Annotated in this window: 55 protein-coding genes (1 of these 55 running past the window's edge); 31 read left to right on the forward strand and 24 right to left on the reverse strand. The window is 69.9% G+C overall.

The genetic code is table 11. From position 1 onward, the window contains the following. A partial coding sequence (locus tag ABZ078_RS27315) for a TerD family protein (protein WP_356579409.1) occupies positions 1-557 on the forward strand: 557 nt, incomplete at its 5' end. Between the two features lie 59 nt (positions 558-616). Here the strand turns inward: ABZ078_RS27315 and ABZ078_RS27320 are convergent. From ABZ078_RS27320 to ABZ078_RS27345, 6 genes are all read right to left on the reverse strand, one after another. Beyond that, entirely contained in the window at positions 617-1,354 is a 738-nt protein-coding gene (locus ABZ078_RS27320; RefSeq protein ID WP_356579411.1) for a Tellurium resistance, read from the reverse strand. Between the two features lie 103 nt (positions 1,355-1,457). Further along, positions 1,458-2,606 carry a DUF475 domain-containing protein gene (locus ABZ078_RS27325; RefSeq protein WP_356579413.1) on the reverse strand — a complete coding sequence of 383 codons (1,149 nt, stop codon included), beginning with the start codon at positions 2,604-2,606 and terminating at the stop codon, positions 1,458-1,460. Between the two features lie 49 nt (positions 2,607-2,655). Next, positions 2,656-3,231, reverse strand: a complete 576-nt coding sequence (locus ABZ078_RS27330) for a TerD family protein (protein ID WP_356579415.1) — start codon at positions 3,229-3,231, stop codon at positions 2,656-2,658. Positions 3,232-3,331: 100 nt separating this feature from the next. Then, positions 3,332-3,907: a calcium homeostasis/redox stress adaptation protein gene (locus ABZ078_RS27335; protein WP_004001584.1), complete on the reverse strand. Its 576-nt coding sequence runs from the start codon at positions 3,905-3,907 to the stop codon at positions 3,332-3,334. Positions 3,908-4,064: 157 nt separating this feature from the next. Then, the gene (locus ABZ078_RS27340; RefSeq protein WP_356579416.1) at positions 4,065-4,523 is read right to left on the reverse strand and encodes a peroxiredoxin; all 459 of its coding nucleotides are present in this window, start codon (positions 4,521-4,523) and stop codon (positions 4,065-4,067) included. Positions 4,524-4,635: 112 nt separating this feature from the next. Beyond that, entirely contained in the window at positions 4,636-5,073 is a 438-nt protein-coding gene (locus tag ABZ078_RS27345; RefSeq protein WP_019757723.1) for a DUF3052 family protein, read from the reverse strand. Between the two features lie 362 nt (positions 5,074-5,435). Between ABZ078_RS27345 and aceE the strand changes: the two genes are divergently transcribed. Together aceE and ABZ078_RS27355 are read left to right on the forward strand one after the other, a co-directional pair. After that, entirely contained in the window at positions 5,436-8,183 is a 2,748-nt protein-coding gene (gene aceE, locus ABZ078_RS27350) for a pyruvate dehydrogenase (acetyl-transferring), homodimeric type (protein ID WP_356579419.1), read from the forward strand. Between the two features lie 89 nt (positions 8,184-8,272). Further along, positions 8,273-9,022: an ion channel gene (locus tag ABZ078_RS27355; protein ID WP_356579421.1), complete on the forward strand. Its 750-nt coding sequence runs from the start codon at positions 8,273-8,275 to the stop codon at positions 9,020-9,022. A gap of 109 nt (positions 9,023-9,131) precedes the next feature. On the opposite strand, the gene ABZ078_RS27360 is transcribed toward ABZ078_RS27355, so the two are convergent. After that, complete coding sequence (locus ABZ078_RS27360) at positions 9,132-9,437, reverse strand: small hydrophobic protein (protein ID WP_356579540.1); 306 nt, start codon at positions 9,435-9,437, stop codon at positions 9,132-9,134. A gap of 296 nt (positions 9,438-9,733) precedes the next feature. Continuing rightward, the gene (locus tag ABZ078_RS27365; protein ID WP_356579423.1) at positions 9,734-11,353 is read right to left on the reverse strand and encodes an MFS transporter; all 1,620 of its coding nucleotides are present in this window, start codon (positions 11,351-11,353) and stop codon (positions 9,734-9,736) included. 65 nt (positions 11,354-11,418) lie between these two features. Between ABZ078_RS27365 and ABZ078_RS27370 the strand changes: the two genes are divergently transcribed. The 3 genes from ABZ078_RS27370 (at position 11,419) to ABZ078_RS27380 (ending at position 14,274) form a co-directional block, all read left to right on the forward strand. Further along, complete coding sequence (locus tag ABZ078_RS27370; RefSeq protein WP_356579425.1) at positions 11,419-12,045, forward strand: TetR family transcriptional regulator; 627 nt, start codon at positions 11,419-11,421, stop codon at positions 12,043-12,045. 93 nt (positions 12,046-12,138) lie between these two features. Then, on the forward strand, positions 12,139-13,356 hold the full coding sequence (locus tag ABZ078_RS27375; protein ID WP_356579427.1) for an alpha/beta hydrolase: 1,218 nt from the start codon (positions 12,139-12,141) through the stop codon (positions 13,354-13,356). A 66-nt stretch (positions 13,357-13,422) separates the two neighbouring features. Further along, positions 13,423-14,274, forward strand: coding sequence for a DUF4429 domain-containing protein (locus ABZ078_RS27380; protein ID WP_356579429.1), 852 nt, complete (start codon positions 13,423-13,425; stop codon positions 14,272-14,274). 11 nt (positions 14,275-14,285) lie between these two features. On the opposite strand, the gene ABZ078_RS27385 is transcribed toward ABZ078_RS27380, so the two are convergent. Both ABZ078_RS27385 and ABZ078_RS27390 read right to left on the reverse strand, forming a co-directional pair. Continuing rightward, the gene (locus ABZ078_RS27385) at positions 14,286-15,299 is read right to left on the reverse strand and encodes an aldo/keto reductase (protein WP_356579431.1); all 1,014 of its coding nucleotides are present in this window, start codon (positions 15,297-15,299) and stop codon (positions 14,286-14,288) included. Further along, positions 15,296-15,823, reverse strand: coding sequence for a MerR family transcriptional regulator (locus ABZ078_RS27390; protein WP_356579433.1), 528 nt, complete (start codon positions 15,821-15,823; stop codon positions 15,296-15,298). The genes ABZ078_RS27385 and ABZ078_RS27390 overlap by 4 nt, the downstream gene beginning before the upstream one ends. Before the next feature lie 171 nt (positions 15,824-15,994). Here ABZ078_RS27390 and ABZ078_RS27395 point away from each other — a divergent pair, with 171 nt between their 5' ends. Next, positions 15,995-16,816, forward strand: coding sequence for a serine hydrolase domain-containing protein (locus ABZ078_RS27395; protein WP_356579435.1), 822 nt, complete (start codon positions 15,995-15,997; stop codon positions 16,814-16,816). A 66-nt stretch (positions 16,817-16,882) separates the two neighbouring features. On the opposite strand, the gene ABZ078_RS27400 is transcribed toward ABZ078_RS27395, so the two are convergent. Continuing rightward, a complete protein-coding gene (locus ABZ078_RS27400) occupies positions 16,883-17,542 on the reverse strand; it encodes a pirin family protein (protein WP_356579542.1) in 660 nt (219 codons plus the stop codon). Between the two features lie 85 nt (positions 17,543-17,627). Here ABZ078_RS27400 and fasR point away from each other — a divergent pair, with 85 nt between their 5' ends. The 5 genes from fasR to fabF all read left to right on the forward strand — a co-directional run bounded on the left by fasR (position 17,628) and on the right by fabF (position 22,596). Next, positions 17,628-18,833 (forward strand): fatty acid biosynthesis transcriptional regulator FasR, encoded by a 1,206-nt coding sequence (gene fasR / locus ABZ078_RS27405; RefSeq protein ID WP_356579437.1) that lies wholly within the window; start codon positions 17,628-17,630, stop codon positions 18,831-18,833. Positions 18,834-18,922: 89 nt separating this feature from the next. Continuing rightward, on the forward strand, positions 18,923-19,858 hold the full coding sequence (locus tag ABZ078_RS27410; RefSeq protein ID WP_356579439.1) for an ACP S-malonyltransferase: 936 nt from the start codon (positions 18,923-18,925) through the stop codon (positions 19,856-19,858). 15 nt (positions 19,859-19,873) lie between these two features. Then, complete coding sequence (locus tag ABZ078_RS27415) at positions 19,874-20,875, forward strand: ketoacyl-ACP synthase III (RefSeq protein ID WP_356579441.1); 1,002 nt, start codon at positions 19,874-19,876, stop codon at positions 20,873-20,875. A 115-nt stretch (positions 20,876-20,990) separates the two neighbouring features. Continuing rightward, complete coding sequence (locus ABZ078_RS27420; RefSeq protein ID WP_004001566.1) at positions 20,991-21,239, forward strand: acyl carrier protein; 249 nt, start codon at positions 20,991-20,993, stop codon at positions 21,237-21,239. A gap of 85 nt (positions 21,240-21,324) precedes the next feature. Then, positions 21,325-22,596, forward strand: a complete 1,272-nt coding sequence (gene fabF, locus ABZ078_RS27425) for a beta-ketoacyl-ACP synthase II (protein ID WP_356579443.1) — start codon at positions 21,325-21,327, stop codon at positions 22,594-22,596. A gap of 74 nt (positions 22,597-22,670) precedes the next feature. On the opposite strand, the gene ABZ078_RS27430 is transcribed toward fabF, so the two are convergent. Next, positions 22,671-23,165, reverse strand: a complete 495-nt coding sequence (locus tag ABZ078_RS27430; protein ID WP_274238601.1) for a DUF3145 domain-containing protein — start codon at positions 23,163-23,165, stop codon at positions 22,671-22,673. A 255-nt stretch (positions 23,166-23,420) separates the two neighbouring features. Here ABZ078_RS27430 and ABZ078_RS27435 point away from each other — a divergent pair, with 255 nt between their 5' ends. Together ABZ078_RS27435 and ABZ078_RS27440 are read left to right on the forward strand one after the other, a co-directional pair. Continuing rightward, positions 23,421-24,311 (forward strand): SGNH/GDSL hydrolase family protein, encoded by an 891-nt coding sequence (locus ABZ078_RS27435; protein ID WP_356579446.1) that lies wholly within the window; start codon positions 23,421-23,423, stop codon positions 24,309-24,311. 10 nt (positions 24,312-24,321) lie between these two features. Further along, positions 24,322-25,299, forward strand: a complete 978-nt coding sequence (locus tag ABZ078_RS27440) for an aldose epimerase family protein (RefSeq protein ID WP_356579448.1) — start codon at positions 24,322-24,324, stop codon at positions 25,297-25,299. 106 nt (positions 25,300-25,405) lie between these two features. Here the strand turns inward: ABZ078_RS27440 and ABZ078_RS27445 are convergent, their stop codons facing one another. After that, the gene (locus ABZ078_RS27445; RefSeq protein ID WP_356579450.1) at positions 25,406-27,844 is read right to left on the reverse strand and encodes a glycoside hydrolase family 3 C-terminal domain-containing protein; all 2,439 of its coding nucleotides are present in this window, start codon (positions 27,842-27,844) and stop codon (positions 25,406-25,408) included. A 102-nt stretch (positions 27,845-27,946) separates the two neighbouring features. Here ABZ078_RS27445 and ABZ078_RS27450 point away from each other — a divergent pair, with 102 nt between their 5' ends. Then, entirely contained in the window at positions 27,947-28,546 is a 600-nt protein-coding gene (locus ABZ078_RS27450) for a TetR/AcrR family transcriptional regulator (protein WP_356579452.1), read from the forward strand. On the opposite strand, the gene ABZ078_RS27455 is transcribed toward ABZ078_RS27450, so the two are convergent. Next, positions 28,500-28,919, reverse strand: coding sequence for a RidA family protein (locus ABZ078_RS27455; protein WP_356579454.1), 420 nt, complete (start codon positions 28,917-28,919; stop codon positions 28,500-28,502). The two genes, ABZ078_RS27450 and ABZ078_RS27455, sit on opposite strands and share 47 nt — an antisense overlap. 49 nt (positions 28,920-28,968) lie before the next feature. Between ABZ078_RS27455 and ABZ078_RS27460 the strand changes: the two genes are divergently transcribed. Beyond that, entirely contained in the window at positions 28,969-29,934 is a 966-nt protein-coding gene (locus ABZ078_RS27460) for a LysR family transcriptional regulator (protein WP_356579456.1), read from the forward strand. A gap of 83 nt (positions 29,935-30,017) precedes the next feature. Then, positions 30,018-31,277: a pyroglutamyl peptidase gene (locus ABZ078_RS27465; protein ID WP_356579458.1), complete on the forward strand. Its 1,260-nt coding sequence runs from the start codon at positions 30,018-30,020 to the stop codon at positions 31,275-31,277. On the opposite strand, the gene ABZ078_RS27470 is transcribed toward ABZ078_RS27465, so the two are convergent. Next, positions 31,267-32,064, reverse strand: coding sequence for an EI24 domain-containing protein (locus ABZ078_RS27470; protein WP_356579460.1), 798 nt, complete (start codon positions 32,062-32,064; stop codon positions 31,267-31,269). The genes ABZ078_RS27465 and ABZ078_RS27470 overlap by 11 nt on opposite strands. A gap of 161 nt (positions 32,065-32,225) precedes the next feature. Here ABZ078_RS27470 and ABZ078_RS27475 point away from each other — a divergent pair, with 161 nt between their 5' ends. Together ABZ078_RS27475 and ABZ078_RS27480 are read left to right on the forward strand one after the other, a co-directional pair. Further along, on the forward strand, positions 32,226-34,799 hold the full coding sequence (locus tag ABZ078_RS27475; protein ID WP_356579462.1) for a M14 family zinc carboxypeptidase: 2,574 nt from the start codon (positions 32,226-32,228) through the stop codon (positions 34,797-34,799). After that, entirely contained in the window at positions 34,796-35,962 is a 1,167-nt protein-coding gene (locus tag ABZ078_RS27480) for a serine hydrolase domain-containing protein (protein ID WP_356579464.1), read from the forward strand. Before ABZ078_RS27475 ends, ABZ078_RS27480 begins: the two co-directional genes overlap by 4 nt. A gap of 84 nt (positions 35,963-36,046) precedes the next feature. On the opposite strand, the gene ABZ078_RS27485 is transcribed toward ABZ078_RS27480, so the two are convergent. Further along, positions 36,047-36,466: an organic hydroperoxide resistance protein gene (locus ABZ078_RS27485; RefSeq protein WP_356579466.1), complete on the reverse strand. Its 420-nt coding sequence runs from the start codon at positions 36,464-36,466 to the stop codon at positions 36,047-36,049. 94 nt (positions 36,467-36,560) lie between these two features. After that, on the reverse strand, positions 36,561-37,559 hold the full coding sequence (locus ABZ078_RS27490) for an NADP-dependent oxidoreductase (RefSeq protein ID WP_356579468.1): 999 nt from the start codon (positions 37,557-37,559) through the stop codon (positions 36,561-36,563). Between the two features lie 90 nt (positions 37,560-37,649). Here ABZ078_RS27490 and ABZ078_RS27495 point away from each other — a divergent pair, with 90 nt between their 5' ends. Continuing rightward, positions 37,650-38,093, forward strand: coding sequence for a MarR family transcriptional regulator (locus ABZ078_RS27495; protein ID WP_356579470.1), 444 nt, complete (start codon positions 37,650-37,652; stop codon positions 38,091-38,093). Positions 38,094-38,131: 38 nt separating this feature from the next. Here ABZ078_RS27495 and ABZ078_RS27500 read toward each other — a convergent pair whose 3' ends face one another. Then, a complete protein-coding gene (locus tag ABZ078_RS27500) occupies positions 38,132-39,070 on the reverse strand; it encodes a hypothetical protein (protein WP_356579472.1) in 939 nt (312 codons plus the stop codon). A gap of 311 nt (positions 39,071-39,381) precedes the next feature. Between ABZ078_RS27500 and ABZ078_RS27505 the strand changes: the two genes are divergently transcribed. From ABZ078_RS27505 to ABZ078_RS27540, 8 genes are all read left to right on the forward strand, one after another. Continuing rightward, positions 39,382-40,545: a mandelate racemase/muconate lactonizing enzyme family protein gene (locus ABZ078_RS27505; RefSeq protein ID WP_356579474.1), complete on the forward strand. Its 1,164-nt coding sequence runs from the start codon at positions 39,382-39,384 to the stop codon at positions 40,543-40,545. After that, a complete protein-coding gene (locus ABZ078_RS27510) occupies positions 40,542-41,546 on the forward strand; it encodes an alcohol dehydrogenase catalytic domain-containing protein (RefSeq protein ID WP_356579476.1) in 1,005 nt (334 codons plus the stop codon). The genes ABZ078_RS27505 and ABZ078_RS27510 overlap by 4 nt, the downstream gene beginning before the upstream one ends. A gap of 114 nt (positions 41,547-41,660) precedes the next feature. After that, the gene (locus tag ABZ078_RS27515; RefSeq protein WP_356579478.1) at positions 41,661-42,629 is read left to right on the forward strand and encodes a hypothetical protein; all 969 of its coding nucleotides are present in this window, start codon (positions 41,661-41,663) and stop codon (positions 42,627-42,629) included. A 144-nt stretch (positions 42,630-42,773) separates the two neighbouring features. Beyond that, complete coding sequence (gene chvE / locus ABZ078_RS27520; RefSeq protein WP_356579480.1) at positions 42,774-43,883, forward strand: multiple monosaccharide ABC transporter substrate-binding protein; 1,110 nt, start codon at positions 42,774-42,776, stop codon at positions 43,881-43,883. Between the two features lie 36 nt (positions 43,884-43,919). Beyond that, on the forward strand, positions 43,920-45,470 hold the full coding sequence (gene mmsA, locus ABZ078_RS27525; RefSeq protein ID WP_356579482.1) for a multiple monosaccharide ABC transporter ATP-binding protein: 1,551 nt from the start codon (positions 43,920-43,922) through the stop codon (positions 45,468-45,470). Beyond that, positions 45,467-46,711 (forward strand): multiple monosaccharide ABC transporter permease, encoded by a 1,245-nt coding sequence (mmsB, locus tag ABZ078_RS27530; RefSeq protein WP_356579484.1) that lies wholly within the window; start codon positions 45,467-45,469, stop codon positions 46,709-46,711. The genes mmsA and mmsB overlap by 4 nt, the downstream gene beginning before the upstream one ends. A gap of 74 nt (positions 46,712-46,785) precedes the next feature. Beyond that, entirely contained in the window at positions 46,786-47,937 is a 1,152-nt protein-coding gene (locus tag ABZ078_RS27535; RefSeq protein ID WP_356579486.1) for an aldose epimerase family protein, read from the forward strand. 123 nt (positions 47,938-48,060) lie between these two features. Further along, complete coding sequence (locus tag ABZ078_RS27540; protein ID WP_356579488.1) at positions 48,061-49,707, forward strand: histidinol-phosphate transaminase; 1,647 nt, start codon at positions 48,061-48,063, stop codon at positions 49,705-49,707. Positions 49,708-49,724: 17 nt separating this feature from the next. Here ABZ078_RS27540 and ABZ078_RS27545 read toward each other — a convergent pair whose 3' ends face one another. The 3 genes from ABZ078_RS27545 to ABZ078_RS27555 form a co-directional block, all read right to left on the reverse strand. Further along, positions 49,725-51,161 (reverse strand): family 43 glycosylhydrolase, encoded by a 1,437-nt coding sequence (locus ABZ078_RS27545; RefSeq protein ID WP_356579490.1) that lies wholly within the window; start codon positions 51,159-51,161, stop codon positions 49,725-49,727. Further along, the gene (locus ABZ078_RS27550) at positions 51,143-52,120 is read right to left on the reverse strand and encodes an arabinan endo-1,5-alpha-L-arabinosidase (protein WP_356579492.1); all 978 of its coding nucleotides are present in this window, start codon (positions 52,118-52,120) and stop codon (positions 51,143-51,145) included. The genes ABZ078_RS27545 and ABZ078_RS27550 overlap by 19 nt, the downstream gene beginning before the upstream one ends. Positions 52,121-52,282: 162 nt before the next feature. Continuing rightward, complete coding sequence (locus ABZ078_RS27555; RefSeq protein WP_356579494.1) at positions 52,283-52,717, reverse strand: ATP-binding protein; 435 nt, start codon at positions 52,715-52,717, stop codon at positions 52,283-52,285. A gap of 172 nt (positions 52,718-52,889) precedes the next feature. On the opposite strand from ABZ078_RS27555, the gene ABZ078_RS27560 reads away from it, so the two are divergent. From ABZ078_RS27560 to ABZ078_RS27570, 3 genes are all read left to right on the forward strand, one after another. Beyond that, complete coding sequence (locus ABZ078_RS27560; RefSeq protein ID WP_356579496.1) at positions 52,890-53,738, forward strand: helix-turn-helix transcriptional regulator; 849 nt, start codon at positions 52,890-52,892, stop codon at positions 53,736-53,738. Then, positions 53,735-53,986, forward strand: coding sequence for a DUF397 domain-containing protein (locus ABZ078_RS27565; RefSeq protein WP_356579498.1), 252 nt, complete (start codon positions 53,735-53,737; stop codon positions 53,984-53,986). The genes ABZ078_RS27560 and ABZ078_RS27565 overlap by 4 nt, the downstream gene beginning before the upstream one ends. 119 nt (positions 53,987-54,105) lie before the next feature. After that, positions 54,106-54,627 carry a DUF2690 domain-containing protein gene (locus ABZ078_RS27570; RefSeq protein ID WP_356579500.1) on the forward strand — a complete coding sequence of 174 codons (522 nt, stop codon included), beginning with the start codon at positions 54,106-54,108 and terminating at the stop codon, positions 54,625-54,627. A 65-nt stretch (positions 54,628-54,692) separates the two neighbouring features. On the opposite strand, the gene ABZ078_RS27575 is transcribed toward ABZ078_RS27570, so the two are convergent. The 3 genes from ABZ078_RS27575 to ABZ078_RS27585 all read right to left on the reverse strand — a co-directional run. Next, entirely contained in the window at positions 54,693-54,920 is a 228-nt protein-coding gene (locus ABZ078_RS27575) for a hypothetical protein (RefSeq protein ID WP_356579504.1), read from the reverse strand. A gap of 385 nt (positions 54,921-55,305) precedes the next feature. Then, positions 55,306-55,965, reverse strand: a complete 660-nt coding sequence (locus ABZ078_RS27580) for a DUF4360 domain-containing protein (RefSeq protein WP_356579506.1) — start codon at positions 55,963-55,965, stop codon at positions 55,306-55,308. Between the two features lie 162 nt (positions 55,966-56,127). Next, positions 56,128-56,306: the final stretch of an alpha-N-arabinofuranosidase gene (locus tag ABZ078_RS27585; RefSeq protein ID WP_356579508.1), read on the reverse strand. 1,336 nt of this gene lie beyond the right edge of the window; only the last 179 of its 1,515 coding nucleotides appear in the window; its start codon lies beyond the right edge, outside the window; it ends in the stop codon at positions 56,128-56,130.

Genomic DNA, 56,306 nt, shown 5'->3' on the forward strand with positions numbered 1-56,306 from the left:
GCTCCCGGTCGTCGGCTCCACCTTCAAGAACCCCGATCTCGCCCGCACCTACGCGGAGTTGGCGAGGAACGGCGTCGGCGCGCTCTACCGGGGCGCTGCTGTACGACGCGGCGGTCGCCGACGGTGATCCGCTGGCGTACTTCGACATCAAGCCGGAGACGGGGCAGGAGACGGCCCTGATCTGCGGTGAGCTGTACCGCCGCGGTGAGGGCTGGAAGTTCCGCGCGCTGGGCGAGGGCTACTCGAACGGCCTCAAGGGCCTGGCCACGGACTACGGCATCTCGGTGGACGAGTCGGAGGCGGCGGAGGAGCCCGCGCCGGCGCCGGAGGTCTCCCAGCCGCTGCCGCCGGAGCAGCCGACGACGGCGGTCCCGGCCCAGCCGTCCTACGGCTACCCCCAGCAGCCCCCGGCGACGCAGCCGGCGTACGGCTACCCCCAGACCACCAGCCAGCCGGCCACGGCCCCCTCGGGCTACGGCTACCCGCCCCCGGTGACGGCAGCACAGCCGCAGGAATTCCGCCTGCCCCCACAGGGTCCGCAGTTCATCGGGCGCTAGCCGCGACGCCGACAGGGGCGCGGGAAACCGCGCCCCCCGAGCCCCGAGCTCTCAGGCGACTACTTCTCCGCCTTGGTCTTGTATCCCCGGCCCCACTGCAACCCCCACCCGAACAACCGGTCGAGCTCGGCCTGGAACCCGTAGACGAACTTCACCTCACGCCGGACCCACACCTCGTCCTTGACGTTCTCGATCATCACCACCGCACAGGACCGCGCCTGCGGGTGCCGCTCGTCGAGGCCTATCTCGATCCGGGGCCCGTTGCTCGGATACAGCGTGACGATCGCATGTGTACGGTCGAACGCCGGTGTCTGGTCGTAGATGTACACGAAGACCAGCAGCCGCTTGATGTCCTCCCGGTGATCGAGGTTGACGTAGATCGTCTCTCCGGACGCCGACCCGAACCGGTCGTCCCCGCTGAGCTTCACGTACGGCGGCGCGTTGACGTCCCCGAGGAACCCGCCCAGCGGCTGGACTACCCCCTTCGTCCCGTCGGTCAGCTCATACAGGCATCCGAGATCGAGGTCGACGTTGACCATGCTCTGACTGTGCCCGAGCACCTCCGGCGGCTTCAGCGCCCTGAACGGATGCCGCAGCAGGCTCTCCCGCTGCGATCCCCCGATGTCGGACGTCCGCATGCGCCACGTCAGATTGATCCGCAGATGCCCGTTCGCCGCGCCCTGCTTGGTGAGTGAGACCCGGTCGTGCCGCTTCGTCAGCTCGATCGAGTTCGACGACGCGCTGCCCGAGTCGAATTCGGCCGCCCGGCCACGCCAGAGTCCGTCCAAGAAGCCCATGCCGCCCCCACGTCCCACGAAGACCTGCGTTCACTCGGAAAAACCGGCGGGGCGGCCGGAGGCCCGGCCGCCCCGCACAGAGCGTTCCTCACCCGCGGCGGTGTCACACCCCGGACGAGACTTCAGTCTTCTCGTCCGGGGCCGCCGCTTTTCCCTCCGCTGCCGCCAGCGCGCGGTTGCGGCGGATCGACGACCAGAAGGACCAGCCGATCAGGACGACACCGGTCATGCCGGTGATGAACTCGTTGATCTCGTACTGGATGGTGACGAGCAGGATCATCGCGAGCGCGCCGATCGCGTAGTGCGCGCCGTGCTCCAGGTAGACGTACTCGTCGAGGGTGCCCTGGCGGACCAGGTACACGGTCAGCGAACGGACGTACATCGCGCCGATACCCAGACCCAGCGCCATCAGGACGATGTCGTTGGTGATGGCGAAGGCGCCGATCACACCGTCGAAGGAGAAGGACGCGTCCAGGACCTCCAGGTAGAGGAACATGAAGAACGCGGCCTTGCCGGCCAGGGCGACCGCCGAGCGGGGCTTGCCGGCGCGCTCGGCCTCTTCCTCGGCCTCGTGCTCGCGTTCCTCCTCCTCTTCGAGCTTGTCCTCGAAGAATCCGGAGAGACCGCCCACGATCATGTAGGTGATCAGGCCCCCGAGACCGGAGAGCAGAACCGTCTCCGCCTTGTCGACGTGTGCTCCGCCGTGCTGGTGGGCGTTGGTCGCGAAGGTCATCGCGCTGATGAGCAGCACGATCAGGGCGATGCAGACCGACAGCATGTCGACCTTGCCGAGCTTGGCCAGCGGGCGCTCCAGCCAGCCGAGCCACTTGATGTCCCGGTCCTCGAAGATGAAGTCCAGGAAGATCATCAGCAGGAACATGCCACCGAACGCGGCGATCGCCGGGTGGGCGTCGGTGACGAGCTCCTGGTAGCGGTCCTTGTCGCTGAGGGCGAGGTCGACCGCCTCGATCGGTCCCAGCTGGGCGCTGATGGCGACGATCACGACGGGGAAGACCAGTCGCATACCGAAGACGGCGATCAGGATGCCGATGGTGAGGAAGATCTTCTGCCAGAAGGCATTCATCTTCTTCAGAATTCCGGCGTTGACCACCGCGTTGTCGAAGGACAGCGAGATCTCGAGGATGGAGAGGATCGCCACGATGCCGAAGGCGGTCCACCCCCCGAAGAGGACCGCTGCAACGAGGCCGAGCGCGGTGACCGCGAACGACCAGCCGAAGGTTTTCAGAACCACTGGCTACCCAATCCTGTGTGTACGGGGCTGCCCTGCGCCGTACGCGGCTTTACGAAACATTGACTCCGAAGTCTAGGGCGATGCCTCGGAGACCCGACGCGTACCCCTGTCCCACCGCTCGGAACTTCCATTCTCCCTGGTGGCGGTAGACCTCGCCGAAGATCATGGCGGTCTCGGTGGAGGCGTCCTCGCTCAGGTCGTAGCGGGCGAGTTCCTGGCCGTCGGCCTGGTTCACGACGCGGATGAAGGCGTTGCTGACCTGGCCGAAGGTCTGGCCGCGCTCGTCGGCCATGTGGATCGAGACCGGGAAGACGATCTTGTCGCAGCGGGCCGGCACCTTGGAGAGGTCGATCAGGAGCGACTCGTCGTCGCCGTCGCCCTCGCCGGTGAGGTTGTCCCCGGTGTGCTCCACCGAGCCGTCCGGGCTCTTGAGCTGGTTGTAGAAGACGAACCACTCATCGCCCAGGATTCGTCCGCCGTCGCACATCAGGGCGCTGGCGTCGAGGTCGAAGGGGGCTCCGGTGGTGGAGCGCGCGTCCCAGCCGAGCCCGATCATCACCTGAGTGAGGTTCGGTGCGGCCTTGGAGAGGGAGACATTGCCCCCCTTGGCGAGCGTGACGCCCATGCTGCTGGTCCTCCCCGCGTGATGCTTCTTTGGTTGTCCTGCGCATCCGGCGCCGCACCCAAACGGTACGGCGCCGGACTCAGCCAGTGGCGTCCTCGACTCAGACGTTCACACCGAAGTCCTGCGCGATGCCGCGCAGCCCCGAGGCGTAGCCCTGGCCGATGGCCCGGAACTTCCATTCCGCGCCGTGCCGGTACAGCTCGCCGAAGACCATCGCCGTCTCGGTGGACGCGTCCTCCGAGAGGTCGTAGCGCGCGATCTCGGCGCCGCCGGCCTGGTTCACGACGCGGATGAACGCGTTGCGCACCTGGCCGAAGGACTGCTGGCGGTTCTCGGCGTCGTAGATCGACACCGGGAAGACGATCTTCTCGACGTCGGCCGGGACGCCGGCGAGGTTGACCTTGATCTGCTCGTCGTCGCCCTCGCCCTCACCGGTGAGGTTGTCACCGGTGTGCTCGACCGAGCCGTCGGCGCTCTTGAGGTTGTTGAAGAAGACGAAGTTGGCGTCACTGGCGACCTTGCCCGCGCTGTTCAGCAGCAGCGCGCTGGCGTCCAGGTCGAAGTCGGTGCCGGTCGTGGTGCGGACGTCCCACCCCAGACCGACGATGACCGCAGTGAGGCCCGGGGCCTCCTTGCTCAGTGATACGTTGCCGCCCTTGCTGAGGCTGACTCCCACGAGTCCTCCATTGGTGTCCAGGGGCGGGGAGCCCCGCCGTGCGTCTGATATGGGATCAACGAGTCGATCCTAGTGACGGGTTCCCGTACCTCGCAGGCCCTGGTGCCGAAGAATCACAGGTGTCGGTCACCAGAGGGACCGGACGGGATCACACGGGTCAGAGGGCGTCGAGGGCCTTGACGTACTCGTTCAGGTCACGGGCGTCGGGCAGGCCGTTGACGACGGTCCAGCGCACGACGCCCTCCTTGTCGATGACGAAGGAGCCGCGCACCGCGCAGCCCTTGTCCTCGGCGAAGACGCCGTAGGCGCGGCTGACCTCGCCGTGCGGCCAGAAGTCGCTGAGCAGCGGGTACTCCAGGCCCTCCTGCTCGGCGAAGACGCGCAGGGTGTGGATGGAGTCGTTGGAGACGGCGAGCACCTGGGTGTCGCGGTCGGAGAACTGCGGCAGGCGGTCGCGCACCTCGCACAGCTCGCCGGTGCACACGCCGGTGAAGGCGAAGGGGTAGAAGATCAGGACGACGTTCTTGGAGCCACGGAAGTCGGAGAGCTTCACGGTGGCGCCGTGGTTGTCCTTGAGCTCGAAGTCGGGGGCCTTGTCGCCGACCTGGATCGCCATCGTCGTGGATGTCCCTTCGGTGGGGCTGTTCGGGTGGCACCCACCCTATGCAGCGGCCACCGAGGCCCGTGCAGGAGGCCGGGCCGGGCGTTTCCGCCCGGCCCGGCACCGGTTACTTCTTGGCCTTGGCGGCCTTCGGCGTCACCAGACGGCTGCCGCTCCAGTCCTTGCCGACGCTGACGCTCTTGGACGCCGACAGACCCGCCGTGGTCGCGGCTTCCGAGATGTCACTCGGCTCCACGTAGCCGTCACGGCCGGTCTTCGGCGTCAGCAGCAGGATCGAGCCGCCCTCTTCGATGTACGTGGTGGCATCCACCAGCGCATCCGTCAGGTCGCCGTCCTCGTCGCGGAACCAGAGCACCACGGCATCGGCGACGTCGTCGTAGTCCTCGTCCACGAGCTCACTGCCGACGACTTCCTCAATGGCCTCGCGGAGTTCCTGGTCTACGTCGTCGTCGTAGCCGATCTCCTGGACCACCTGCTCGGGCTGGAACCCCAGCCTTGCGGCAGGGTTCGTCCGCTCCTCCGCGTGGTCCGCGGTCGCGCTCACGGGTTGCCTCCTGATCATGTCTTGGGAATAACTCAGCCACGCGCGTGCGCGAAGCATTGGCCGTAGTCCACACGGGCGGGGCGGATCGCGCAAGTACCCGGCCGTTCAGACCGCCGAAACGGTGACGATCGTGAACGTGTCACCGCAACTCTTCGCACACCATCATCGTCTCAAGGTGGCACACGCCACACCAATCTGCCCCCTTTGTGCGTTTGGGAACCATCCACGGGTGCTCCGCCGTTGACCAAGAGCCGGTTACCTCACAGTAGAGATGACGTTTGGCGCCCCGAGGTACACGATGGGGAGCGGTGCAGACACCCTGAAATCCCAGAAACACAGCCCTCTGACAGGTAAGGAACAGCGTGGCTTCCGGATCCGATCGCAACCCGATCATCATTGGCGGCCTTCCGAGTCAGGTTCCTGACTTCGATCCCGAGGAAACCCAGGAGTGGCTCGACTCGCTCGACGCCGCCGTGGACGAGCGCGGCCGGGAGCGGGCGCGCTATCTGATGTTGCGGCTGATCGAGCGGGCCCGCGAGAAGCGCGTGGCCGTGCCGGAGATGCGCAGCACGGACTACGTCAACACGATCGCCACCAAGGACGAGCCGTTCTTCCCGGGCAACGAGGAGATCGAGCGCAAGATCCTCAACGCGACCCGGTGGAACGCCGCCGTCATGGTGTCCAGGGCCCAGCGCCCCGGCATCGGCGTCGGCGGCCACATCGCCACCTTCGCCTCCTCCGCCTCGCTGTACGACGTGGGCTTCAACCACTTCTTCCGCGGCAAGGACGAGGGCGACGGCGGCGACCAGGTCTTCTTCCAGGGTCACGCCTCCCCGGGCATCTACGCGCGCGCGTTCCTGCTGGACCGCCTCGACGAGCAGAACCTGGACGCGTTCCGCCAGGAGAAGTCGAAGGCGCCGTACGGGCTGTCCTCCTACCCGCACCCGCGGCTGATGCCGGACTTCTGGGAGTTCCCGACCGTGTCGATGGGCCTCGGCCCGATCGGCGCGATCTACCAGGCGCGGATGAACCGCTACATGGAGGCGCGCGGCATCGCGGACACCTCCAAGTCGCACGTGTGGGCGTTTCTGGGCGACGGCGAGATGGACGAACCGGAGTCGCTCGGCCAGCTGTCCATCGCCGCCCGCGAGGGCCTGGACAACCTCACCTTCGTCGTGAACTGCAACCTGCAGCGCCTGGACGGCCCGGTGCGCGGCAACGGCAAGGTCATCCAGGAGCTGGAGTCGATCTTCCGGGGCGCCGGCTGGAACGTCATCAAGCTGGTGTGGGACCGCAGCTGGGACCCGCTGCTCGCACAGGACCGCGACGGCGTGCTGGTCAACCGGATGAACACCACGCCGGACGGCCAGTTCCAGACGTACGCCACCGAGACCGGCGCCTACATCCGCGACCACTTCTTCGGGGACGACCAGCGGCTGCGCGCGATGGTCGAGGGCATGACCGACGACCAGATCCTGCACCTGGGCCGCGGCGGTCACGACCACCGCAAGATCTACGCCGCGTACTCGGCGGCCCGCGCCCACAAGGGCCAGCCGACGGTGATCCTGGCCAAGACGATCAAGGGCTGGACGCTCGGTCCCAACTTCGAGGGCCGCAACGCCACGCACCAGATGAAGAAGCTGACGGTCGACGACCTCAAGCGCTTCCGGGACCGGCTGCACCTGCCGATCGCCGACAAGGACCTGGAGAGCGGGCTCCCGCCGTACTACCACCCCGGGCGGGACTCCGAGGAGATCCAGTACATGCACGACCGCCGCAAGTCGCTCGGCGGTTACGTACCCACGCGCGTGGTGCGCTCCAAGCCGCTGGCGCTGCCGGACGACAAGACGTACGCGACCGTGAAGAAGGGCTCGGGCCAGCAGTCCATCGCGACGACCATGGCCTTCGTCCGTCTCCTCAAGGACCTCATGCGGGACAAGGAGATCGGCAGGCGGTTCGTGTTGATCGCGCCGGACGAGTACCGCACGTTCGGCATGGACTCGTTCTTCCCGAGCGCGAAGATCTACAACCCGCTCGGCCAGCAGTACGAGGCGGTCGACCGCGATCTGCTGCTCGCGTACAAGGAGTCGCCGCAGGGGCAGATGCTGCACGACGGCATCTCCGAGGCGGGCTGCACCGCCTCGCTGATCGCGGCGGGTTCGGCGTACGCCACGCACGGCGAGCCGCTGATCCCGGTGTACGTCTTCTACTCGATGTTCGGTTTCCAGCGCACCGGCGACCAGTTCTGGCAGATGTCCGACCAGTTGGCGCGCGGTTTCGTGCTCGGTGCGACCGCCGGCCGTACGACCCTGACCGGTGAGGGCCTCCAGCATGCCGACGGCCACTCGCAGCTGCTCGCCTCGACCAACCCGGGCTGTGTGGCGTACGACCCGGCGTTCGGCTACGAGATCGCGCACATCGTCAAGGACGGTCTGCGGCGGATGTACGGCGGCGACGCCGAGCACCCGCACGGCGAGGACGTCTTCTACTACCTCACCGTCTACAACGAGCCCATCCAGCACCCGGCCGAGCCTACGAGCGTGGACGTCGAGGGCATCCTCAAGGGCGTCTACCGCTTCAGCGAGGGCACGTCCGGCTCGATTCCGGCGCAGATCATGGCGTCGGGTGTCGCCGTTCCGTGGGCCGTCGAGGCGCAGAAGATCCTCGCCGAGGAGTGGAACGTCAAGGCCGACGTCTGGTCGGCGACCTCCTGGAACGAGCTGCGGCGTGAGGCCGTGGAGTGCGAGGAGCACAACCTGCTGCATCCGGAGGAGGAGCAGCGGGTGCCGTATGTGACGCGGAAGCTGAGCGGTGCCGAGGGGCCGTTCGTGGCGGTGTCCGACTGGATGCGGTCGGTGCCGGACCAGATCGCCCGGTGGGTGCCGGGGACGTACCAGTCGCTGGGCGCGGACGGGTTCGGCTTCGCGGACACGCGGGGTGCGGCGCGGCGGTTCTTCCACATCGACGCGCAGTCGGTGGTCGTCGCGGTGCTGACCGAGCTGGCCAAGGAGGGCAAGGTCGACCGCTCGGTGCTGAAGCAGGCCATCGACCGGTACCAGCTGCTGGACGTGTCGGCGGCTGATCCGGGGGCCGCGGGAGGCGACGCCTAGCGCCCGGGGCGTCAACGGCTCGATGGGGTGGTGTGCCCGTGGGTGACCCGCGGGACACACCACCCCTTCACCTTTCCTACGATGCGGCCATGAAGCGACCGCCCGCCCAAGCCCGTTGGGAACGGCTCACCCAGCGCCCCCTGTTCGGTCTGGCCCTGGTGTTCGCCGTGGCCTATGCCGTGCCGATCGTCGAGCCCGACGCGAGCCCGGCGGTGAAGTCCGCGTGCCTCGCGGTGGAGTGGGTGGTGTGGGCCGCGTTCGCGGTGGACTACGTCATCCGGCTGCTGCTCGCCGAGCGTCGGCGGGAGTTCGTGCGGACGCACTGGCTTGACCTGTGCGCGGTGCTGCTGCCGTTGATACAGCCGCTGCGACTGCTGCGGCTGGTGTCGACGCTGCTGCTGGTCGGGCAGCGGGCGCGGATGGCGTCGCAGATACGGCTCACCACGTATGTCGGCGGGGCGGTGATCGGACTGATGATGTTCGGGTCGCTGGCCGTGCTGTCGGTGGAGCGGGACTCGCCGGACGGGAACATCAAGACGCTGGGTGACGCGGTGTGGTGGTCGTTCACGACCATGACGACCGTGGGGTACGGGGATCATGCGCCGACGACCGGCCTGGGGCGGATGCTCGCGGTGGGGCTGATGTTGTCGGGGATCGCCTTGCTCGGTGTGGTGACCGCGAACATCGCCGCGTGGTTCATAGCGCGGTTCGAGATGGACGACGTGGAGGAGCGGCGGCAGACGGAGGCGATAAGGCTGTTGACGGAGGAGGTGCGGGCGCTGCGGGCCGAGGTCGCCGCGTTGTCGGGGGACAGGGTCGGCGAGCAGCAGGTGGGTTAGGGGCTGTTGCCCGGCGTGGGGGCCGGCCCGCAAGGCGGCACGACTGCCCGCAGGCCGCGCGGACGCGCGGGCCCGCAGGCGAGTCGAGGTCGGCTGGGGCAACCGTCGGCTAGAACAAACCGTTACCCGGTGTTGTCGTCCCCGCCAGCCAGATGATGGCCAGCAAGGTGTCGATCACGCCCAGCACCACAGCGACCAACGCCGGGGCCGGGCGGGCCCCCGACCACGTACGGCCCATGGCCAGCCATCCGCAGGCGATCGCCACCGGGCCGAGGATGATGCCCAGGACGAAGAATCCGGCGACCGCACAGATGGCCCCGATGATGCCCAGAGTCGCGCGATCCGGCCCGGTCCGTGACCACGTCCGGCCACGTGAGCGGGGGTGCCTGCGCGTTCCGTGTCCGAAGCCCGCCATCGTCAACTCCTTGAGTCGGCGTTCGAGTTGGCGAGTACCCACGGTGCGCGCTTCATGCCCGCGCGTTTCGGGCCGTCGACGCGCTGCCCCCCTCCGGCAGCGCGCCGCAGCCCGGTTCGCCCTCGGCGTCGTACGAACCTGCCCGAGGAACATGCCGTGCGGGACGGCTTGACCCACTGTGACCTGCGGCGCGGGCCGCGTGGGAGGGATCGTCGGCGTTGTCACCCTGATAGGGGAACTCAGGGCGACGAGGGAACTCGGGCCGCCGATCCCTCCGTTGTGCGACGCGTCAGGCGTCAGATGTGCGCGGCGCCCGCGCCCGCCTCCGCGTTCGCGCCCCGCTTGGTGAGGAAGGCGACGAAGACGGCGACGACGGCCACGCCCGCGGCGACCAGGGACGCCAGGCTCATGCCCGAGATGAAGGTGTCGTGCGCCACGTCGGTGATCTTCGCGGCGATCTGCTCCGGGGTGCCAGGGGGCACCGGTGCGGCACCCTGCTGCACCGCCTGCGCGGCTTGGTCCTGCTGTGCCGGGGTGAGCTGCGGCAGGCCCGCGTCCACCCAGTTGCCCGGCAGGTCGCTGTCGACCTTCGACGCCATGACGGCGCCCAGAACCGCCGTACCGAGGCTGCCGCCGATCTGCATCGCCGCCTGCTGGAGACCGCCGGCGACACCGGAGAGTTCCATGGGGGCGTGGCCGACGATGACCTCCGTGGCGCCGACCATGACCGGAGCGAGGCCGAGGCCCAGCAGGGCGAACCAGACCGACATGAGGCCGCTGCCGGTGTCCACTCCGAGCGTGGACATGCCGTACATGGCGATCGCGGTGGCCGCCATGCCGCCGGCCATCGGGACGCGCGGGCCCAACTTGGTGATCAGCGCGCCCGCGAGCGGGGAGCCGACGATCATCATGCCGGTGAGCGGCAGGAGGTGGAGGCCGGCGTCGATCGGGCTCATGCCGTGCACGTTCTGGAGGTAGAACGTCACGAAGAACAGGCCGCCCATGAAGGCGATGGCCATCAGGACCATGAGAACGACACCGGCGGACAACGGGACGGACCGGAACAGCGCCAGCGGGACCAGCGGCTCCCGCACCTTCGTCTCCCAGAAGGAGAACAGGGCGAAGCCCAGGACCGACACGGCTATGAACGCCCATGTCCTGCCGTCGCCCCAGCCCCACTCCGGGGCCTTGATGATCGCCCAGACCAGGCAGAACGTGGCGCCCGAGAGCAGGGCGATGCCGAGGATGTCGAAGGAGCGCGGGGCGTTCTCGGCGCGGTGGTCGAGCAGGATCCAGATGCCGAGGGCGACGGCGAGGACGCCGACCGGCACGTTGATGAAGAACACCGACTGCCAGTTGACGTGCTCGACGAGGACACCGCCGAGGATCGGGCCGCCGGCCGTCGAGGCGCCGACGACCATGCCCCAGATGCCGATGGCCATGTTGAGCTTCTCGGCCGGGAACGTGGCCCGCAGCAGGCCGAGCGCGGCCGGCATCAGCAGGGCGCCGAAGAGTCCCTGCAGGACGCGGAAGACGATGACGGCGGCGATGCTGCTGGACAGGCCGATGGCGCCGGAGGCCGCGGCGAAGCCCACCACGCCGATGAGGAAGGTCTGCCGGTGCCCGAAGCGGTCCCCGAGCTTTCCGGCGGTGATCAGAGAGACCGCGAGGGCGAGGAAGTAGGCGTTGGTGATCCACTGGACCTGCGCCCAGCTCGCGCCGAGATCCTTTGCGATGGCCGGGTTGGCGATGGCCACGATGGTGCCGTCGAGGGCCACCATCATGACCCCCACTGCGACCGTGATGAGCGTGAACCAAGGGTGGCCGCGAAGCCCCTTGGCCGACGTCGCCTCCGACGGAGTTGCCGGTGCCTTGTCCCCCGACCCCGTCGTTTCGATGGTGGTCTGACTAGTCATGTGTTCAGGCTAATGACAGCCTCTGCCAGTTGACAAACCAATTCACAAGTCGGTAACTGACAGATATGGAAACACTGCGCGAACGCAAGAAACAGCGCACCCGGGATGCGCTGCTGCGCACCGCGCTGGAGCTCTTCACCACCCAGGGGTACGAGCACACGACCGTCGACCAGATCACCGAGGCCGTCGACGTCTCGCAGCGCACCTTCTTCCGCTACTTCGCCGGCAAGGAGGAGGCCGCGCTCGCAATGGGCGACGTGGCGGTGGCGCACTTCGTCCGGGCCGTGCGCGAGCGGCCGGCGCACGAGGCCCCCATGGAGGTGCTGCGGCAGTCCGTGCTGGAGAGCTGGGACACGCTCAACGACGTGATCGAGGCCGTCGTACCGGTCGAGCTGTATCTGCGCATGCACCGGGTGATCGAGTCGACACCCGTCCTGCTCGCCGCCCATCTGCGCAAGTCCGTGGAGATCGAGGAGACCATCGCGCGCATCCTCGCCGAGCGCGAGGGGGTCGACGTGGAGACCGATCCGCGACCCCGGCTGGCGGTGGCGGTCTTCGGCGGCGTGATGCGGCTGACGGAGCGTCAGTGGAGCACGGGCGAGGACCTGGGTCTCGACGCCATGCGGACGTTGACCGTCTCATATCTCGAACAGGTGGGGCCGGCACTCAGCGAGAGCTGGCGAACACGCTGAGGTCATCAGCGTGTTCACGCCGACCTGAGCGAAACGTGATACCCGTCACTCGGTTAACGCGAGACCCTCTCGTTCTCCTAGTGTGTCCTTTCAGTGACTTCCTTCGACACGCCCCCGCAACTGAATGTCTGGCGCGCTCTGCTCGCGCTGGCCGTGGTGTTCGTGATGCTGGCGACCACCGGCTGGACCGCCCTGCGCAACGAACGGAGCGCCGCACCGCTGCAGGCCTCGCTCAGCGCCTGGGAGCACGGGAGCATCGCCGGGCACCGGCTGCCGGCCGCGGACTCCTCCCCCACCCGGCTCGCCCGTTTCTTCGCCTCGCTCACCGAGCGGCAGCGCAGCACCCTCGCCCACCGCTATCCGCTCGCGGTCGGCAACATGAACGGCGCCCCCGTCGAGCTGCGCTACCGCGCCAACCGCGTCGCGCTCGACGAGGCGCGCGAGGTCGAGCGCAAACGCATGCACGACGACAGACTCACACCCGACGGACAGCGTGAGGCGGGCCGCCGTATGCATCGCTTCGAGGCGATGCTGCAGGCGGACCGGCGCATCCTCGCCTTCGACCCGGAGGGCTCGGGGCGGGCCGCGGAGGTCTTCGGCGACCTGGACGGGGCCGAGCGGATCTCGGTCGTCGTCCCCGGCGTCGACACCGACCTGCTGACCTTCCAGCGCACCAGCCGCAAGTACTCCGCGCCGGTCGGCATGGCGCAGTCCCTGTACGCCGCCGAGCGCGACGCCGGCCCTTCGACGCGTACGGCCGTGATCGCCTGGGCCGACTACACCGCGCCGAGCGGCCTCGGCATCGACTCGGCGACGGCGATGCGGGCGCAGTCCGGTGCCGTACGCCTGAACGCGCTGGTGCGGGCGCTGCCCGGCAGCTCCCCTGTCTCCCTCTTCTGCCACAGCTACGGCTCGGTGCTGTGTGGGCTGGCCGCGCCCGCGCTGCCGGCCCGGGTGGCCGACATAGCGGTGGCCGGCAGCCCCGGCATGCGGGTCGCCAACGCCGCGCAGCTGGGCACCTCGGCGCATGTGTGGGCGATGCGGGACGCCGACGACTGGGTGCAGGACGTGCCGTATCTCGAACTCGGCGGGCTGGGGCACGGGGAGGACCCGGTGTCGGCGGTGTTCGGGGCGCGGGTGCTGTCGGCGCGGGACGCGCAGGGACACGGCGGCTATTTCGAACCGGGCACGGACAGCGTGCGCAACTTCGCCGAGATCGGGGTTGGCGCGTACGAGTCGGTGCGCTGCGCCGACGATTCCGAGACCTGTCGGGCGGGTTTGTCCGACACGGTGTCGGCCGGACGCGCGTAGAGACGCAGGAACTGCGGTCTGCGCGGGGTGGCGACGGAGGAGCACGTGCCGCATACGATGAGCCGCATGGGTGACGTACTGGCCGGATTTCATGCCGCCTGGGAGTTCGAGTCCGACTCCGTGCTCATCCGTTACGAACGGGGGATTCGAACACCTAAGCTTTTTCAGGCACTTGCGGAACGTCGAGTTCCTCTTGAGGCGATCGCCGGGGTGACACTGACGCCCGGCAAGCGCGGGACCGTGGCACTGCGCATCGAGCCCCGGCCCGGCGCCGATCCGCTGATGGAGGCGGCGGCGGGGCAGTTGAGGGAAGGGTGCGATCCGTATCGGCTGGTGCTGCCGGCCGACAAGGAGACGCTGGCCGAGTACTACGCCGACGAGTTGCGGGCGCTGGTGACGCGGTCCGGGCCGGCGGAGAAGTTCCTGGTGGACGCGCCCGATGTGCCGCTGTCGTTCAAGGCGTACGACGGGAAGGCGTCCTTCGACGGCGAGACCGTGCGCTTCCGGTGGTTCTGGACGGGGGCGTCGTCGGCCAAGTGGAAGGCCGGGGACCAGAGCTTCTCCGTCGCCGAGTTGATCGGCGTCGAGTGGCGGTCGCCCGAAGTCTTCGAGGGGCACCTGCGGTTGCTTCCGCGGGACTCCGCCGACGACCGGCCCGCGCAGGCCGACCAGGACCCGGCGGCCGTGGTGTTCGGACTGGGCTACGGGCCGGTACACGAGTCGTTGCCGTTCGCCGCGGCCGTGCTGGCCGCGGTTCGCTCCGCGGGTGGGGCGGCTGTCCCGGCCGCGGCCGCGCCGCGCCGGGATCCCGCCGACATCGCTGAGCGGATCCGTCACCTGGGGGAACTGCATCAGGCGGGGCTCGTGACGGACGAGGAGTTCTCGATGAAGAAAGCCGAGTTGCTGGCGGAGCTGTAGGGCGTCGTGGGCTACTCCCGGCCGGCGGAGGCGAACCGCATGTCCGCGTACCTGTCGCCCGCCACCTTCGCCGCGATCGGCTCCAGCAGCGCCAGCTCGTCCTCCGTCAGGACGATTCGGGTGGCCGTCACGTTCTCCTCCACCCGGCTCGGCCTGCGCGTGCCCGGGATCGGGACCACCGCAAGGCCGTGCACCGCCGCCTGCTGCTGTACCCACGCCAGGGCGATCTGGCCCAGTGACGCGCCGTGGGCCTCGGCGACCGTGCGGATCGGGTCCAGGAGGGCGGCGTTCGCGGCCGCGTTCTCGCCCGTGAACCGGGGCTGCTGACGGCGGAAGTCGTCGCTCGTCAGGTCCTCGGCCTTGGCGAAGGAGCCCGTGAGGAAGCCGCGGCCCAACGGGGAGTACGGCACCAGGGTCACGCCCAGTTCGCGGGCCGCGGGGACCACCTTCGGCTCGATGTCCCGGCTGAACAGGGACCACTCGGACTGGACCGCCGCGATGGGGTGGACGGCGTGCGCGGCGCGCAGTTCGTCCGCCGTCACCTCGCTCAGGCCCAGCTCCTTGACCTTGCCCTCGCGGACCAGGTCGGCCATCGCGGCGACGGTCTCCTCGATGGGGACGTTCACGTCCCGGCGGTGCATGTAGTAGAGGTCGATCACGTCGACGTCCAGGCGGCGCAGGCTCGCCTCGACGGCCTGGCGTATGTACGGCGCGTCGTTGCGGATGACCCGGCGCGTCGGGTCGTCCGGCGGGATCGACAGGGCGAACTTGGTGGCGATGACGACCTCGTCGCGGTGCGCCTTGAAGAACGGCGAGAGGAACCTCTCGTTCTCGCCCGCGCCGTACGCGTCCGCCGTGTCGTACAGCGTGACGCCCAGCTCCAGCGCCCGCTCCAGGGTCGCCCTGGACTCGCCCGCGTCCGAGGGACCGTAGGCGAAGCTCATGCCCATGCAGCCGAGGCCCTGGACACCCACCTCGGGGCCCGTCGCGCCGAGTCGTGCCGTTGCGATCCTGCTGTCGGTCATCCGGCCTGCTCCGTCTTCTCCTGCTCGAAGGTCTTGTCCTGCTCGAAGGTCTTGTCCTGCTCGAACGTCTTGTCCTGCTCGTACAGACGCCCCGCGTCCCCGTAGAAACTGATCTTCCGGTCGAGCACGGCCAGCGTGTCCTGGAGCTCGACGATCCGGGCGAGCACGTCGCGGCGGGTCGACTCCAGCAGCTCGAAGCGCTCGCCGAACGTGTGGTCGCCCTCGCGCACCAGCTCGGCGTACCGCACCATGTCGGCGACCGGCATGCCGGTCAGTCGCAGCTTTCCGACGAGGTCGAGCCAGTCCAGGTCGCGGTTGCTGTAGCGGCGCTGGCCCGTGTGCGAGCGGTCGATGTGCGGCATGAGGCCGATCCGCTCGTACCAGCGCAGGGTGTGGGCCGTCAGGCCGGTGAAGGCGACGACCTCGCTGATCGTGTAGCTGTCCTGGCCCTGCGGCCGTCGGTGCGGGTGCGGCGGGGCGGCGCAGCTGTCGGTCCTGGCACTCCTGGTCTCCATCACCGTCATGCGCTCCACGCTATGACCTTGGAGTGCGCTCCAAGCAAGCGGAAACGGTAAGAAAACCACGGGACATGGAGTGGCGAGCCGGACGGGGCCCCACGCAGCCCCGCGCTCCTCCGGGGCGCGACAGCGACCCCTCGCTGCGGCCGTACCCGTGAGCGGCTTAGGCTCACAGGCATGTCGCTGAGCAGCCTCGCACTGATCGAGAACTGGCCTGTTCCCACCGCCGCCGCGGGCGTCGTACGGGCGGACGGCACGGTCCTCGGTACGCACGGTCCCGTCGGTCACCGCTTCCCCCTCGCCTCGGTCACCAAGCCGCTGGCCGCCTACGCCGTCCTCGTCGCCTACGAGGAGGGCGCGGTCGAGCTGGACGAGCCGGCCGGGCCGCAGGGGTCGACGGTGCGGCATCTGCTCGCGCACACCTCGGGGCTGGCCTTCGACGAGCACCGGGTGACGGCCGCGCCCGGCGAGCGGCGGCTGTATTCGAACGCCGGGTTCGAGCAGCTCGGGGACCACCTCGCCAAGGTGACGGACATCCCGTTCGCGGAGTATCTGCGGCAGGCGGTGCTGGAGCCGCTGGGCATGACGGCCACGTCGCTGGAGGGCTCCCCGGCGAAGGACGGGGTGTCGTCGGTCGGGGATCTGCTGCGGTTCGCGGCGGAGGTGCAGGCCCCGCGCCTGCTGGACCCGCGGACGGTCGCCGAGGCGATGACCGTGCAGTACCCGGGGACCAAGGGCGTGCTGCCGGGGTACGGGCACCAGAACCCGAACGACTGGGGGCTCGGCTTCGAGATCCGGAACGGCAAGTCGCCGCACTGGACGGGCTCGGCGTCCTCGCCGCGCGCCTTCGGGCACTTCGGGCAGTCGGGCACGTTCCTGTGGATCGACCCGGATGCGGGGACCGCCTGCGTCGCGCTGACGGACCGGGCGTTCGGGCCGTGGGCGACCGAGGCGTGGCCGGTGTTCACGGACGCGGTGCTCGCGGAGTCGCGGGGGTGACGTCGGCTGGGGTGCCCTGGGCCTCGTCCGCACACGCCGGACAGGCCGGCAGAGCCCGCGGTCGCCTCAAGAAGGTCCCGTCATCTCCCACATCAGCAGCTCCGCCGTACCCAGCCCCACCGCCTCCAGGTCCTTCGCGGCCGTGATCCGCGCCGCGTCACCGGCGCTCAACTCCTCGCTGCCCAGGCGTACTCGACCCCGCACGACATGCGCGTACACGAACGCCCCGTCCGGCACCGCCGTCCGCTCCCCCGCCCGCAGGCGGCGTACGTGGAGCATCGCGCCCGCTTCCGGGACGGCGTACGGCGTCGAGTCCGCGATGCCGTGGACGATCTCGTACGCCGGGTCGCCGCCCGGCGACAGCGGGGCCAGCCAGGTCTGGATGAAGGTGAGAGGGGTGTCGGCGTCGTTGCGCTCCACGTGCCGTACGCCGCCCGCCGAGCTCAGCCGCTGCACGTCCCCGGGGCCGACCCGGGTCTCGTGGCCCGTGGAGTCGCGGTGGGTCAGTTCGCCCTCGACCACCCACGTGACGATCTCGGTGTGGCTGTGCGGGTGCTCGTCGAAGCCGGCGCCGGGGGCGAGCCGCTCCTCGTTGCAGGCGATCATCGCGCCGAAGCGGAGGTTGTCGGGGTCGTAGTGCGGGCCGAAGGAGAAGGCGTGGCGTGACTCGATGCCCGCTGCCGGATCCCCTCCGGGGTAGCGCTCCGCGGCGCGCCGTACGTCCATCACGGGCTCCACCGTAGCCCCACCGGGGAGCTCACCCGCGACCCCTCTGGCACGCGCTCTGGTCCGGATAAGGCAGTCTTGTCCCGTGCCCGAACCCGAATCCCGTAAGTCCCAAGCCGCCGCGCACGCCGTTCACGCCCATGCCGCGACCCTGAAGCGGCTGGAGAAGTCCTCCGGCTCTCTCGCCGCGCAGGCCATCGCGCGGATGGACGAGACGCTGCCGTGGTACCGGGCCATGCCACCGGAGAACCGCTCCTGGATCGGTCTCGTCGCCCAGGCCGGCATCGCCGCCTTCACCGAGTGGTTCCGGCACCCCGACGCGCCCCAGGCCATCTCCACCGACGTCTTCGGGACCGCGCCCCGCGAGCTGACCCGCGCCATCACGCTGCGGCAGACCGTGGAGATGGTGCGCACGACCATCGAGGTCATGGAGTCGGCCATCGACGAGGTCGCCGCTCCCGGCGACGAGAGCGTGCTGCGGGAAGCACTGCTCGTCTACGCCCGGGAGATCGCCTTCGCCACCGCGCAGGTCTACGCCCAGGCCGCCGAGGCACGCGGTGCCTGGGACGCACGGCTGGAGTCGCTCGTGGTCAACGCCGTGCTCAGCGGCGAGGCCGACGAGGGGGCCGTCAGCCGGGCCGCCGCGCTCGGGTGGAACTCGCCGGAGCATGTGTGCGTCGTGCTCGGGACCGCGCCCGACGGGGACAGCGAGCTGACCGTCGAGGCCATACGGCGGGCCGCCCGGCACGCCAAGCTCCAGGTGCTCACCGGGGTGCTCGGGGACCGGCTCGTCGTGATCGCGGGGGGCAGCGACAACCCGCTCGCGGTCGCCAAGTCGCTGATCGGACCGTTCGCCGCCGGACCCGTCGTCGCGGGGCCCGTCGTCCCCGATCTGCAGGCCGCCACCCGGTCCGCGCAGGCGGCGGCCGCCGGCCTGAAGGCGTGTTCCGCCTGGCAGGACGCTCCGCGTCCGGTACTCGCGGACGATCTGCTCCCGGAGCGCGCCATCGCGGGAGACCCGAGTGCGCGTGAGCAGTTGGTGGAGGAGATCTACAGACCGCTGGAGGAGGCCGGGTCGGCGCTCCTGGAGACGCTCTCCGTCTACCTCGAACAGGCGAGCAGTCTGGAGGGGGCCGCGCGGATGCTGTTCGTGCACCCCAACACCGTGCGCTACCGGCTTCGACGTGTGACTGACGTCACCGGCTGGTCGCCTTCCGATGTACGCTCCGCGTTCACCCTGCGCATCGCGCTGATCCTGGGCCGTCTGGTCGACGGCGATCTTCAGTTCTAGGCTTTTGTCGGGGATCCACAAAACCCCTTCGTGTTCTTCGTCCTTGTCCCCACGGGCGGCGTCGGCCGTCCCCAAGAGAGAGTGTGAGAGTGCTCGTACTCGTCGCTCCCGGCCAGGGCGCCCAGACGCCCGGCTTCCTGACCCCCTGGCTCGAACTGCCCGGTGCCGCCGACCGCGTCGCCGCCTGGTCGGACACCATCGGACTCGACCTCGTCCACTACGGCACACAGGCCGACGCGGACGCCATCCGGGACACGGCGGTGGCACAGCCGCTGCTCGTGGCCGCCGGCCTCCTGTCCGCCTCCGCGCTCGGTACCGGGACGTCTGCCGCCGGCGCGGCGGGCTCGCCGGGCGCCGTCGCCGGCCACAGCGTCGGTGAGATCACCGCGGCCGCCTTCGCGGGCGTCCTCGACGACACCGCCGCGCTGACCCTCGTACGCAAGCGCGGCCTGGCCATGGCCGAGGCCGCCGCGATCACCGAGACCGGCATGTCGGCGCTGCTCGGCGGTGACCCGGAGACCTCCGTCGCGCACCTGGAGAAGCTCGGCCTGACCCCGGCGAACATGAACGGCGCCGGTCAGATCGTGGCCGCGGGCACGATGGAGCAGCTCGCCGCGCTGAACGAGGACAAGCCCGAGGGCGTGCGCAAGGTCGTCCCGCTGAAGGTCGCGGGCGCGTTCCACACCCACCACATGGGCCCCGCGGTGGAGAAGCTGGCCGAGGCCGCCAAGGAGCTCGTGCCCGCCGACCCGAAGGTCACGTACGTCTCCAACAAGGACGGCGAGGCGGTCGCCGCCGGCGCCGAGGTGCTGGAGCGCCTCGTCGGGCAGGTCGCCAACCCGGTCCGCTGGGACCTGTGCATGGAGACCTTCAAGGAGCTCGGCGTGACGGCCCTGGTCGAGGTCTGCCCGGGCGGCACGCTGACCGGTCTGGCCAAGCGCGCGCTGCCCGGTGTGAAGACCCTGGCGCTCAAGACCCCCGACGACCTGGACGCTGCTCGCGAGCTCATCGCAGAGCACGCCTGACAAGGAGCCCGGAGCATGGCGAAGCTGAAGCCCAGCAAGGGCGCCCCGTACGCGCGCATCCTCGGTGTCGGCGGCTACCGGCCGACCCGGGTCGTGCCGAACGAGGTGATCCTGGAGAAGATCGACTCGTCCGACGAGTGGATCCGTTCGCGCTCCGGCATCGAGACGCGGCACTGGGCGAACGACGAGGAGACCGTCGCCGCGATGTCGATCGAGGCGTCCGGCAAGGCGATCGCCGACGCCGGGATCTCCGTCGAGCAGATCGGCGGCGTGATCGTCTCGACCGTCTCGCACTTCAAGCAGACCCCGGCCGTCGCCACCGAGATCGCCGACAAGCTCGGCACGAAGAAGGCCGCCGCCTTCGACATCTCGGCCGGCTGCGCGGGCTTCGGCTACGGCCTGACCCTCGCCAAGGGCATGATCGTCGAGGGCTCGGCGGAGTACGTCCTCGTCATCGGCGTGGAGCGGCTGTCCGACCTGACCGACCTGGAGGACCGGGCGACGGCCTTCCTGTTCGGTGACGGCGCCGGCGCGGTCGTGGTGGGCCCGTCCCAGGAGCCGGAGATCGGCCCCACCGTCTGGGGCTCCGAGGGTGACAAGTCCGAGACGATCAAGCAGACCGTGCCGTGGACGGACTACCGCACCGGCGAGGTCGACAAGTTCCCTGCGATCACGCAGGAGGGCCAGGCGGTGTTCCGCTGGGCCGTGTTCGAGATGGCGAAGGTCGCCCAGCAGGCGCTGGACGCGGCCGGCATCACCCCGGACGAACTGGACGTCTTCATTCCGCACCAGGCCAACGAGCGGATCATCGACTCGATGGTGAAGACTCTCAAGCTGCCGGAGCACGTCACGGTCGCCCGCGACGTGCGCACCACCGGCAACACCTCGGCCGCCTCGATCCCGCTCGCGATGGAGCGGCTCCTGGCGACCGGCGAGGCGAAGAGCGGCGACACCGCGCTCGTCATCGGATTCGGGGCGGGTCTCGTTTACGCCGCCACGGTCGTTACTCTCCCCTAGGCACTCCGTGCCGGATCTTGTGAGCCGGCACGGGAACCGCACCACCACCCGCCGCTGCCGCGGCGGGCGCCAAAACCCTCTGAACAACCCTGAACAACTACGAAGGAGCGCCAAGATGGCCGCCACTCAGGAAGAGATCGTCGCCGGTCTCGCCGACATCGTGAACGAGATCGCCGGCATCCCGGTTGAGGACGTCCAGCTGGACAAGTCCTTCACCGACGACCTGGACGTCGACTCGCTGTCCATGGTCGAGGTCGTCGTCGCCGCCGAGGAGCGCTTCGACGTCAAGATCCCCGACGAGGACGTCAAGAACCTCAAGACCGTGGGCGACGCGACCGACTACATCCTCAAGCACCAGGGCTGATCCCCCGATCAGGTCCCAGGGCTGACTGCCCCGCCACCCGGCGGTGGCGCCGCTGAATCCCCATTCCGTTGGAGAAAGAATTCCCGTGAGCCCGACCAATCGCACCGTGGTCGTCACCGGTATCGGCGCAACCACACCGCTGGGTGGCGACGTAGCCTCTACCTGGGAGGGCCTGATCGCCGGCAAGTCCGGCGTCAAGCCCCTGGAGCAGGACTGGGCCGCCGAGCAGGCGGTCCGTATCGCCGCGCCGGTCGCCGTCGAGCCGACCGAGATCATCCCGCGGCCGCAGGCCCGCCGACTGGACCGCTCGGCGCAGTTCGCGCTGATCGCCGCCCAGGAGGCATGGAAGGACGCCGGTTTCGACGCCAAGGCCGGTGAGGGCGCCGACGTCGACCCGGACCGCCTCGGCGCGGTCATCGCCTCCGGCATCGGTGGCGTGACGACGCTGCTCGACCAGTACGACGTGCTCAAGGAGAAGGGCGTCCGCCGCGTCTCCCCGCACACCGTCCCCATGCTGATGCCGAACAGCCCGTCGGCGAACGTCGGTCTGGCCGTGGGCGCCCGCGCGGGCGTGCACACGCCGGTCTCCGCGTGCGCGTCGGGCGCCGAGGCCATCGGCTACGCCATCGAGATGATCCGTACCGGCCGCGCCGACATCGTCGTCGCCGGTGGCACGGAGGCGGCGATCCACCCGCTGCCGATCGCCGCGTTCGGCAACATGATGGCGATGTCCAAGAACAACGACGACCCGCAGGGCGCCTCGCGTCCCTACGACGTCGCCCGCGACGGCTTCGTCCTCGGCGAGGGCGCCGGCGTGATCGTCCTGGAGTCCGCCGAGCACGCCGCGAGGCGCGGTGCCCGCGTGTACGCCGAGGCGGTCGGGCAGGGCATCTCCGCCGACAGCCACGACATCGTGCAGCCCGAGCCGGAAGGACGCGGCATCAGCCACGCCCTGCAGAACCTGCTGGAGCGCACGGATCTGGACCCGGCGGAGATCGTGCACGTCAACGCGCACGCGACCTCGACGCCGGCCGGTGACATCGCCGAGCTGAAGGCGCTGCGGAAGGTGTTCGGCGACGACGCCGACCACATGGCCGTGTCGGCCACCAAGTCGATGACCGGTCATCTGCTGGGTGGTGCCGGTGGGGTGGAGACGGTGGCGACCGTGCTCGCCCTGTACCACCGGGTGGCTCCGCCGACGATCAACGTCGAGAACCTGGACCCGGAGGCCGAGGCGAATGCCGACGTCGTTCGTGGTGAGGCTCGCAAGCTGCCCGTCGAGGGCCGGATCGCCGCGCTGAACGACTCGTTCGGGTTCGGTGGGCACAACGTGGTCCTGGCGTTCAGGACGATCTGAGCGGCAACCGTACGTACGTGAAGGGCCCCCACCGAGGTGGGGGCCCTTCACGCGTCCGCTCACATGTCCCGGTCTCACACCACCTGGTGCAGCCAGCGCACCGGCGCTCCCTCGCCCGCGTACCGGAACGGCTCCAACTCGTCGTCCCACGGCTTGCCCAGGAGCTTGGCGATCTCCGCCTCCAGGTCGGTCTCGCCCCGCTGAGAGCGCGTCAGCGCCGCGCGCAGACGGTCCTCCGGAATGAGGATGTCGCCGTGGATGCCGGTGACCGCGTGGAAGATACCCAGGTCGGGGGTGCAGCTGTAGCGCTCGCCCTCGGCGGTGGCGCAGGGCTCGGCCGTCACCTCGAAGCGCAGCAGGTGCCAGCCGCGCAGCGCCGACGCGAGCTTGGACGCCGTGCCGACCTCGCCCTGCCAGGAGAACTCCGAGCGCCAGGTGCCGGGCGCGGCCGGCTGGCGGATCCAGTCGAGGTTGACGCGTGTGCCGAGCACCCCGGCGACGGCCCACTCGACGTGCGGGCACAGCGCGCGCGGCGCGGAGTGCACGTACAGAACTCCACGTGTCGTCACCTGGACCTCCGGGCAGAGCGGACCTCTTGCGAACTGGCGGACGATCGTGGCCGGGCAGCCACGTTGATGGCGAGGCTACCGTGCGACGGCGCAAGGAGTGTGACGTACCGTCGGTCCAGGTGCCGCCAAACGCCCGCCATTCACCCGGCAGGACGCTTGTACGGGTGTGAGCCGTTGCATGAGCCGGAGGGGAACCCTTGTGCGGTGTCATGGGTTGAAGACCATGACGGGGCCTAGCGAGGGGATGGACCGGACATGCGCAAGCGACGGCACGTTCCGCGCGCTGTGTTCGCCGCCGTGACCGCGGCCGTTCTCGGTGTCGCCGGCTGTGACGCCGTCGGGGGCGACTCCCCGGCCCCGTCCGGCACGGGGGCGCAGAGCGCGCGGTCGTCGCCGAAGCCGGCGCCGGTCTGGGACCGCGCCCCGGACTCGATCGCGGCCGTCGGCGACTCCATCACGACCGGCTTCGACGCCTGTGCGGTCCTGTCGGACTGCCCCGATGTCTCCTGGGCGACCGGCACCAGCCCCCGGGTCGACAGTCTCGCGGTACGGCTGCTGGGGAAGGCGAAGGCGGCCGAGCGGAGCTGGAACTACGCCGTGACCGGGGCGCGGATGGCGGACGTGGCCGGGCAGATGGACCGGGCGGTGGCACGGAAGCCGGAGTTGGTGACGGTGATGGCGGGCGCGAACGACGCCTGTCGCGCCACGACCGACGCGATGACCTCGGTGGCCGACTTCCGGACGCAGTTCGAGGACGCGATGGGCACGCTGCGGGACGCCCTGCCCAAGGCGCAGGTGTATGTCGCGAGTGTGCCGAACCTGATGCGGCTGTGGGAGCAGGGCCGTACGAACCCGATGAGCAAGCAGGTGTGGGGGCTCGGCATCTGTCCGTCGATGCTGAGCGAGCCCGACTCGCTCACCACGGCGGCGAACCAGCGGCGCGCGACGGTGCAGGAGCGGGTCGAGGCGTACAACGAGGTGCTGAAGGAGGTCTGTGCGAAGGACCGCCGGTGCCGGTTCGACGACGGCGCGGTGCACGACTACCGCTTCGGTGCCGAGCAGTTGAGCCAGTGGGACTGGTTCCACCCGAGTGTGGACGGTCAGGCGAGGCTCGCGGAGATCGCCTACCGGACGGTCACGAACTAGTGTTCCGCTCATGAGCGAACACTTCGGCACACTTTCCGACGGCACCCCGGTCCACCGCTGGACCCTGGAGCGGGCGGGCGTACGGGTACGGGTGTTGTCGTACGGCGGCATCGTGCAGTCGCTGGAGGTGCCGGACCGCGAGGGGCGCGCGGCGGACGTGGTGCTGGGGTTCGCCGGCCTGGACGGCTATCTGTCCCACCCGGGGCCGTACCTCGGCGCTCTCATCGGGCGGTACGCCAACCGGATCGCGGGCGGCCGCTTCGCGCTGGACGGCCAGGTGTACCCGCTCGCCCCCAACAACGCGCCCAACTCCCTGCACGGCGGCGAGCACGGTTTCGACAAGCGGGTGTGGGAGGTGACGCCCGTCGAGCACGGTGTGCGCCTCGGCCGGGTCAGCCCGCATGGCGAGGAGGGCTTCCCGGGGCGTCTGGAGGTCTCGGCGACCTACACCCTGGAGGCGGACGGCGCGCTGCGGATCGCGTACGAGGCGGTGACGGACGCGCCGACCGTGGTGAACCTGACCAACCACAGCTACTTCAACCTCGCCGGTTCGGGGTCGGGCAACGCGGGCGGTCATGAACTGCGGCTCGCGGCCTCCCGGTTCACGCCGGTCGACGCGGATCTCATTCCGACGGGCTCCCTGGACGAGGTCGCGGGCACCCGCTTCGACTTCCGTGAGGCACGGAAGGTGGGGTCCGGGTACGACCACAACTTCGTGCTCGACAAGGGGGTGACGGCGCGTGCGGAGGAGGTCGCCGAGCTGTACGACCCGTCGACCGGGCGGGCGCTGTCGGTGGCGACCACCGAACCCGGCCTCCAGCTCTACACGGCCGACCACCTGACCGAGCCCTTCGCCCCGGGCGACGGCATCGCCCTGGAGACCCAGCACTTCCCCGACTCCCCGAACCGGCCGGAGTTCCCGAGCACGGTGCTGCGGCCGGGCGAGGTGTTCCGGTCGGAGACGGTGTACGGGTTCTCGGTGCGCTGACCGAGGCGCGCTCGGCCGCGGCACGTCGACCGGTGAGGAAAAGCACCAGCCCCGGTCCAGGTGTCAGGGGCCCGGACCGGGGCTGTTCCTGGGTACTTCTCCCGGGTCAGACGTTAATCGCCGCCGTCACTCGGCGGTCGGCGATCGAGCGCCCGACCTGGATCTCGTACGAACCCTTCACAAAGGTCCACGCATTGGTCTTCTCGTCCCACGTCTCGAAGGCCCGTCGCGGCAGCTCGACCACCGCCTCGACCGTCTCCCCCGGCCCCGCCTCCACGCCCGCGAACCCGGCCAGCCAGCGCGCCGGGCGATCGGCGTCCGGCTCGCTCGGCGCCAGGTAGACCTGCACGACCTCGCGGCCCGCGCGCCGCCCGGAGTTGCGGACGCGGACGGTGACCGTGGTGCCCTCGGCCTCGGCGGACTCGTACGTCCAGTCCGTGTAGCCGAGGCCGTGCCCGAAGGGGTACGACGGGACCCGGCCCTCCTTCTCCCAGGCGCGGTAGCCGATGAAGACGCCCTCGGTGTAGGCGAGTTCACCGGCCGAGGGGACGACCTGGGTGACCGGGGCGTCGGTCAGGGAGCCCCATGTGGTGGGCAGGCGGCCGCCCGGTTCGTGGGCGCCGGTGAGGACGTCCGCGAGGGCGGCGCCGCCCTCCTGGCCCGGGAACCAGCTCAGCAGCACGGCGGCGACGTCCTCGCGCCACGGCAGCTCCACCGGGGAGCCGGAGTTGACGACCACGACCGTGTTCGGGTTGGCGGCGGCGACGGCGCGGACCAGGTCGTCCTGGCGGCCGGGCAGGCGCAGGTCCCGCCGGTCGAAGCCCTCGGACTCGACGCGCTCCGTGGTGGCGACCACGACGACGGCCGTGTCGGCGTCGCGTGCCGCCGCGACGGCCTCGGCGATCAGGTCGTCGGGGTCGCGATGCGGATCCTGGTGGGCGAGGGCGAAGATGATCGCCGGCATCGGCGCGTCCGCGGGCGGTTCCACGACGTAGGTGAGGGAGACGTCGACCGGTTCGCCGGCGGTGAGTTCGACCTGGGCGCGGGGCGTGGGCGCGCCGAAGAAGGTGATGAAGGGGTCGTCCTTCGCGGGGTTCTGGACGTCGTCGAAGTACGTCGCGGCGCCGATGGTGAGCGTGAAGGAGCCGATGCCCTGGATGCCGAAGGTGTGCGGTCCGCTCTCACGCGGGGTGAAGGTGCCGGTCAGCTCGACGGTGTGCAACCGCTCGAGGGTGACGCCCTCGGGCAGGGCCGACGGACCCATCCACTTGAGCTGGCCGCCGGGCGCCGAGTCGGAGCCGATGACGTTCCCGTCGGCGTCCCGGCAGACGGCGCGCAGCTCGAAGCCGGTGTCGAAGACGGAGAGTTCGGTGTTCGGGTCGGCGCCCAGGGCGTAGGTGAGGCTGCCCTCGGGGAGGGCGGCGGTCAGGCCGTCGAGCGGGGAGACGATCCGGGCGGGGAAGACCGTGGCGGAGCCGCCGCCGAGGACGCGGGCGTCGCGGGCGGCGGCTCCGATCAGCGCGACCGTGCCGTTCGGCCGCAGCGGGAGGGCGCCCTGGTTGCGGACCAGGACGAAGGAGCGGCGGGCGATCTCGCGGGCCAGTTCGCCGCCGTCGACGGTCGCGGGGAGGTCGGTGACGACCGGCTCGGCGCCGTCGAGGATGCCGACGCGGGCGGCGAGCCGCAGGACGTTGCGCACGGCGTCGTCGACCCGGGCCTCGGCCACCTGGCCGTCCCGTACGGCCTGGGCGAGGGGCTCTCCGTACACCGTCTGCGGGCCGGGCATGGCGACGTCGAGGCCGCCCTCGATGGCGCCGACGGTGGAGCGGGCGGCCACCCAGTCGGAGACGTTGAAGCCGTCGAAGCCCCATTCGCCGCGCAGGACCTCGTTCACGAGATGGTGGTGCTCGGTCATCGTCGTGCCGTTGACCGTGTTGTAGGCGGTCATGATGCCCCAGGGGCGGGCGCTCTCCACGATGGTCTCGAAGGGCGCCAGGTACAGCTCGCGCAGGGCGCGTGCGCCGATGACGTTGTTCACCGTGAAGCGCTCGGTCTCGGCGTCGTTGGCGACGAAGTGCTTGACGGTGGTGCCGACGCCGCCGGACTGCACGCCGTCGACATAGCCCGCGCCGATCGTCCCCGTCAGGTACGGGTCCTCGCTGTACGCCTCGAAGTGCCGGCCGCCGAGCGGGGAGCGGTGCAGGTTGACGGTGGGCGCGAGGAGCACGTGGACGCCCTTGCGGCGGGCCTCCTGGGCGAGCAGCACCCCGGCCCGGCGGGCGAGTTCGGGGTCCCAGGTGGCGGCGAGGGCGGTGGGCGAGGGCAGCGCGACGGACGGGTCGTCGGCGGTCCAGCGCACGCCCCGGACGCCGATCGGGCCGTCGGACATGACGAGGGACTTCAGGCCGATCGCGGGGAGTGCCGGCAGGGTCCACATGTCCTGGCCGGAGAGCAGCCGCGCCTTCGCGTCGAGGTCGAGTCGGGCGAGTGCCGCCTCGACGACCGCCTCGCGTGCCGCATCGGCCTGGGTGCGCGTTCCCGCCATGGCGGTGCCTCCTCGTTGAGTCCGGGTTGTGCCTCCATCCTCCACCGGCTGCCTGTACACCGGTAGGTTTCGTTACCTTGCTGTTATATTATGTGTACGTCCATGCCGTACGGTGACGCCATGAACCCGAGGGTCAGGAGCGAGGAGCGCCGCGCGGAGATCGTCCAGGCCGCCCTGGAGGTGATCGCCGAGCGCGGCTACCGGGGTGCGAGCATGGCCGCGGTCGCGGAGCGGGTCGGGCTCACCCAGCAGGGGCTGCTGCACTATTTCCCGACCAAGGACGCGCTGCTCGTCGCGGTGCTCCAGGACCGGGACCGGTGGGACGCGATGCCCAACACCCGGTTGCGGGTCGAGCTGATCGCTTCGATCGTCGAGTACAACGCGATGCGGCCCGCCATCATCCAGACCTTCTCGGCGCTGCTCGGCGAGAGCGTGACGGAGGGACATCCGGCGCGCGAGTACTTCACCGAGCGGTACACGCGGGTGCGCGCGAACCTGGCGGAGGTGCTGCGCACCGAGTACGGCGAGCGTCTGCCCGGCGGCCTCACCCCGGAGCGGGCCGCTCCCCTGCTGGTGGCGATCATGGACGGCCTCCAGTACCAGTGGCTCCTGCACCCGGAGTCGGTGGACATGCCGGCCGCGTTCCGGGACTTCCTCAGGTTGCTGGGCGAGAACAGCGACAACGGCGAGAACCCGACCTGACCGCGGCGACGACCTCGACCTCCACGAGGGCCTCCGGCCGGAACAGTCTCGGCACCTCGAAGGTCATGCTGGTGGGCGGGGTGCCGGTGAGGAACTGCCGCCGGACCGTGCCGTATTCGTCCAGCGTGCCGATGTCGGTCAGGCAGGTGCGGATGGTGACGACGTCCGCCAGGGCCGCGCCGTGGGCTTCCAGCAGGGCGGCGATCGTCTCGAAGATGCCGCGGGTCTGCTCGGCGACGGTGGTGCCCTCGGCGATCTGCCCGGAGAGGAACAACAGGGCGCTGCCGTCGGCGTGTTCGACGCGGGCGACCTGGGAGTAGTACGGGCTGAGGGGCTGGGGTGCGGAGGCGGGGTTGTCGAGGGTGATCTGCATGCCGTTGACGCTAGGCCGCGCCCTGTGATGCGACAAGCGAATGTCTAGCATGGCTGCCATGCCGAACCCGCATCTGAACCCGGTGTCCGGACCGCGGGAGGTCCCCGACCTGTCCACCGTGTGGCTGAGGGTGTTTCTGGAAGTGGCCCGGCACGGCTCCTTCACGGTCGCCGCCCGGACCCTCGGGTGGAGCCAGTCGGCGGTGTCCCGCCAGATCTCCTCACTGGAGGGGGCGTTGGGCGGCACCCCGCTGTTCGACCGGCTTCCGCGGGGCGTGCGGCTCACCGAGGCCGGCCGGATCCTCGTGCCGCGCGCCGAGGCCGTCGCCGAGTCACTGCACGGCGCCGTGCGTGAGCTGGCCGCTCTGCGTGAAGTCGCCGGTGGGCGGCTGCGGTTCGGCGCCTTCGCGACGGCCGACGCGGGGCTCGTACCCCAGGCCCTGGCCGCCTTCCGCGCCCGGCACCCCCGGGTCCACGTCACCCGCGAGGAGGGCTTCACACCCGCCCTGCTGGACCGGCTCACCGCCGGCCATCTCGACCTGGCGGTCGTCTCGACCACGGGCCGCGCTCCGCTGGAGGCGTACGAACTCCACCACCTCCTCGACGAGTGCCTGTACGTCGCCGTCCCCGTCGGCCATCCGCTGGCCGGGAGCGGCCCCGTGCGGCTCGGTCGACTCGCCGACGCCGACTGGGTCTCGGGCAGTGCCCGCCCCGAGGGCACCCTCCTCGACGCGGCCCTGCGGCAGGGCTTCCGGCCGCGTGTCGCGCACGTCGTCGGGGAGTGGACCGCCAAGCAGGGGTATGTCGCGGCCGGCCTCGGCGTCGCCCTGGTCCCGGCGCTGGCCGCCGCCTCCGTGCGCCCCGACGTGACGCTCGTGCCGGTGCTCGACGAGGGCGGTCCCGCGAGAGCGGTGTACGCGGCGGCGGCGCGGGGACGGTCGCTGACGCCGGCCGCGACGCGGTTCCTGGAAGCGCTGAGGGAGGCGGCGGCGAAGATGTCCTCCACCATGGCGTAGACCACTGTCGTCACGCGATACTTCCGGCGTCCCGCATGACCCACCCTTCACCTCCCACCGTGAACGGAAGGACCGGAACTGCCTTGAATTCCCTACGCGTTCGGATCGGCGTCCTCGGACTGGCCCTGCTGGCCGGGCTCTCGGCGCCCACGACCGGGGCGGCAGCCGCCGAGAGGGCACCCGCGCCGACCGTCGAGGAGCGGCGCCTCGACAGGACGGTCCCTCAGGAGATTCTGCGCCGCTCCGGGTTCGACGCGGCGGCGCGGGAGTTCGCCCGCGGTCTCGACGCGGCGCGCTCCTACGCGCAGGCCCGCCGGCTCGTCGTACGCGAAGGGTCGGCGCTGTGGCGGCGGGCCGTGGAACGGGCGCAGGGGCGAGGGCCGATGGGCGGTGACCTGAGCCGGGACGACGACCGGCCGCTGTACTGGGCGCGGCTGTCGATGACGCGGGAGGTGCGCACCTGGGAGCCGGGGTTCGGGCTGAGTGAGGCCCAACGGGACGCGTTGTTGGATGAGTTGGAGCGGGTCTCGCGCGGGCAGTCCGACATCCGGTACCCGCGCGGTGGCCCTGGCATCCGGCGCGTCCTGGTCACCGGCTTCGACCCGTTCACGCTCGACCGCGACATCCGTATCTCCAACCCGTCCGGGGCCACCGCCCTCGCCCTCGACGGCACGGTGATCGAGACGGCCGAGGGTCCCGCGCGGGTGGAGACCGCCGTGTTCCCGGTGCGCTGGCGGGACTTCGCGGAGGGCACCGTGGAGCGGACGCTGCGGCCGTATCTGAGGAAGGTCGACCTGTTCACGACCGTCAGCCAGGGGCGCGTCGGGCGGTTCGACGTCGAGCGGACCAACGGGGCCTGGCGGGGCGGCTTCCCCGACAACGAGAACGTCTCACGCACCGAGGCGATCCCGGTCGCCGACCCGGCCTCGCAGCCGCAGTGGACGACGACGACCCTGCCGTACGCGGGGATCGTCGCGGCGGACACGGGCCGTTTCCCCGTGTACGACAACAGGAGTGTGACCGAGATCCCGGCGGGCGGGACGCAGGCCGTCGTACGGCCGGAGGGGCCGACGCCCGGCTCGACCGCGCGGGCCGGGGGCGGCGGGGACTACCTGTCCAACGAGATCGCCTACCGGGCGACGCTGCTGCGGGACCGGCTGGGGCTGCACGACACGCTGCCGGGCGGGCATGTGCACACGCCGGTGCTGCAGTTCGGGGCGGGCAACACGGACCCGGCGACCGGATCGGTGACCGACCCGGAGTTCGTCCGCAATCGGCTGGACATCATCGCCCAGGTCCGCACGATCCTGAAGGTGGCGGCGGGCAACCCGGTCACCGGCTGACGGACTCTCCGTCGGGCGCGGTCGCCGCCGTCTCCTCCTCGGTCTCCTCACCCCGCAGGTCCCGCGCCATGAGGGTGGCCCCCGCGACCGCGCCCGGCATCAGGAACACCGCGACGAACGGCACCAGGAAGGCCGCGGCGAGCGGCGTGCCGAAGCCCCAGACCAGGGCCTTGCGGGAGCGGAGCAGGGCAAGGCGGTCGCGGAGCTCCACGCGACGGCGCTGGAGGGCGACGGCCGTGAGCTCCTCGGTGAGGAAGAAGCCGGTGACGACGACACCGATCACCGGCACGACCGTCTGGCCGGCGACCGGGACGAAGCCGAGGGCGAACAGGAGCACACCCCAGACGGCGGCGCGCAGCACGATCCGCAGACTGTCCCGGCCCGAGATCCACAGCTCACGCCAGAGCGGCAGGCCGGACTCGGGGGCCGTGCCGTCCGGGGAGACGTCCCGGTCGACCTTCTCGGAGAGGTTCTCGTAGAAGGGCTGACCGATCAGCAGGGTGGCCGCGGTGAAGGTGATGACGGAGAGCAGCAGGCCCAGCGCGAACAGGACGGCGGTGAGGAAGCCGCGGAAGAGGCCCTGCCAGGGGCTCGACCAGTCGTCGGCGAACGGCGTCGACCAGGCCACGAAGTCCTCGCCCCAGAGCGCGAGCCCCACCAGTGCGGCCGCGTAGAGCACCAGGGTGATCAGGCCGGGGATCAGCCCGAAGCCGTACTGCTTGCCGTGCCGGGCCACCCATCGCTGGCCCTTGAGGAGGTATCCGAACCCGGTCCTGAGATCGCGCATGGTGGGCACTCTAGCCGGGCCGTTCCCCCTGTCGGCCCGCCGCCCACCCTGGGCCGTCCGTGGTACCCGTGGCATCCGTTGCGTCAAGTCCCTCTTGTTGCCGTTGAGTCGAACAGGTACACCTCGCCGTACCGATCTCTGGAAGCTCCGAGGAGGTACGCGTGCGCACCACGAGAACCGTTCCCGCGAGACCCGTTCCCGCGAGACCCGTTCTGTTCACCGCCCTCGCCGTCACCACGGCGGGCTCTGTGCTCCTCAGCCCGTACACCGCGGCGGCGGAGCCGCGACCGCCGGTCCACCGCGAGGCCGCGCTCGACCGGCACGCGGCGCACCCGCCCGCGAGCGCCGCCCAGCGGGCCCTCGGCACCGCGGAGGCCGCCTCGGGGGCGATCGCCGACGACAGCCGTGGCTACCCCCGCCGTCAGGTCCTCTCCCCCGACCCCCACAACCCTGCCGACAAGTCCCTCAAGCTCGGCCTCACCCCGTACCACGCGATCGCGCCGAAGCTGAACGCCCTGCAGTCCCTCGGCGACCGCGTGAGCGTCGAGGTCGCGGGCCGCTCGGCCGGCGGGCACCGGCTCTACCTCGTCACCGTCACCGCCCCGGAGAGCGCCCGCGAGTCCCGCGCGCAGGCCCGGATGCGCGAGCTGATCGAGAACGCGCCCGCGCTCGCCGCCAAGTCCCGGGAGATCAGGAAGAGTTACAAGACCCCGGTCTTCTTCAACAACAACATCCACGGCAACGAGTGGGAGGGCACCGACGCCGCCCTGAAGCTCATCGAGAAGCTCGCCCGGGCCGAGGACGCCCGGACGCGCGACCTCCTCGCGCACAGCCGCCTCTACTTCAACGTCACCGCCAACCCGGACGGCCGTATCGCCGGAACCCGCGCGAACGCGAACGGCTTCGACATGAACCGGGACTTCGTCACCGCCTCGCAGCCCGAGGTGCGGGCGATGCGGCAGATCATGGTCGCCAAGCAGCCGGCCGTCATGCTCGACCTGCACGGCTACGTCAACGGCACCCTCATCGAGCCGACCACTCCCCCGCACGGCGAGAACTACGAGTACGACCTGTTCCTGAAGAACACCTACGCCAACGCCCTCGGCATGGAGTCCGCCGTCAACGCCCTCGGCTACACGGCCGCGAAGGACGGCGTGCAGCCGGCGCAGATCCCGTTCCGCGACCAGGAGGAGGGCTGGGACGACTGGCCTCCCATCTTCACCCCGCAGTACGCGGCCTACCACGGCACGGTCGCCGCGCACACGGTGGAGATCCCGATGCGGGTGAACAACGCCTCCTACGACTCCCTGCCGGTCACCGAGCTGCGCCGCCGCGCGGCGATCAACGTCGACGTGGCCGGGGCCGCCCTGCGCGCCACCCTCGACTTCGTGCGGTCCAGGCGCACGTCCCTCGTCGCCGACCAGATCGAGGTGTTCCGGCGCGGTGCGGCGGGCGCCGCCCAGGTACCGGTGTCCGCGCGGACCGTCCCGGGCGTCCCGGGCATCGGCCCGGAGGACGTGTACACGACGACCTTCCCCCGCGCGTACGTCATCTCGCCCTCGGGCCCTGCCACGGCCCGCCTCGTCGACCACCTCCTGGCCAACGACATACGGGTGACCCGGGCGGCGCACGCCTTCCGGCTGGGCGGAAAGACGTACGCCAAGGGCTCGTACGTGATCGACATGCGCCAGCCCAAGCGCGGCCTCGCGAACGCGCTCCTCGCGGACGGGCGGGACATCAGCGACAAGGTCTCGGTGATGTACGACATCTCGGGCTGGAGCCTCGGCCGGCTGTGGGGCGCGAAGGTCGAGACCCTGCCGGGCCTGCCGTACGCGGTCCTGCGCCCGGTTCGTGCGGCGGCCCCCGTCGCCTACGTCGCCCCGCGCGGCGACCTCCGGCTGCGGCTCGACGACCCGGACGAGATCGCCGCGCTCAACTCCCTGCTGCGCAAGGGCGTCCAGGCCCGCCGGGCCGCCGACGGCAGCGCGATCGTGCCGGGCTCGGCACGGCGGCAGGCCGTGGAGGCGGCCCGCACGTACGATGTCGCCTTCCACGCGACGAAGCGCACCGGCACCACCGCCCTGCACCGCACCCGCGTGGCCGCGGCCGTCACAGCGGGCGAGCTGTTCGCGCTGCGGGAGATGAACTTCGAGGTCACGCCGGTCTCGACGGACGTGCTGAACGCCGGTTTCGACTGGTCGTCGGTGGACGTGCTGTTCGTGTCGACGGAACTCGACCGCGACGACCTCGACACCGACGCCCGCGCGGCCCTGGACGCCTTCCTCGACGGACACGGCCTCGTCGGCCGCGGCGCCACGGGTGCCGCGCTGGGTTCGGCGGCCGGGCTGCTGGCCGCGAAGCCGGTCGAGGGCAACGGGGACGCCAACGGCGTGGTGCGCGTGCGCAACGCGGCCGGCGCCCTGATGGCCGGTGCTCCGGACCACGGCTTCGTGTACGCGCCGGTGTGGTTCACCGACCTGGGACCGGACGTCCGGGTGGAACAGTCGTACGCGACCGGGAACCCGCTGGTCTCCGGGCACTGGCGGCCGTCGCGGGACGGCTCCGGCGGGCCGGCCGACGCGGCGGGACAGGCGTCGGTGGTGAGCGGTCCCAGGGCCGTGCTGTTCGGCACGGAACCACTCTTCCGGGGTCACCCCAAGGGGGAATTCGCCCAGGTGGGGCGGGCATTGTTCACCATGGCACCCGCAAGCGGCTCAGGTGAGGAGAGCGGATGACGCAAGGGATCCACGGCACGGTCGCGGACGGCTTCGAGGCGGTGCGTGAGGAGTTCGCCGCGTTCGTGGCGGGGGAACGCCCCGACTACGAGGGACAGTTGTGCGCCTATGTGCACGGCCGCAGGGTCGTCGACCTGTGGGCCGGTGACGGCTGCGAGCCGGACTCGCTCTACGGCGTGTTCTCCTCGACCAAGGGGGCGGCTCACCTCGTGGTCGCGCTCCTCGTGCAGGAGGGCACGCTGGAGCTCGACCGCAAGGTCACGTACTACTGGCCGGAGTTCGGGGCCGAGGGCAAGGGCGGACTGACCCTGCGCGATCTCGTCACGCACCGTGCCGGCCTGGTCGGCCTCGACTCCGGGTTCACCGAGGCGGAGCTGGCCGACGATCAGGCCATCGCCGAACGGCTCGCGGACCAGCGGCCGTTCTGGCGGCCCGGCACAGCCTTCGGCTACCACGCGCTCGTCATCGGCGCGCTCGCCGGCGAGGTCGTGCGCCGGGCCACGGGCCGCACCCTCCAGGAGGTGTACGAGGAGCGGGTGCGGGCGCCGTACGGCCTGGACTTCTTCCTCGGTCTCCCCGAGGCGCTGGAGCCCCGCTTCCGCTCGGTGCTGCCCATGGCCCCGACGCCGGAGCAGCGGGCCGTGCTGGACGCGGTGCCGACCGGGCCGCACACGCTGGCGTCGATCGCGTTCAACACCCATGTGCCGGAGCCGGGCGAGCCGGTGGACCACCCCAACTCCCGCGCGGTGCGCGCCAAGGGGCCGGCGTCGGCGGGCGGCGTCGCGGCCGCGCGAGGGCTGGCCGGGATGTACGCGGCGGCGATCAGCGAGCAGCAGGGGCGCCCACCCCTGCTGAAACCGGACACGATCGCCGAGGTGGGCCAGATCCACTCCACCGGCTACGACCTGGTGGCCCGGACGCACAAGTCGTTCGGCCTCGGCTTCCAGGCGGTCGCCGACACCTGGTACCCGTTCCTGGGCGCGGGTGCCTTCGGCCACAGCGGGGCGGGCGGCTCGCAGGCGTTCGCGGACCCCCGCAGCGGTCTGGCCTACGGCTACACCCGCCGCCGCTGCGCCTTCCCGGGCGGGGCGGCACCGGAGAACGAACGGTTGGTGAGGGCGGTGCACGGCGCCGCGCTGGCCGGGGCCGACTCCGCCCGGTAGCTCGGGACCCGCGCCCCCGGAGAACGGGCGGAGGCCGCACCCTACGTCCAGGGGTGCGGCCTCCGTCGTACGCAACGAGCGGCGTCAGACCAGCGTCACGGTGATGTTGCCGCGGGTCGCCTTCGAGTAGGGGCAGACCTGGTGGGCCTTGTCCAAGAGGCCCTTGGCGGTCTCCGCGTCGACGTTCGGGATCTCGGCGGAGATCTCCACGATGATCCCGAACCCGTCGTCGTTCTTGCCGATGCCGACCTTCGCGGTGACGGTCGAGCCGGAGACGTCGGCGTTCTCCTGGCGGGCGACGACGCCCAGGGCGCCCTGGAAGCAGGCGCTGTAGCCGGCCGCGAACAGTTGCTCCGGGTTGGTGCCGGCGCCGCTGCCGCCCATCTCCTTGGGCGGGTTCACGACGACGTCGAGCTTGCCGTCGTCGGTGGCGACCCGGCCGTCGCGGCCGTTCTCGGCGGTGGCGACGGCGGTGTACAGGACGTCGGAGTGCTGGATGGACATGCGGGTGTCTTCCTCCTCGGTCCGCCGCGACTCGCGCCCACGATCGCGGCGGTTTCGGAAAGAAGTTACCGCATGCCGGAAATCCAGCACAGACCTACAGCTTGACGATCATCTTCCCGGTGTTGTCGCCGCGCAGGACCCCGAGGAACGCCTCCAGGTTGTTCTCGATGCCCTCGACGACCGTCTCGCGGTACTTGAGCCGCCCCGAGGCGACCCAGGGCCCGACCTCCTGGACGAACTGCGGCTGGAGGTCGTAGTGGTCGCCGACGAGAACGCCCTCGACACGGAGCCGGTTCTGCAGGATCTTGACCATGTTGCGCGGGCCGGGGGTCGGCTCGGTCGCGTTGTACTGCGAGATCATGCCGCAGATCACGGCCCGGCCCCGGAGGTTGAGCGCGCCTAGCGCGGCCTCCAGGTGCTCGCCGCCGACGTTGTCGAAGTAGACGTCGATGCCGTCCGGCGCCGCCTCCTTGAGCTGCTCCCAGACCGGGCCGTTCTTGTAGTTGAAGGCGGCGTCGAAGCCGTACTCCTCGACGAGCAGCTTGACCTTCTCGTCGGAGCCGGCGGAGCCGATCACCCGCGAGGCACCCTTGAGCCTGGCGATCTGCCCGACCTGGCCGCCGACGGCACCCGCGGCGCCGGAGACGAACACCGCCTCCCCCTCCTCGAAGGCGCCGACCCGCAGCAGACCCGCGTAGGCGGTCAGGCCCGTCATGCCGAGCACACCGAGATACGCGCTCAGCGGCGCCGCCTCCGGGTCCACCTTCACGGCGTTCTTCGCGTCCACGGCGGCGTACTCGCGCCAGCCGAAGAAGTGCAGGACGTGGTCGCCGACGGCGATGCCCTCGGCGTGGGACTCGACGACCTCGCCGACGGCGCCGCCCTGCATGACCTTGCCCAGTTCGAAGGGGGCGACGTAGGACTTGGCCGCCGACATGCGTCCGCGCATGTAGGGGTCCACGGAGAGGTACTTGTTCCGGACGAGCACCTGGCCCTCGGCGGGCACCGGCTTCTCGGCCTCGACCAGGGCGAAGTCCTCGGCCTTGGGCCAGCCGACGGGGCGGGACAGGAGGTGCCATTCGCGGTTGCTCATGGGGCGGGCCTTTCCTCTTTTACTTCAGTACCTGAAACAACGATGCTCCTTAATATTTCAGGCTGTCAAGTAACCGGATACCCTGAGAGCATGGCCACTCCACCCAAGACGCACCGCCCCGATGAGCTGACCCTCGAAGTCGTCGACCTCATCGGCGCGGTCGTGGCCCGCTACCACGAGGAGTACGAGGAGGCCGCGGCCGAGCACGCGCTGACCGGCGCCCAGGCCAAGCTGCTGAGCCTGCTGGCCCTGGAACCGCTGCCGATGCGGAAGCTGGCGCAGCGGCTGCGCTGCGAGCCGTCGAACGTGACCGGCATCGTCGACCGCCTGGAGTCCCGGGGCCTCGTGGAGCGCCGCCCGGACCCGGCGGACCGCCGCGTGAAGCTGGCGGCGGCGACCCAGGAGGGACGCCAGGTGGCACGGGGCCTGCGGGAGTCGCTGCGCTTCGCCAAGGAGCCGCTCGCGGGCCTGTCCGAGGAGGAACGCCTGGCCCTGCGGGACCTGCTGCGGCGGATGCTGGGCGGGGGCGTCTGATCTGGTCCGGGGCACCGTGGTTCGCTAAAGCGAACGATTCAGGTGCACCACCAGAGGAACCGGTTGCACGTCTCGGACGGTGACGGCTCAGGGGTCGGGACCGACGTGGTCGGCTCCGCGGTCGGCGGCGGGGTCTCCGGCTGGGCCGGTGGAGCGGGGGCCTCGGTGGACGTGCCGGTGCCGCCGCCCGTCGTCCCCGACCGGTCGTCCGTGGCGGACTCCTTCTCCCGGTCCTTCTTCTCGTCCTCGTCCTTCGGCGACTTCGAGGCCGACGGCGACGCCGAGGGATCCGGTGACGGCGTGTTCGCGTCCGTGCGCGTCGTCCCGTCCGTCGCCTCCGGGGAAGGGGACACCTCTTCCGCGGCCGCGCCCTCAGCCGAGTCGCCCCCGGCGGCCGCCGGCTTCGGACTTGAGTCCGGCGCGTCCATGCCGAGTTCCGCGAGGCTCAGTCCACCTGCGGCCAGGACGAACCCCGCGGCGATCAGCAGGGTCCGGCGACGGCGGCGCCGGTGCGCGGCGGCCTTGCGATCGCGACGACTCACCCCGCCCGCGGGCTCGTCGTCGTCGAGGTCGTCCGGGCCGTCACGGTCGTCGTCACGCCCGGGCCCGTCGCCGTAGGCGTCGTGAGGGCCGTGAGGGTCGTGAGGGCCGTGAGGGACGTCGCCGGCGAGGTGGGGGGTGTCGTCCCCGTCGACGTGATCGTCCCGGTACTCACGACCGCCATAGTCACCGCCGTCGTACTCACCGCCGCCGTACTCGGCGCCCTCGTACTGCACCGCCCCGTACTGCCCCGCGTACTGCCCCTCGTACGCCCCCTGCACCGCCGTCTGCGCGGGCATCTGCTGGGTCATGGGCGGCATCTGCGGATAGACGTCGCCCGCACCCGCGTACACGCCCAGCTGTTCGACCGAGGCGCCGCACCCCGGGCAGGCGAGGGCGCCATTCAGGTGCCGTCGGCACGGGTGGCAGTAGTCCATGACGCGGGAAGACTAGGTTCCGCACGTGCACGGTTCATAGTCACAGCTGTGAAAGTTCTGTAGGGAACCACCTGTTCCGGCATGCCCAGTTGAGGGATATGCCAGGACACGCCAGACACGCCCCCTCGCTCCGCGAGCGCCCGCCCGAAATCCGTATCGAAAGCAGTGTCGAAACCGTTATGCGTTCGACCCATTGACACCTCCGCCGCCGCCTCCCTACTGTCACGTCAGCATTTCGAACGTGTGCCGAAATCTCGAACACGCTCGAAGGCAACGTCAATGAGCCGACGACGCAACAAGGGGCAAATGCCGTGCGCATCACCGGAATCAGCACACACGTGGTCGGGACGCCGTGGCGCAACCTGACGTACGTCCAGGTGCACACCGACGAAGGCATCACCGGAGTCGGCGAGACCCGGATGCTGGGCCACACGGACGCGCTGATCGGGTATCTGCGAGAGGCCGAGGCCAACCACATTCTCGGATCCGACCCGTTCGCTGTCGAGGACCTCGTCAAGCGCATGAAGTACGGCGACTACGGGCGGGCCGGCGAGATCGTCATGTCCGGCATCGCCGTGATCGAGATGGCCTGCTGGGACATCAAGGGCAAGGCCCTCGGGGTGCCGGTCTGGCAGCTCCTCGGCGGCAAGGTCACCGACAAGGTCAAGGCGTACGCCAACGGGTGGTACACGACGGAGCGGACGCCGGAGGCGTACCACAAGGCGGCTCAGGGCGTCATGGAGCGCGGGTACCGGGCGCTCAAGATCGACCCCTTCGGCACCGGGCACTTCGAGCTCGACCACGAGCAGACCCTCTACGCCGTCTCCCTCATCGAGGCCGTCCGCGACGCCATCGGCCCGGACGCCGAGCTGATGCTGGAGATGCACGGCCGCTTCTCCCCCGCCACCGCCGTCCGCCTCGCCAAGGAGCTGGCCCCGTTCAAGCCGGCCTGGCTGGAGGAGCCGTGCCCGCCGGAGAACCTGAAGGCGCTGGAGAAGGTCGCCGCCAAGGTCGACATCCCGGTCGCCACGGGCGAGCGGATTCACGATCGCATCGAGTTCCGTGAGCTGTTCGAGAGCCAGGCCGTCGACATCATCCAGCCCGACGTCGGTCACATCGGCGGCATCTGGGAGACGCGCAAGCTGGCCGCGACCGCCGAGACGCACTACATGCTCGTCGCTCCCCACAACGTCGGTGGCTCGGTGCTCACCGCCGCCTCCCTCCAGGTCGGCTTCACCTCGCCGAACTTCAAGATCCTGGAGCACTTCAACGACTTCGCCGACGCGGAGATCAAGAAGGTCGTCAAGGGGGCGCCCCAGGTGAACCCGGAGGACGGCTGCTTCCACCTCTCCGACGCCCCCGGTCTCGGTGTCGAGTTCGACGCCGACGCCGCCGCCGAGTTCCCGCAGCAGCAGGCCCGCTTCGACCTGTGGGCCGAGGGCTGGGAGCAGCGCAAGCCCAAGGGCACCAAGTGAGCGGCGCCGTCGTCGTCGAAGCGCCCGGCGAGCATCGCCTCACCGAGCACACGCCGCGCGAGCCGGGTCCGGGTGAGGCCCTCGTCCGGGTCCACGCGGTCGGCATCTGCGGCAGCGACCGCGAGGTGTACCAGGGCAACCGGCCCGAGGGGTACGTCCGTTACCCGCTCACCCCGGGTCACGAGTGGTCCGGGACCGTCGCCGCCGTCGGCGCCGGGGTGCCGGACTCGCTCGTCGGCCGCAAGGTCGTCGGCGAGGGCTTCCGCAACTGCCAGGTCTGCGACCGCTGCCACGCCGGTGAGACCACGCTGTGCACCGCCGGGTACGAGGAGACCGGGTTCACCCAGCCCGGCGCCATGGCCGGCACGCTCACGCTCCCGGCCCGGCTGCTGCACGTCCTGCCGGACGACTGCGACCTGACCGCCGCCGCCCTGCTGGAGCCGGCCGCCTGTATCGCGGCCGCCGCGATCAAGGCGAACGCCCTGCCGGGTGAGCGGGTGGCCGTGGTCGGCACCGGGACGCTCGGGATGTTCGCCGTCCAGTTCCTGAAGGCGGGTTCGCCGGGCGAGCTGCTGGTGGTGGGCACCCGTCACGACCGCGAGCAGTTGTCGCGGCAGTACGGCGCCACCGACTTCCGTACCAAGGACCAGGAGCTGCCCGACGACTTCGACGTCGTCATCGAGACCGCCGGGTCCGCCGACGCGGCGCGCACCTCCGCCGCCCTGCTCAGGCGGGGCGGGCGGCTGGTCCTCACCGGGATCCCGGCGCCGGGTGCGCAGGGGCTCGACCCCACCGACCTCGTCGTACGGCAGCTTGAGGTGCACACCGTCTTCGGGGCGCCGCCGGACGCGTGGGCGCACACGGTGCGGGTGTTCGCGGCCGGGCTGCTCGATCCGCTGCCGCTGGTCACGCACGAGTTGCCGCTGGAGGAGTTCCCGCAGGCGATCGAGCTCGTCGGGTCCGGCGATCCGAAGGTGGGCAAAGTCCTCCTCCGCCCCTAGACGTACGCCGGTACGGGGGCAACCTGACGGCCTCCGTACCGGCGTACACCCAAGAGCTCCGCATACCCCGAGCCGCGAACCTCGTCCGACATATCGAACACAAAAGGACACCTTGTGACCGACGCTTCCGCCCCGGCAGCCCGTCGACCCGGTGAGCAGGCGCTCGCCGCGCTCGGCCTGGGCGCGCCCGACCTCTCCCCCGCCGACGCCTCGCCCCACTCCTTCCCGGGCGGCGGCCGCTGGCGCACCGAGATCCCCTCGTGCGAGGGTCCCGAAGCGCTGGCCGTCGTCCTGAAGGAAGCCTCGCGGCTCGATGTGCCGATCCACCGCATCAGCCAGGGCAGCGGCGTGTGGATGCTGACCGACGCCGAGATCACCGAGATGGTCGAGACCACCGCCGAGCGTGACATCGAGCTCTGCCTGTTCACCGGCCCGCGCGGCACGTGGGACATCGGCGGGTCCACGCGCACCGACTCGCGGGGGGCCGGACTGCGCGCCCGCGGCCACGACGCCGTCGCCGGCTGTGTCGAGGACGCCGTCCGCGCGACCGAGCTGGGCGTCAAGTGCCTGCTCGTCGCCGACGAGGGCGTGCTGTGGGCGCTGCACCGGGCGCGGGCCGCCGGGATCATCCCGGCCGACACGACCCTCAAGGTGAGCGCGCTGATCGGGCCCGTCAACCCGGCGGCGTACGCGGTCTACGAGAACCTGGGCGCCGACTCGATCAACGTGCCCAGCGATCTGACGCTCGATCACCTCACCGAGATCAGGCGGGTGTCCGCCGCTCCCATGGACATGTACATCGAGGCCCCCGACGACCTCGGCGGCTATGTGCGGATGTACGAGCTCGCGGAGCTGATCCGGCGCGGCGCACCGCTCTACCTGAAGTTCGGGCTCTCCAAGGCCCCCGGCATCTATCCCTACGGGCACCACATGCGGGACCTGACGCTGGCCACCGCCAAGGAACGCGTCCGGCGCGGTCGGCTGGCTCTGGACCTGCTCGCACGGCACGGAGCTGACGGTGACATGGCGCCTCTCGGTTCACGGCTGCCCGGGACGCTGAAGCGGTTCGAGATTCCCGCATAACGTTCCGGACAATCCCCCTTCACAGAAGAAGACGCAGTCGAACACAATCCGACACACCCTCTTCTCGGTCTCATCCGCACCGCCCGCAAGCGTCTTCGCACCGCCAGACCGAGCCCTGCCACACACACATCAAGGATGATGATCATGCGTACTCGCAGAGCCGCACTCGCCGCCATGGCCTCCGCCGCCTCCCTCGCCCTGACCCTGTCCGCCTGCGGCCAGAGCGGTGAGGGCGGCAGCAAGGAAGAGGGTGGTGACACCAAGGGCGCGACCATCGGCATCGCGATGCCCACCAAGTCCTCCGAGCGCTGGATCGCCGACGGCAACAACGTCGTCAAGGACCTGGAGTCCAAGGGCTACAAGACCACGCTGGTCTTCGGCGAGGACAAGCCGGACCAGCAGGTCTCGCAGATCGAGAACCTGATCGCCCAGGGTGTCAAGGCGCTGATCGTCGCGGCGATCGACAACAAGTCGCTGGACAACGTGCTCCAGCAGGCCAAGGAAGCGAAGATCCCGGTCATCTCCTACGACCGCCTGATCCTCGGCACGCCGAACGTCGACTACTACGCGTCGTTCGACAACGAGAAGGTCGGCGAGCTCCAGGCCAACTACATCGTCGAGAAGCTCGGCCTGAAGGACGGCTCCAAGAAGGGCCCGTTCAACATCGAACTCTTCGCCGGCTCGAACGACGACAACAACACGCGCTACTTCTTCGGCGGCGCGATGAAGGTCCTGCAGCCGTACATCGACAAGAAGCAGCTCGTCGTCCGCTCCGGCCAGACCAAGCTCACCCAGGTCACCACCCTGCGCTGGGACGGCGGCAAGGCCCAGAACCGCATGGACGAGATCCTGACCTCGTCCTACAAGAGCGAGCGTGTCGACGCGGTCCTCTCGCCGTACGACGGCATCTCCATCGGCATCCTCTCGGCACTGCGGTCGGACGACTACGGCTCCAAGAGCAAGCCGTGGCCGATCGTCACCGGCCAGGACGCCGAGGTCGCCTCGGTGAAGTCGATCATCGCCGACGAGCAGGCGATGACCGTGTACAAGGACACCCGTGAACTCGCCAAGGTGGCCTCGAACATGGTCGACGCGGCGCTCAACGGCAAGAAGCCCGAGGTCAACGACACCAAGACCTACGACAACGGCGCCAAGGTCGTCCCGGCCTACCTGCTCACGCCGGTCAGCGTCGACAAGTCCAACTACAAGGAGGCGGTCGTCGACTCCGGCTACATCAAGGAAAGCGACCTCTAGACAACCGCCGGCACACTCTGATTGGAAGGCACGACCATGGCGGGACCCGTCCTGGAAATGCGCTCGATCGTCAAGACCTTTCCCGGCGTCAAGGCGCTGTCGGACGTCACGCTGACCGTCCAGCAGGGCGAGGTCCACGCCATCTGCGGGGAGAACGGCGCCGGTAAGTCGACCCTGATGAAGGTCCTCTCCGGCGTCCACCCGCACGGCACCTACGAAGGGGAGATCCTCTTCGAGGGTGAGGTCTGCGAGTTCAAGGACATCCGGGCGAGCGAGCAGCGCGGCATCGTCATCATCCATCAGGAGCTGGCGCTGTCGCCGTATCTCTCCCTCGCGGAGAACATCTTCCTCGGCAACGAGCACGCCAAGGGCGGGTTCATCGACTGGAGGGAAACGCTGCGGCACGCCACCGAGCTGCTGCGGCGGGTCGGGCTCAGCGACCACCCGGACACCCGGGTCGCCGACATCGGCGTGGGCAAGCAGCAGCTCGTGGAGATCGCGAAGGCGCTGTCGAAGAAGGTGAAGCTGCTCATCCTGGATGAGCCGACCGCGGCCCTGAACGACGAGGACAGCGGCAAACTCCTGGATCTGATCCTGGAGTTGAAGAAGCAGGGCATCACCTCGATCATCATCTCCCACAAGCTCAACGAGATCCGCAAGGTCGCGGACTCGGTGACGATCATCCGGGACGGCAAGACCATCGAGACGCTCGATGTGAAGGCCCCGGAGACCACCGAGGACCGGATCATCAGCGGCATGGTCGGCCGGGACCTGGAGCACCGCTTCCCGGAGCGCACCCCGCACGAGCCGGAGGAGGGCGCGGCCCCCGCGCTGGAGATCCGGGGCTGGACCGTGCACCACCCGATCGACCAGCAGCGCAAGGTCGTCGACGATGTGTCACTGGCCGTGCGACGCGGTGAGATCGTCGGCATCGCGGGCCTCATGGGCGCCGGCCGCACCGAGCTCGCGATGAGCGTCTTCGGGCGGACGTACGGCCGTTACGCCGGCGGCACGATCCTCAAGGACGGCAAGGAGATCCGTACGAAGTCCGTCCCCGAGGCCGTGAAGAACGGCATCGCGTACGTCACCGAGGACCGCAAGCACTACGGCCTGAACCTCATCGACACCATCAACCGCAACATCTCGCTCAGCGCGCTGGGCAAGGTCGCCAAGCGGGGCGTGATCGACGAGCACGAGGAGCGGCAGGTCGCCGAGGGCTTCCGCAAGTCCATGAACATCAAGGCGCCGACCGTCTTCGAGCCGGTGGGCAAGCTGTCCGGCGGCAACCAGCAGAAGGTCGTCCTCAGCAAGTGGATCTTCGCGGGTCCGGACGTGCTGATCCTGGACGAGCCGACGCGCGGCATCGACGTCGGTGCCAAGTACGAGATCTACACGGTCATCGACCAGTTGGCCGCCCAGGGCAAGGCGGTCGTCTTCATCTCCTCCGAGCTGCCCGAGCTGCTCGGCATGTGTGACCGCATCTACACGATGGCCGCGGGGCGGCTGACCGGTGAGTTCTCGCGGGCCGAAGCCTCGCAGGAATCGCTGATGCGTCAGATGACGAAGGACAAAGAGGTAACCCGATGAGCACGGATGTGACCGCCAAGACCCCGGCCCCCGCGCCGCCGGGGAAGAGCGGAGGGGCCGCGGGCGACGGTCTGCTCCAGTTGGTACTGGACGGCATGCGCCGCAACATGCGGCAGTACGGCATGCTGATCGCCCTCGGCCTGATCGTGGCGCTGTTCGCCGTGTGGACCGACGGCGACCTGCTGCTGCCGCGCAACGTCTCCAACCTGGTGCTGCAGAACAGCTACATCCTCATCCTCGCGATGGGCATGATGCTGGTGATCATCGCGGGCCACATCGACCTGTCGGTCGGTTCGCTGACGGCGTTCGTCGGCTCGATGGCCGCCGTGTTCATGGTCAAGAACGATCTGCCATGGCCGGTCGCCGTGATTCTGTGCCTGGCGGTGGGCGCGATCGCGGGCGCGGTCCAAGGCTTCTTCATCGCATACGGCGGCATACCCTCCTTCATCGTGACCCTCGCGGGCATGCTGATCTTCCGTGGTCTGACCGAGATCTTCCTGGAGGGCCAGACGCTCGGCCCGTTCCCGGACGGTCTGCAGAAGGTCGCCAACGGCTTCCTGCCGGAGGTCGGACCGAACACGAACTACCACAACCTCACCTTGCTGCTCGGCTTCGCGATGATCGCGTTCGTGGTCTTCCAGGAGTTCCGTGACCGCCGCCGGCAGCAGGAGTTCAACCTGGACGTCCCGCCCTTCAACCTGTTCCTGCTGAAGCTGGTCGCGCTCGGCGCCGCCATCCTCACGCTGACGCTGCTGCTCGCCAGCTACAAGGGCGCCCCGATCGTGCTGCTCGTCCTGGGCGTGCTGCTCGTCGGCTTCGGCTACGTGATGCGCAACGCGATCATCGGCCGCCACATCTACGCCATCGGCGGCAACCTGCCCGCGGCCAAGCTGTCGGGTGTCAAGGACAAGAAGGTCGTCTTCCTGATCTTCGTGAACATGGGCATGCTCGCGGCCCTGGCGGGCCTGGTCTTCGCCGCCCGCTTCAACGCGGCCTCACCCAAGGCCGGCCTCAACTTCGAGCTGGAGGCGATCGCGGCCTCGTTCATCGGCGGCGCGTCGATGAGCGGCGGTGTCGGCACCGTGCTCGGCGCGATCATCGGTGGTCTGGTCCTGGGCGTGCTGAACAACGGCATGAACCTCGTCGGCATCGGCACCGACTGGCAGCAGGTCATCAAGGGCCTGGTGCTCCTGGCGGCGGTCGGGTTCGACGTATGGAACAAGCGCAAGGTCGGTTCGTAGGTCAGGCCGGGCCCCCGCCGGAAGGCGGGGGCCCGGTTCTTTCAGAGCAGTTTCCCAAGGAAGTGGAGCCGCATATGGAACTGAACAGACGCACGGTCATCGCGGGAGCCGCGGCGGCGGGCATAGCCGCCACCACGCTCGGCGGTACGGCGCACGCCACCACGGGAGGCAACAGGCCGGTGAAGACGCTTTTCGGCAAGCTCGCCGACGGCACGAAGGTCTACAGCTGGTCGCTGGCCAACGGCGGCACCCGCATGAAGGTCCTCTCCTACGGCGGCATCGTGCAGTCCCTGGAGGTCCCGGACCGTCGCGGCCGGTACGCCAACATCTCGCTGGGCTTCGACAACATCGAGGACTACGTCGCCAAGAGCCCGTACTTCGGCGCGCTGATCGGCCGCTACGGCAACCGCATCGGCAAGGGCAAGTTCACCCTGGACGGCAAGAGCTACCAGGTCAACGTCAACGACGGCGAGAACACCCTGCACGGCGGGGCCCAGGGCTTCGACAAGCGGGTGTGGGACATCGAGCCGTTCACCAAGGGCTCCGACGTCGGCCTGCACCTGTACTACACCTCCGTCGACGGCGAGATGGGCTACCCGGGCACGCTCAAGACGAAGGTGACGTACACCCTCACCCGGCACGGCGACTGGCGGATCGACTACGAGGCCACCACCGACAAGGCCACCGTCGTCAACCTCACCAGCCACGTGTACTGGAACCTCGCCGGCGAGGGCAGCGGCACGATCGAGAACCACGAGCTGAAGATCGCCGCGTCCCGCTACACCCCCGTCGACTCGGGCCTCATCCCCACCGGTGAGCTGGCCCCCGTCGCGGGCACCCCCTTCGACTTCCGCCGCACCAAGGCGATCGGCGAGGACCTCCGCGAGGCCCACCAGCAGCTCCTGTACGGCAAGGGCATCGACCACAACTGGGTGCTGGACAAGGGCATCTCGCCGCGCCCCGAGTGGTGCGCGACGCTGAAGGACCCGTCCTCCGGCCGCACCCTGCGGATGGCGACCACCGAGCCGGGCCTGCAGTTCTACTCGGGCAACTTCCTCGACGGCACCCTCGTCGGCCCGAGCGGACGCACCTACCGGCAGGGCGACGCGCTGTGCCTGGAGACGCAGCACTTCCCGGACTCGCCGAACAAGCCGAAGTTCCCGTCGACCGTGCTGCGGCCGGGACAGACCTACCGGTCGACGACGGTGCACTCGTTCAGCTGCTGACGGTTCTTCACAGGTGGCACACAAGTTCTCACCGATTCCTCGGTGATTGAACGGCGCCACCCCGGCCTCCGTATGTACGGGTGGCCCGCGCTCCCCCGCGCGGGCCACCCGAACGGAGGTTCCATGGCCGACAACGTCACCTCGCTGTTCCGCAGCACCGCGGCGCACAGCCCGTCGATGGCGGCGCTGACGCGGGAGGGCGGCGACGGGGCCGGTCCGGTCGACTTCTGCATCCCCTGCAACCCCTACTTCCCGACCCCCGCCATGTTCGACGACATGGCGAGCAGGCTCCGGGACATCATCACGTACTACCCGAGCAGCGCCGACACGATCACGGCCGAGCTGTGCAGCCTCCTCCAGCTCCCGCCGCAGTGCGTGGCGATGGGCAACGGCTCCACGGAACTGATCACCTGGATCGACCACCTGATGGTCCGTGAGTCCCTCGCCGTCCCGGTCCCCACGTTCGGCCGCTGGACCGACCAGCCGATGGAGACCGGCAAGCGGGTCGACATGTTCCCGCTCCAGGAGTCCAGCGGGTTCGCCCTGGACCTCGCGCAGTACGCCGAGTTCATCCGGGCCAGGGGAACGCGGGTCGCGGTCGTCTGCAACCCGAACAACCCCGACGGCGGCTACCTCCACAAGCACGCGCTCGTGCAGTTCATGGACGCGATGGCCGACCGGGACCTGGTCGTCGTCGACGAGAGCTTCCTGGAGTTCGCCGACGCCGAGCAGGACCCGTCGGTCGTCCAGGAGGCGATGCTGCGCCCGAACGTCATCGTGCTGCGCAGCCTCGGCAAGAACTTCGGCCTGCACGGCATCCGCTTCGGCTACCTGGTCGCCAACCCGGCGCTGGCTGGGATGGTCCGCACGATGCTGCCGAAGTGGAACCTCAACTCCTTCGCGGAGCACGTGGTGTTCATGCTCAGGGAACACGGCCCCGAGTACGCGCAGAGCCTCCAGCAGGTGCGCCGGGACCGCCTCGACATGGCCAGCCAGCTCTCCGCGCTGCCCGGTCTGACGGTCTACCCGTCCCAGGGCAACTTCCTCTTCGTGCGCCTCCCCGTGGGCGCCGAGGGCACGGTGGTCCGGGACCGGCTGCTCACCGAGCACCGGATCCTGGTCCGCGAGTGCGGCAACAAGATCGGTTCGTCCAGCCGCTTCCTGCGTCTCGTGGTGCGCCCCCAGGTGGACGTGCGTCGCCTGGTGTCCGGCCTGGAGCAGGTGCTCTACGGGACGTCCAGGAGGGGAGCCGCCGTACCCGAGCTGGGTACAGCAACCCACTACAGCTCGGGTACGGCGGCGGTGGACCGGTTGGTCAGCTCCACCAACGGCGCGGGCATGCAGGGCCTTGCCGCTCAGGCCATGAGTGCCGGGATGCCTGCGGCGCCGCAGCCACAGGCGGTGCCGCAGGGCACCGGCATGCCCATGCCCGCGCCGGCTCCTGTGGCCCCGGCCCCGACGCCCGCTCCAGCACCCGCTCCCGCCCCAGCTCCAGCCCCGTCTCCTGTCCCGGCCGCCCCAGCCCCAGCCCCGGCCCCGTCTCCGGTCCCGGCCGCCCCCGTCCCCGCGCCGATGCCCTTCCCCTCGCCCGTGGCACCGGCTGCGGCGGCGATGCCCGCGCCCACGCCGCCGGGTGTACCCGCCCGTGGAGGGCTCACGGCGGCGCAGGTGCGGGGGACGACCGGGCCGGGGCTGGCTCCCGCGCCGGCGACCGGCTGGCCCAACAGCCAGAGCTGGCCCAATGCGGCGGGGATGGGGCAGGTCGGCTAGCGCGAGGATGGGCTGTCCTACGCCGGCGTCAACCTCCACTGCTGGCAGGCGTTGTTCAGCCACGTCCACTGGCGTACGTCCGTTCCGTCCGCCGTGCCGCAGTTCGTCACGTCGGCCACCTTGCCCGTGGCCTTGTTGACGATGCGGACGTAGCCGCCGTCGGTGGCGACGAACTGGTAGCGCTGGCAGGTGTTGTTCAGCCAGGACCACTGCCGCAGGTCGGCACCGTCGGCGGTCGAGCAGTCGGCGGTGTCCAGGACCTTGCCGGTGGCCACGTTGACCAGGCGGTGGGTGTCGTCGCCGAGGTCCTCCAGGCGCCACCTCTGGTTGTTGCCGCCACTGCACGTCCACTGCTGGACATTGGTGCCGTCGGCCGTCGAACCCCCGGCCACGTCAAGGCACTTGCCGCTGTTGCGGTTGACGACGGTGTACGTCGTGGAGGCGGCGGCCGGCTCTCCGGAGGGCCCGGCGAGGGAGGTGCCCAGCCGGACCGGCGTGCCGAAGTTCGGCGTGCCGTCGGAGTTCCAGGTGAACTTCTGCGCCCGGGTGGTCCGGCCGTTGTCGCAGCCCTCGGACGCGGCGTCGTTGGCGTGGTAGACGATCCAGTTCTCGCGGCCGTCCGGCGAGGTGAAGAAGCCGTTGTGACCGGGCCCGTAGACCCCGTTGGCGTCGTTGCGCTGGAAGACGGGCGTGGACTTCTTCGTCCAGGAGGACGCGGACAGCGGGTTGGAGCCGGTGAGCTCCAGCTGGCCCAGCTTGTAGTCGGGTGTCCAGCAGCCGCTTGCGGAGTAGATGACGAAGGTGCGTCCGCCCCGCTGCAGCACCTCGGCGCCCTCGTTCACGGTGCCGCCCTGCCGCTCCCAGGCGTGCGTCGGCCGCGAGATCGTCGAGTAGGCGCCGCTGACGGTGTACGGGTTGGACATCGGCGCGATGACGAGGTTCTGCGTCCCCTCGGTGATCGCGCTGCCCATCATGTACAGCCGCCCGCCCACGTTGAGCACGCTCGGGTCGAGCATCCACACGTTGCTGAGCTGCCCCTTGTAGGTGTACGGCCCCATGGGGTCGGAGCCGGCGCTCTCCAGGACGTGGCTGCGCTGCGTCGGAACGTAGTCGGACACGTTCTGCCCGGCGACGTAGTACAGGTACCAGCGGCCGTTGAGGAAGTGCAGCTCCGGCGCCCAGATGTTGCAGCACCGGCTGGCCGCGTCGCCCTTCCACACCTGCACGCTGGGCGCGGTGGACAGCCCGGCGAGGGTGGTGGACTTGCGGATGGTGATGACGTCGGACCAACTCGTCGTCACCAGGTAGTAGTTGCCGTCGTGGTACGAGATCCAGGGGTCGGCGCCCTTGACGGACTTGACCGGGTTGGCGAACGAGGCGGCGCTCGCGGACGGCTGGCCGAGGCCGATCGCCAGCAGCAGGGCCGCCAGTAGGGTCAGTATGCGACGGGCCATCCGCTGCTCCAGTTCAGAAGGTTGATGCCGAGCTTGGGCTTACCGGCGTCGTTGCCGTCGTAGTAGTGGTAGACGATCAGGTCGCCGTCGACGTCCTTCATGATCGACTGGCCACCGGGACCGATGATGCTGCCGTGCGACTCCAGGACGGGCGTGCCGCCGTTGTTCCTCATGTCGACGCCGTTGCGGTCGCGGTACGGGCCGGTGACGCTGCTCGCCCGGCCCACCTTGACCTTGTACGTCGAACTCGTCCCGTTGCAGCAGGTGTCGTACGAGGCGAAGAGGTAGTAGTACCCGCCCCGCTTGACGATGAAGGGTGCCTCGACGGCCTTCGTCCCGGTGGGGCGGGACGCGAGGGAGTAGCGGGTGGTGTGGGAGGAGAGCTGCTTGCCGGTGGCGGGGTTGATCTGGATCATCTTGATCCCGGTCCACCAACTGCCGAAGGACAGCCACCACTTGCCGTCGTCGTTCACGAAGAGGTTCGGGTCGATGGCGTTGAAGTCGCTGGAGGAGCTGGAGCTGTAGACGATCCCCTGGTCCGACCAGCTGCCCGGCTGACCCGTGCTGGAGGTCGCGAGGCCGATGGCGGAGGTGTTCGAGCCGAACTTGGAGACCGAGTAGTACAGCCAGTACTTGCCGTTGTGGAACGAGATGTCCGGCGCCCACGCCTCGGGGACGGAGGAGTAGTTCCGCCACCAGCTCGGCTTGCTGGAGAAGGCGTCGCTGCCGTTTCTGAAGGCGATGCGGTCACTGGACGTCTTGTGGGAGATGCCGCCGCCGGTCGCGTAGAGCAGGTACTGGCCGGACGAGGTACGCATCATCGTCGGGTCGTGGACGATCGTGTCGCCGGTGACCCGGCCGGGGTAGGGGTACGCGGACGCCGTGCTCGGGATGAGGGCGAGCAGTGCGGCGGCGGGGAGGGCTAGCAAGGCTGTTCGGGTGCGCAGCGTGCGGGGCATGCGGGTCCTCCTTGCGGTGGGGGTACAGGGCTGATCGAAATCTCGAACAGCGATCGCAAGTTCGAACGGACCGTAGAATCGAACCCCTTGCGCGTCAATGGTTCGCGCAGCAACAAGCGGAACGCGGTGGTGGCCGACCGGGCGGAAGGGCGACCTCGCGCGTCAGGGCCGGCGCCCGACCAGCGACAGCCACCCCGGCAGATCCACCTCCGCCCGCACGGTCTTTCCGGGCGGCGCGTCCCGGTCCACCACCTCCCACCGGTCGGCCAGCGCCTCGACGAGGAGGAGGCCGCGGCCGTGGTCGTCGAGAGCGTGCGGAGGCCGTACGTCGCCGGGTTTCGGAGGGCGCGACTCCGTACGGGTGTCACTCACCTCGATCCGGATGCTGCCGGTGGGCAGGGACAGCCGCAGCTCGAAGTCCCGGCCGGGGACACGTCCGTGGGTCACGGCGTTGGCGGCCAGCTCCGCGACGATCGCGGCGACGGCCTCGGCGGCGTCGCTGCCGTGCGGGACGCCCCAGGCGTGGAGCTGGTTCAGGGCGAGGTGCCGGGCGAGCCGGGCGCCGCGGGGGGTGGCGCTGAGGCGCTGCGTGAACATACGTACGGTAACCGGGGGTTGGGGGGCGCGGGGTGCGGGCATGGGCCCAATCTGGCGGGGCGGAGGGCCGGTTCACCAGGTGGGCGGCGCGTACGCTGCGGGAGCGTACGTGGTTACGGTGTGGACAGTACTCGTGACCACCCGTAACCATGACCGCGGGAGGTGACCGACTGTGGTCGATGGTGCGGTGGGGACGGGTGCGGGCACGGGTGGCGAGCCGGAGTCGTCGGACAGCCTGCGGACGTTCGGGGCGGTCGTGCAGGCACTGCGGGAGCATGCGGGGCTGAGCCGGGAGGAGTTCGGGGACCGGGTGGGACTGTCCAAACACACCGTGGCTTCGGTGGAGTTGGGGCGGCGGATGCCGGATCCCGAGTTCGCCGAGCGCGCGGAGGGGGTGCTGGGGAACACGGGGGCACTGCGGAAGGCGGCACCGTGGCTGACTCGGCAGAATGGGTTGGCGGCTTGGTTTCGGCGCTGGGCACGGTTGGAGGCGACCGCGATCACGCTGTACACGTACGAATGCCGCTTGATTCCCGGGCTGTTGCAGACGGAGGCTTACGCACGGCAGCTGTTCGCCGACCAGTGGCCTCTGCTGGACGAGGCTCAGACCGAGACCCAGTGGCAAGCGCGAGCGGAGCGACAGCGGCTGCTGCGGGAACGACCGAACACCACCTTCGGCTTCATCCTCGAAGAGAACCTGTTCCTACGGCGTACCGGCGGTGTAGACGTCACGCGGAAACTCGTCGAGCACGTACTGGAGATCGCCGAACTGCGTAACGTCGAGATCCAGATCATGCCGTTGGTCCGAGAGTCTCATGCAGGGCTGGCGGGCCCCATGCAGTTGCTGGAGACTCCGGACAACAAGTGGTTCGCCTACTGCGAGGGGCAGCGCGGAGGCATGTTCGTGACCGACTCGAAGGAGATCAGCGTGCTCCAGAAGCGGTATGCCAGGATGCGTTCGCAGGCTCTCACCCTCCAGGACTCCGTGAGCCTGTTGGAGCGGATGCGAGGAGAGCTATGAGCACCAGCGAACTGGTCTGGTTCAAGAGCAGCTACAGCAGCAGCGGCGACGGCGACTGCGTCGAAGTGGCCCTCGCCTGGCACAAGTCCAGCTACAGCAGCAGCGGTTCCGGCGACTGCGTCGAGGTCGCCGTCACGCCCGCCACCGTCCACCTACGCGACTCCAAGGCGCCGGAGGAGAATCACCTGCGCCTCTCCCCGGAAGCCTGGGGCCTGTTCGTGTCCTTCGCCTCCGGCACGAGCGGCTGATCCGCCAAGGGAGCACACGCGGGCAACGACATGCTCCCTCTGCTCCCTCGTTGCGCCTTGTCTCTACGGCAACAGGAAACGACTCTGACCTTCCTGGCCGTACACCGAGGTGATTCCTGATGACGAGCAACCCCGACGACAAGCCGCCCGCGGGCAGGCGCAGTCGGCTCCGCAGCGCACCGGCGTTGGCCTTCTCGGTCGCCATCGTCGGCGCGGTGCTGGCCGCCTTCATGACCCCGCTCGGGGATCACATGATGAAGGCACTTCTCGACGAGCCGACCTGTCCCGGTGACGCCTGCGAAGGCAAGAACCCAGAGAGCCAGGGCTGCGGAGAGGACGCGCGTACCTTCAAGCCCGACGCCGGCAACCCCGCCCACCTCCAGATTCGCCACAGCGAGAACTGCAAGGCCGTGTGGGCGAAGATCACACGAGGCAACCCCGGAGACCTGGTCACGGTGGCCGTGGCCGGTGGAACGAAGCGGACCGCGGAGATCGAGTACGACAACGACCAGTTCACCCACATGGTCGCCGCCCCGGACGGGGAGTTCCGGATCACGGCCTGCGCGGTCCCGAAGGCGGGCGGCGCCAGCACCTTCGAGAATTACTGCATCCACGCCACGGAGGCCACTGCCTGGCGGTGACGAGCCCCGTGGACAAAAGCCAATGGGCCCCGGAACGAATTCCGGGGCCCATTGCCGTTATTTCGTCAGTGGCGGGCGGCGGCACCGTGCGCGTGCACGCCCACCGCGACGCCCTCCGGCGAGACCGCAGCGAAGACGTCGGCACAGGCGACGGCGCTCACGGACTCGGAGAGACCGCTGGTGAGGGTGCCCGTCAGACCGGCGGAAGCGCTGCCGCCCGCCTGGCCGCCGGCGACCTGGTCCAGGGCGGCGTCGGAGATCTCGGCCGTTTCTACCTGCGGGATGAAGTTCATAACCTGCGGTTCCCTTCGAGTGAACATTCTTCAACGGCGGAGGTTGCCGGAATTCCCGAACCGGAATCCGTTCCCGGCGCCCGCCGTTGCGCAGGATCAAAGCACGCCGAAGAGGAGACGGCCAACCGCTCCACCACGGTGCACGACGTATTCCGGAGATCGACTTCATCGCTATGACCACCGGGTTACCGAATACGCCAACTTCTTCACAGGACCCGCCGCACTCCCGCGTACCTGCCTATTGCGACCCGGTTTCCGAGACGGGCACTTCGGCGACAAGGCGGCGCTCGGCGACACGGAGGAGGCGGACGGCCAGGCTCCGGTATGACCTACCGGTGTGCCGGTGTGGACATTTGCCGGAGGTTTGGACGCGTGGCCGGTGTGACTACCTGCCCGGGCACTCCTTCCACGCCAGGTGGTACACCGTGCTGATGTCACCGTCCGTCGAGTCCATCGTCATGAAGCTGACCTTGTCCGGCGAGGACGTGCCGGCGCTGACCCTCAGCTCCGTGTTGATGTTGAAGTTGCGCTGAACGCCGCAGGGCGCCCAGACCAGTTGCGCCCAGTCGGTGCTGTCGGTGGCCTGCCAGTTGTCGTTGAGGGGGCCGCTGAAGGGGTGGCTGCGGTACTGCGTGTTCGAGGAGCCCTGGAAGTAGTACGAGGCTCTCTGCATGGCGCTCGCGCCGGGCTGGAGGGCGGCGAAGCCGCGGTAGTCGGCGCTGGCGATGGCGTACGTGAAGCCCTGCGGGACGTGCACGACCAGGTTGAGCTGGCAGTTCTTGCGGAACGCCGTGGGGTCGGAGTTGCCGCCGACCTGGGCGAGATAGTCGCTGTAGGTCACGGTGAAGGCGGTGTTGTCCTCGGAGACGGCGACGGCGGTGGTGCCCTGGGGGCAGCCGGAGCCGTTGACCGTGGCGACCTTGATGACGATCTTGTCCGGCGGCGGGTTCTCGAACGCGGGGGCCGCCTGTGCGGGCAACGCGCCGGTGAGCAGAGCGGTGAGCGCGCCGCCGCTCAGCAGCAGGCGCAGGAGTCCACGTGCCATGGAACTCTCCTTGGTTTGGGGGGTGACTGCGCCCCGGATCGTAAGGAGCCGCGTGAGGGAGGGCCAGGGCGAACTCCAGCCATTCACAAGCGAGTTGAGGGCTGAACGACCGCAGGGCCCCAAGACCGGCACGGTCTTGGGGCCCTGTGAAAATCTCTCCGGTCAGCCCAGCCGGATCACGTTCCAGGACAGCGGTTCCAGGACAGCGGTGAGGCGGCCGTTCACCAGCGCCGTGCCCTCGACCGGGTGCGGGGTGACCCGCTCGGGGTCGTCGAGGGTGTTGCGGGCGTCCGGGTCGGCGTCCGCGAGGGCGCTGTGCTCGACGACCTGGGTGAGGGCGA

Source organism: Streptomyces sp. NPDC006385 (assembly GCF_040612485.1).
GTDB lineage: Bacteria > Actinomycetota > Actinomycetes > Streptomycetales > Streptomycetaceae > Streptomyces.

Bases quoted from the DNA above. Each gene is read 5' to 3' on its own strand.
- ABZ078_RS27320 (WP_356579411.1), bottom strand. From the start codon at position 1,354: ATGGGCTTCTTGGACGGACTCTGGCGTGGCCGGGCGGCCGAATTCGAC.
- ABZ078_RS27330 (WP_356579415.1), bottom strand. From the start codon at position 3,231: ATGGGCGTCACGCTCGCCAAGGGGGGCAATGTCTCCCTCTCCAAGGCC.
- ABZ078_RS27340 (WP_356579416.1), bottom strand. From the start codon at position 4,523: ATGGCGATCCAGGTCGGCGACAAGGCCCCCGACTTCGAGCTCAAGGAC.
- ABZ078_RS27355 (WP_356579421.1), top strand. From the start codon at position 8,273: ATGAAGCGACCGCCCGCCCAAGCCCGTTGGGAACGGCTCACCCAGCGC.
- ABZ078_RS27360 (WP_356579540.1), bottom strand. From the start codon at position 9,437: ATGGCGGGCTTCGGACACGGAACGCGCAGGCACCCCCGCTCACGTGGC.
- ABZ078_RS27365 (WP_356579423.1), bottom strand. From the start codon at position 11,353: ATGACTAGTCAGACCACCATCGAAACGACGGGGTCGGGGGACAAGGCA.
- ABZ078_RS27370 (WP_356579425.1), top strand. From the start codon at position 11,419: ATGGAAACACTGCGCGAACGCAAGAAACAGCGCACCCGGGATGCGCTG.
- ABZ078_RS27380 (WP_356579429.1), top strand. From the start codon at position 13,423: ATGGGTGACGTACTGGCCGGATTTCATGCCGCCTGGGAGTTCGAGTCC.
- ABZ078_RS27385 (WP_356579431.1), bottom strand. From the start codon at position 15,299: ATGACCGACAGCAGGATCGCAACGGCACGACTCGGCGCGACGGGCCCC.
- ABZ078_RS27390 (WP_356579433.1), bottom strand. From the start codon at position 15,823: ATGACGGTGATGGAGACCAGGAGTGCCAGGACCGACAGCTGCGCCGCC.
- ABZ078_RS27395 (WP_356579435.1), top strand. From the start codon at position 15,995: ATGTCGCTGAGCAGCCTCGCACTGATCGAGAACTGGCCTGTTCCCACC.
- ABZ078_RS27400 (WP_356579542.1), bottom strand. From the start codon at position 17,542: ATGGACGTACGGCGCGCCGCGGAGCGCTACCCCGGAGGGGATCCGGCA.
- ABZ078_RS27415 (WP_356579441.1), top strand. From the start codon at position 19,874: ATGGCGAAGCTGAAGCCCAGCAAGGGCGCCCCGTACGCGCGCATCCTC.
- ABZ078_RS27420 (WP_004001566.1), top strand. From the start codon at position 20,991: ATGGCCGCCACTCAGGAAGAGATCGTCGCCGGTCTCGCCGACATCGTG.
- ABZ078_RS27435 (WP_356579446.1), top strand. From the start codon at position 23,421: ATGCGCAAGCGACGGCACGTTCCGCGCGCTGTGTTCGCCGCCGTGACC.
- ABZ078_RS27440 (WP_356579448.1), top strand. From the start codon at position 24,322: ATGAGCGAACACTTCGGCACACTTTCCGACGGCACCCCGGTCCACCGC.
- ABZ078_RS27445 (WP_356579450.1), bottom strand. From the start codon at position 27,844: ATGGCGGGAACGCGCACCCAGGCCGATGCGGCACGCGAGGCGGTCGTC.
- ABZ078_RS27450 (WP_356579452.1), top strand. From the start codon at position 27,947: ATGCCGTACGGTGACGCCATGAACCCGAGGGTCAGGAGCGAGGAGCGC.
- ABZ078_RS27455 (WP_356579454.1), bottom strand. From the start codon at position 28,919: ATGCAGATCACCCTCGACAACCCCGCCTCCGCACCCCAGCCCCTCAGC.
- ABZ078_RS27460 (WP_356579456.1), top strand. From the start codon at position 28,969: ATGGCTGCCATGCCGAACCCGCATCTGAACCCGGTGTCCGGACCGCGG.
- ABZ078_RS27470 (WP_356579460.1), bottom strand. From the start codon at position 32,064: ATGCGCGATCTCAGGACCGGGTTCGGATACCTCCTCAAGGGCCAGCGA.
- ABZ078_RS27480 (WP_356579464.1), top strand. From the start codon at position 34,796: ATGACGCAAGGGATCCACGGCACGGTCGCGGACGGCTTCGAGGCGGTG.
- ABZ078_RS27485 (WP_356579466.1), bottom strand. From the start codon at position 36,466: ATGTCCATCCAGCACTCCGACGTCCTGTACACCGCCGTCGCCACCGCC.
- ABZ078_RS27490 (WP_356579468.1), bottom strand. From the start codon at position 37,559: ATGAGCAACCGCGAATGGCACCTCCTGTCCCGCCCCGTCGGCTGGCCC.
- ABZ078_RS27495 (WP_356579470.1), top strand. From the start codon at position 37,650: ATGGCCACTCCACCCAAGACGCACCGCCCCGATGAGCTGACCCTCGAA.
- ABZ078_RS27500 (WP_356579472.1), bottom strand. From the start codon at position 39,070: ATGGACTACTGCCACCCGTGCCGACGGCACCTGAATGGCGCCCTCGCC.
- chvE (WP_356579480.1), top strand. From the start codon at position 42,774: ATGCGTACTCGCAGAGCCGCACTCGCCGCCATGGCCTCCGCCGCCTCC.
- mmsA (WP_356579482.1), top strand. From the start codon at position 43,920: ATGGCGGGACCCGTCCTGGAAATGCGCTCGATCGTCAAGACCTTTCCC.
- mmsB (WP_356579484.1), top strand. From the start codon at position 45,467: ATGAGCACGGATGTGACCGCCAAGACCCCGGCCCCCGCGCCGCCGGGG.
- ABZ078_RS27535 (WP_356579486.1), top strand. From the start codon at position 46,786: ATGGAACTGAACAGACGCACGGTCATCGCGGGAGCCGCGGCGGCGGGC.
- ABZ078_RS27540 (WP_356579488.1), top strand. From the start codon at position 48,061: ATGGCCGACAACGTCACCTCGCTGTTCCGCAGCACCGCGGCGCACAGC.
- ABZ078_RS27545 (WP_356579490.1), bottom strand. From the start codon at position 51,161: ATGGCCCGTCGCATACTGACCCTACTGGCGGCCCTGCTGCTGGCGATC.
- ABZ078_RS27550 (WP_356579492.1), bottom strand. From the start codon at position 52,120: ATGCCCCGCACGCTGCGCACCCGAACAGCCTTGCTAGCCCTCCCCGCC.
- ABZ078_RS27555 (WP_356579494.1), bottom strand. From the start codon at position 52,717: ATGTTCACGCAGCGCCTCAGCGCCACCCCCCGCGGCGCCCGGCTCGCC.
- ABZ078_RS27565 (WP_356579498.1), top strand. From the start codon at position 53,735: ATGAGCACCAGCGAACTGGTCTGGTTCAAGAGCAGCTACAGCAGCAGC.
- ABZ078_RS27570 (WP_356579500.1), top strand. From the start codon at position 54,106: ATGACGAGCAACCCCGACGACAAGCCGCCCGCGGGCAGGCGCAGTCGG.
- ABZ078_RS27575 (WP_356579504.1), bottom strand. From the start codon at position 54,920: ATGAACTTCATCCCGCAGGTAGAAACGGCCGAGATCTCCGACGCCGCC.
- ABZ078_RS27580 (WP_356579506.1), bottom strand. From the start codon at position 55,965: ATGGCACGTGGACTCCTGCGCCTGCTGCTGAGCGGCGGCGCGCTCACC.